This is a genomic window from Nonomuraea sp. CA-141351, assembly GCF_050944675.1.
Taxonomy (GTDB): Bacteria; Actinomycetota; Actinomycetes; order Streptosporangiales; family Streptosporangiaceae; genus Nonomuraea.
Genome location: NZ_CP191982.1, coordinates 10,119,535 through 10,177,205, shown reverse-complemented (window position 1 = coordinate 10,177,205; position 57,671 = coordinate 10,119,535). Strand labels below are relative to the sequence as shown.

42 protein-coding genes and 2 pseudogenes (1 of these 44 running past the window's edge) are annotated in these 57,671 nt (G+C 67.8%); 27 read left to right on the top strand and 17 right to left on the bottom strand.

From position 1 onward, the window contains the following. Positions 1-298 precede the first annotated feature (298 nt). A complete protein-coding gene (locus ACQPWU_RS47695; RefSeq protein WP_433432809.1) occupies positions 299-2,011 on the top strand; it encodes an ABC transporter family substrate-binding protein in 1,713 nt (570 codons plus the stop codon). Between the two features lie 140 nt (positions 2,012-2,151). Beyond that, complete coding sequence (locus ACQPWU_RS47690) at positions 2,152-3,873, top strand: asparagine synthase-related protein (RefSeq protein WP_433432807.1); 1,722 nt, start codon at positions 2,152-2,154, stop codon at positions 3,871-3,873. Positions 3,874-4,058: 185 nt separating this feature from the next. Here ACQPWU_RS47690 and ACQPWU_RS47685 read toward each other — a convergent pair whose 3' ends face one another. After that, a complete protein-coding gene (locus ACQPWU_RS47685; RefSeq protein ID WP_433432805.1) occupies positions 4,059-5,162 on the bottom strand; it encodes a VC0807 family protein in 1,104 nt (367 codons plus the stop codon). 107 nt (positions 5,163-5,269) lie between these two features. On the opposite strand from ACQPWU_RS47685, the gene ACQPWU_RS47680 reads away from it, so the two are divergent. Then, positions 5,270-5,866 (top strand): TetR/AcrR family transcriptional regulator, encoded by a 597-nt coding sequence (locus ACQPWU_RS47680; RefSeq protein ID WP_433432803.1) that lies wholly within the window; start codon positions 5,270-5,272, stop codon positions 5,864-5,866. A 52-nt stretch (positions 5,867-5,918) separates the two neighbouring features. On the opposite strand, the gene ACQPWU_RS47675 is transcribed toward ACQPWU_RS47680, so the two are convergent. The 8 genes from ACQPWU_RS47675 to ACQPWU_RS47640 form a co-directional block, all read right to left on the bottom strand. Next, positions 5,919-6,191, bottom strand: a complete 273-nt coding sequence (locus ACQPWU_RS47675) for a hypothetical protein (RefSeq protein WP_433432801.1) — start codon at positions 6,189-6,191, stop codon at positions 5,919-5,921. Between the two features lie 6 nt (positions 6,192-6,197). Further along, entirely contained in the window at positions 6,198-8,456 is a 2,259-nt protein-coding gene (locus ACQPWU_RS47670; protein ID WP_433432799.1) for a glycoside hydrolase family 95 protein, read from the bottom strand. Beyond that, on the bottom strand, positions 8,453-10,081 hold the full coding sequence (locus ACQPWU_RS47665) for a hypothetical protein (protein ID WP_433432797.1): 1,629 nt from the start codon (positions 10,079-10,081) through the stop codon (positions 8,453-8,455). The genes ACQPWU_RS47670 and ACQPWU_RS47665 overlap by 4 nt, the downstream gene beginning before the upstream one ends. Positions 10,082-10,115: 34 nt before the next feature. Next, positions 10,116-10,994, bottom strand: coding sequence for a carbohydrate ABC transporter permease (locus ACQPWU_RS47660; protein WP_364854442.1), 879 nt, complete (start codon positions 10,992-10,994; stop codon positions 10,116-10,118). Positions 10,995-10,996: 2 nt separating this feature from the next. Further along, the gene (locus ACQPWU_RS47655; RefSeq protein WP_185070310.1) at positions 10,997-11,908 is read right to left on the bottom strand and encodes an ABC transporter permease; all 912 of its coding nucleotides are present in this window, start codon (positions 11,906-11,908) and stop codon (positions 10,997-10,999) included. Beyond that, positions 11,898-14,234: a glycoside hydrolase family 2 TIM barrel-domain containing protein gene (locus ACQPWU_RS47650; protein ID WP_433432795.1), complete on the bottom strand. Its 2,337-nt coding sequence runs from the start codon at positions 14,232-14,234 to the stop codon at positions 11,898-11,900. Before ACQPWU_RS47650 ends, ACQPWU_RS47655 begins: the two co-directional genes overlap by 11 nt. A 122-nt stretch (positions 14,235-14,356) precedes the next feature. Continuing rightward, entirely contained in the window at positions 14,357-15,340 is a 984-nt protein-coding gene (locus ACQPWU_RS47645) for a LacI family DNA-binding transcriptional regulator (RefSeq protein ID WP_433432793.1), read from the bottom strand. A 48-nt stretch (positions 15,341-15,388) separates the two neighbouring features. After that, the gene (locus tag ACQPWU_RS47640; protein ID WP_433432791.1) at positions 15,389-17,977 is read right to left on the bottom strand and encodes a glycoside hydrolase family 3 C-terminal domain-containing protein; all 2,589 of its coding nucleotides are present in this window, start codon (positions 17,975-17,977) and stop codon (positions 15,389-15,391) included. Positions 17,978-18,275: 298 nt separating this feature from the next. Here ACQPWU_RS47640 and ACQPWU_RS47635 point away from each other — a divergent pair, with 298 nt between their 5' ends. From ACQPWU_RS47635 to ACQPWU_RS47595, 9 genes are read left to right on the top strand one after another with little or no spacing between them, the layout of a single operon-like run. Further along, positions 18,276-19,937, top strand: a complete 1,662-nt coding sequence (locus ACQPWU_RS47635) for a hypothetical protein (protein ID WP_433432789.1) — start codon at positions 18,276-18,278, stop codon at positions 19,935-19,937. Further along, complete coding sequence (locus ACQPWU_RS47630; RefSeq protein WP_433432787.1) at positions 19,934-20,851, top strand: ABC transporter permease; 918 nt, start codon at positions 19,934-19,936, stop codon at positions 20,849-20,851. Before ACQPWU_RS47635 ends, ACQPWU_RS47630 begins: the two co-directional genes overlap by 4 nt. Then, a complete protein-coding gene (locus ACQPWU_RS47625; RefSeq protein WP_433432786.1) occupies positions 20,848-21,747 on the top strand; it encodes a carbohydrate ABC transporter permease in 900 nt (299 codons plus the stop codon). Before ACQPWU_RS47630 ends, ACQPWU_RS47625 begins: the two co-directional genes overlap by 4 nt. A gap of 8 nt (positions 21,748-21,755) precedes the next feature. Beyond that, complete coding sequence (locus ACQPWU_RS47620; protein ID WP_433432784.1) at positions 21,756-22,766, top strand: LacI family DNA-binding transcriptional regulator; 1,011 nt, start codon at positions 21,756-21,758, stop codon at positions 22,764-22,766. Between the two features lie 10 nt (positions 22,767-22,776). After that, positions 22,777-24,717, top strand: coding sequence for a beta-galactosidase (locus ACQPWU_RS47615; RefSeq protein ID WP_433432782.1), 1,941 nt, complete (start codon positions 22,777-22,779; stop codon positions 24,715-24,717). Next, positions 24,714-26,642 carry an alpha-galactosidase gene (locus ACQPWU_RS47610; RefSeq protein WP_433432780.1) on the top strand — a complete coding sequence of 643 codons (1,929 nt, stop codon included), beginning with the start codon at positions 24,714-24,716 and terminating at the stop codon, positions 26,640-26,642. Before ACQPWU_RS47615 ends, ACQPWU_RS47610 begins: the two co-directional genes overlap by 4 nt. Beyond that, entirely contained in the window at positions 26,639-28,054 is a 1,416-nt protein-coding gene (locus ACQPWU_RS47605; RefSeq protein ID WP_433432778.1) for a glycoside hydrolase family 43 protein, read from the top strand. Before ACQPWU_RS47610 ends, ACQPWU_RS47605 begins: the two co-directional genes overlap by 4 nt. After that, positions 28,051-29,400: an alpha-L-fucosidase gene (locus ACQPWU_RS47600; RefSeq protein WP_433432777.1), complete on the top strand. Its 1,350-nt coding sequence runs from the start codon at positions 28,051-28,053 to the stop codon at positions 29,398-29,400. Before ACQPWU_RS47605 ends, ACQPWU_RS47600 begins: the two co-directional genes overlap by 4 nt. Then, positions 29,397-31,076 carry a cellulase family glycosylhydrolase gene (locus ACQPWU_RS47595; RefSeq protein WP_433432775.1) on the top strand — a complete coding sequence of 560 codons (1,680 nt, stop codon included), beginning with the start codon at positions 29,397-29,399 and terminating at the stop codon, positions 31,074-31,076. Before ACQPWU_RS47600 ends, ACQPWU_RS47595 begins: the two co-directional genes overlap by 4 nt. Positions 31,077-31,120: 44 nt before the next feature. Here the strand turns inward: ACQPWU_RS47595 and ACQPWU_RS47590 are convergent, their stop codons facing one another. Further along, complete coding sequence (locus ACQPWU_RS47590; protein ID WP_433432773.1) at positions 31,121-34,057, bottom strand: glycoside hydrolase family 2 TIM barrel-domain containing protein; 2,937 nt, start codon at positions 34,055-34,057, stop codon at positions 31,121-31,123. Positions 34,058-34,139: 82 nt separating this feature from the next. On the opposite strand from ACQPWU_RS47590, the gene ACQPWU_RS47585 reads away from it, so the two are divergent. Beyond that, positions 34,140-35,183 carry a LacI family DNA-binding transcriptional regulator gene (locus ACQPWU_RS47585; RefSeq protein ID WP_433432771.1) on the top strand — a complete coding sequence of 348 codons (1,044 nt, stop codon included), beginning with the start codon at positions 34,140-34,142 and terminating at the stop codon, positions 35,181-35,183. 66 nt (positions 35,184-35,249) lie between these two features. Here the strand turns inward: ACQPWU_RS47585 and ACQPWU_RS47580 are convergent, their stop codons facing one another. Together ACQPWU_RS47580 and ACQPWU_RS47575 are read right to left on the bottom strand one after the other, a co-directional pair. Next, on the bottom strand, positions 35,250-36,311 hold the full coding sequence (locus tag ACQPWU_RS47580; protein ID WP_433432770.1) for an integrase core domain-containing protein: 1,062 nt from the start codon (positions 36,309-36,311) through the stop codon (positions 35,250-35,252). Further along, positions 36,268-36,681: an AfsR/SARP family transcriptional regulator gene (locus ACQPWU_RS47575; protein WP_433432768.1), complete on the bottom strand. Its 414-nt coding sequence runs from the start codon at positions 36,679-36,681 to the stop codon at positions 36,268-36,270. The genes ACQPWU_RS47580 and ACQPWU_RS47575 overlap by 44 nt, the downstream gene beginning before the upstream one ends. Positions 36,682-37,368: 687 nt before the next feature. Here ACQPWU_RS47575 and ACQPWU_RS47570 point away from each other — a divergent pair. From ACQPWU_RS47570 to ACQPWU_RS47560, 3 genes are all read left to right on the top strand, one after another. Further along, on the top strand, positions 37,369-39,540 hold the full coding sequence (locus tag ACQPWU_RS47570) for a hypothetical protein (protein ID WP_433432766.1): 2,172 nt from the start codon (positions 37,369-37,371) through the stop codon (positions 39,538-39,540). 775 nt (positions 39,541-40,315) lie between these two features. Next, a complete protein-coding gene (locus tag ACQPWU_RS47565; RefSeq protein ID WP_433432764.1) occupies positions 40,316-40,648 on the top strand; it encodes a hypothetical protein in 333 nt (110 codons plus the stop codon). Positions 40,649-40,690: 42 nt separating this feature from the next. Further along, complete coding sequence (locus ACQPWU_RS47560) at positions 40,691-40,921, top strand: hypothetical protein (protein WP_433432763.1); 231 nt, start codon at positions 40,691-40,693, stop codon at positions 40,919-40,921. A gap of 215 nt (positions 40,922-41,136) precedes the next feature. Here ACQPWU_RS47560 and ACQPWU_RS47555 read toward each other — a convergent pair whose 3' ends face one another. Then, on the bottom strand, positions 41,137-41,832 hold the full coding sequence (locus ACQPWU_RS47555) for a TetR/AcrR family transcriptional regulator (protein WP_433432761.1): 696 nt from the start codon (positions 41,830-41,832) through the stop codon (positions 41,137-41,139). 233 nt (positions 41,833-42,065) lie between these two features. Here ACQPWU_RS47555 and ACQPWU_RS47550 point away from each other — a divergent pair, with 233 nt between their 5' ends. The 9 genes and pseudogenes from ACQPWU_RS47550 (at position 42,066) to msrA (ending at position 48,195) form a co-directional block, all read left to right on the top strand. Continuing rightward, positions 42,066-42,518, top strand: coding sequence for a carboxymuconolactone decarboxylase family protein (locus ACQPWU_RS47550; RefSeq protein ID WP_433432760.1), 453 nt, complete (start codon positions 42,066-42,068; stop codon positions 42,516-42,518). An 82-nt stretch (positions 42,519-42,600) separates the two neighbouring features. Further along, positions 42,601-43,425 (top strand): isocitrate lyase/PEP mutase family protein, encoded by an 825-nt coding sequence (locus ACQPWU_RS47545; protein ID WP_433432758.1) that lies wholly within the window; start codon positions 42,601-42,603, stop codon positions 43,423-43,425. A gap of 60 nt (positions 43,426-43,485) precedes the next feature. Further along, positions 43,486-44,133, top strand: coding sequence for a nitroreductase family protein (locus tag ACQPWU_RS47540; protein WP_433432756.1), 648 nt, complete (start codon positions 43,486-43,488; stop codon positions 44,131-44,133). 168 nt (positions 44,134-44,301) lie between these two features. After that, positions 44,302-44,685, top strand: a complete 384-nt coding sequence (locus ACQPWU_RS47535; protein ID WP_433432754.1) for an MmcQ/YjbR family DNA-binding protein — start codon at positions 44,302-44,304, stop codon at positions 44,683-44,685. A gap of 233 nt (positions 44,686-44,918) precedes the next feature. Beyond that, positions 44,919-45,836 carry an NADP-dependent oxidoreductase gene (locus ACQPWU_RS47530; RefSeq protein WP_433432752.1) on the top strand — a complete coding sequence of 306 codons (918 nt, stop codon included), beginning with the start codon at positions 44,919-44,921 and terminating at the stop codon, positions 45,834-45,836. Between the two features lie 657 nt (positions 45,837-46,493). Further along, a pseudogene (locus ACQPWU_RS47525) lies at positions 46,494-46,697 on the top strand (transposase); the annotation flags it as partial. Between the two features lie 33 nt (positions 46,698-46,730). Then, positions 46,731-47,201: a hypothetical protein gene (locus ACQPWU_RS47520; protein ID WP_433445464.1), complete on the top strand. Its 471-nt coding sequence runs from the start codon at positions 46,731-46,733 to the stop codon at positions 47,199-47,201. Next, a complete protein-coding gene (msrB, locus tag ACQPWU_RS47515) occupies positions 47,165-47,644 on the top strand; it encodes a peptide-methionine (R)-S-oxide reductase MsrB (protein ID WP_360711661.1) in 480 nt (159 codons plus the stop codon). Before ACQPWU_RS47520 ends, msrB begins: the two co-directional genes overlap by 37 nt. Then, positions 47,641-48,195 carry a peptide-methionine (S)-S-oxide reductase MsrA gene (gene msrA / locus ACQPWU_RS47510; protein WP_433432750.1) on the top strand — a complete coding sequence of 185 codons (555 nt, stop codon included), beginning with the start codon at positions 47,641-47,643 and terminating at the stop codon, positions 48,193-48,195. Before msrB ends, msrA begins: the two co-directional genes overlap by 4 nt. Before the next feature lie 165 nt (positions 48,196-48,360). On the opposite strand, the gene ACQPWU_RS47505 is transcribed toward msrA, so the two are convergent. Then, positions 48,361-48,687, bottom strand: a complete 327-nt coding sequence (locus ACQPWU_RS47505) for a hypothetical protein (RefSeq protein WP_433445592.1) — start codon at positions 48,685-48,687, stop codon at positions 48,361-48,363. Positions 48,688-48,792: 105 nt separating this feature from the next. Here ACQPWU_RS47505 and ACQPWU_RS47500 point away from each other — a divergent pair. Beyond that, a pseudogene (locus tag ACQPWU_RS47500) lies at positions 48,793-49,299 on the top strand (LLM class flavin-dependent oxidoreductase); the annotation flags it as partial. Between the two features lie 259 nt (positions 49,300-49,558). On the opposite strand, the gene ACQPWU_RS47495 reads toward ACQPWU_RS47500, so the two are convergent. The 3 genes from ACQPWU_RS47495 to ACQPWU_RS47485 all read right to left on the bottom strand — a co-directional run bounded on the left by ACQPWU_RS47495 (position 49,559) and on the right by ACQPWU_RS47485 (position 57,366). Further along, positions 49,559-53,632: a glycosyl hydrolase family 18 protein gene (locus tag ACQPWU_RS47495; protein WP_433432748.1), complete on the bottom strand. Its 4,074-nt coding sequence runs from the start codon at positions 53,630-53,632 to the stop codon at positions 49,559-49,561. Positions 53,633-53,701: 69 nt separating this feature from the next. Beyond that, positions 53,702-56,530: a helix-turn-helix transcriptional regulator gene (locus ACQPWU_RS47490; protein WP_433432746.1), complete on the bottom strand. Its 2,829-nt coding sequence runs from the start codon at positions 56,528-56,530 to the stop codon at positions 53,702-53,704. Between the two features lie 509 nt (positions 56,531-57,039). After that, the gene (locus ACQPWU_RS47485) at positions 57,040-57,366 is read right to left on the bottom strand and encodes an NERD domain-containing protein (RefSeq protein WP_433432744.1); all 327 of its coding nucleotides are present in this window, start codon (positions 57,364-57,366) and stop codon (positions 57,040-57,042) included. A gap of 264 nt (positions 57,367-57,630) precedes the next feature. Between ACQPWU_RS47485 and ACQPWU_RS47480 the strand changes: the two genes are divergently transcribed. Continuing rightward, positions 57,631-57,671: the start of an IS4 family transposase gene (locus ACQPWU_RS47480; protein WP_433445463.1), read on the top strand. The gene runs 907 nt beyond the window's last position; 41 of the gene's 948 nt are visible here — the first part of the coding sequence; it begins with the start codon at positions 57,631-57,633; the stop codon falls past the right edge of the window.

The window sequence follows — 57,671 nt, the reverse complement described above, 5'->3', positions numbered from 1 at the left end:
TCTACGACCACCCCGTGCACCTGTACGCGCACGAGTTGTCGTCGGTGATCCCACTGCCCGACCCGAAACAGAACGCATTCGCAAGCGGATCCTGCTCGGAGCGACCTGCCCAGCCTGGCCGACCCGCCACCTGGATGCAGGTTCCGCACCCACTGCCCCAAGTGGGCCCCAGCTCAGCGGGGCCGAACGACCGCGGTGTGTGGACGAGGAGCCCTCGGTGGCCTGGCTCGTAAAAGGCCGTCGGCCACTACGCGGAAAAGATCGAGGTCATCACGGCCTCTGATGATCAGGAGGAGAAGTGAAGGTTCGTTACCCGGCCGCCGCCGTCGTCGCGGTCCTGGCCCTGGCCCTCGCGGCCTGCGGCGGAGGTGGCGGCGAAGCCAAGAAGCCGGGCGCCGAGCAGTCGCGGCAGGCTCAGCGGCAGATGGCGGCGACCCCGTCGATGAGCATCAACCCCGTCCCGTACGAGCAGGTCAAGGACGGTGGCACGCTGACGCTGGCGATCAGTCAGTGGCCTGCCCAGTGGAACGGCAACCACATCGACGGCAACCAGGCCGAAACGGCGACGATGCTCGACGTGTTCATGCCGCAGCTGATGCTGTCCGACGAGAGCGCCGTCATGACGGCGAACCCGGACTTCGTGACCGGCATCAAGGAGGACACGTCGTCGGGCAAGCAGGTCATCACCTACACCCTCAATGACAAGGCCATGTGGTCGGACGGCACGCCGATCACATGGAAGGACCTGGAAGCCACGTGGAAGGCCGACAGCGGCCAGGACAAGGGCTTCAAGCCCGCCTCCACGGACGGCTGGGACAAGATCGAGTCGGTCGAGAAGGGTGACACGGACAAGGTCGCCGTCATCACCTTCGCCAAGCCGTACTCGGAGTGGCAGGGCATGTTCAACCGCGCCACCTCCCACCTCTTCCCGGCCGCGCACATGTCGACGCCGGAGCAGTTCGAGAAGGACTACCTGCAGAAGATCCCCGTCACCAGCGGGCCCTTCAAGGTGGAGTCGATCGACGAGGGCACCAAGACGCTCACCCTGGTGCGTGACGACAAGTGGTGGGGCAGGAAGCCCAAGCTCGACAAGATCATCTTCCGGGCGATCTCCGACCCCGCGGCCGAGGTCAACGCCTTCGCCAACGGCGAGCTCGACGCCGTCGCCATCGCGCCGGGCGCCCCGGCGGACCTGGCGCGGGCCAAGGGTGTCCCGAACACTGACATCCGCAAGTCGCTCAGCCCGAACTGGCGGCATATCACCGTCAACAACCAGAGCAAGTTCCTGAAGGACAAGTCGGTCCGTCAGGCCGTCCAGTACGCCATCAACCGTGAGGTGATCGCCCAGTCGGACCTGAAGGACATGGACTGGCCGGTGCAGACACTCGGCAACCACGTCTTCATGAACAACGACAAGCGGTACGTCGACAACTCCGGCGACCTCGGCACGTACAACCTGGACAAGTCCAAACAACTGCTGGACGCCGCCGGCTGGAAGCAGGACGGCGAGTACCGCAAGAAGGACGGCAAGGAACTGGACCTGTCCGTCCTCGTCCCGACGGGGGCGCCCGTCACGAAGTCGGAGGCAGAGCTCGTCCAGGCCATGCTCAAGGAGGCCGGGATCAAGGTGACAATCCGCACGGTCCCCATCGACAAGCAGTTCACCGACTACATCATCCCGGGCGACTTCGACCTGGCGCCGTTCTCCTGGATCGGCACGCCGCTGCCGCTCGGCGGGCTGCCGCAGATCTACAAGACCGGCTCCGAGAGCAACTTCCCCAAGGCCAGTGACCCGGCCATCGACGCCGCCATCCAGAAGACGGTGGACGAGACCGACCCGGTCAAGGCCGCGGAGCTGGCCAACGCCGCGGACAAGCTGATCTGGGACGAGGTGCACACCATCCCGCTGTACCAGCGTCCCGAGATCTGGGCATGCAAGAAGACGCTCGCCAACTATGGCGCCCGTGGCTACAAGTACTACGACTGGACGACGGTCGGTTTCACCGGTTGATCCGGTCCCGGGCTTCCGCTGCTCCGGCGAGTTCTCACAGCGTCATCGGCGGCAGGACGGCCACGTCGAAACGTGCTGCCTGAAAGTAGATCGCCTCAACGGCGGATTACCTGTATGGAAACAACACTCGGGGGCGGTGTATGAGAGTGCTTCTGGCCGTGGCCGCGAAGCCACACCATCGCGATGCCGTACGGCAGGCGGTCCAGCGAGCGAAGGACTCGATCGAGGCGGCCTTTCCCGTCGAGTCGAAACACGTCCGCGCCGCGGAATGGCAAGCCTCGCACGGCGGCGTCCACATGCTGGCCTGGACCAACGAGCCGGAGTGGGAACCTCTGACCACGCCGGACGGCATCACCGCCATCGCCGGCCACCATCCCGGGGAAGGGCGTGACCTGACCGGTCGAGTGACAGCCGAGCCGGGCTGCTTCGCGGTGTTCCAGGCGAGCGAGCGCGGGCTCAGCGCCTCGACGTCTCTTGCGCCCGTCGACCCCGTCTACTACGCGCGGACAGGCGAGCTTCACGTGGTCGGCAACCGTGCCTTGCTGGTCCGGCTGGCGGCCTTCGGCGGGATCCGTTACGACCTGGGGGCCCTGCAGTCGATCGCCCGCCAGGGCTACTTCCTGTCGGAGGAAACCCCATTCGCCGAGGTCAGATCTCTGCCGCCCGCTTCTCGACTGGTCATGGAAGAGCAGCGGCTGACCATCACCACCGAGCCGCTGCCCGAAGGTGAGAGTCGTACCGGATCGAAAAGGGTCGCCGAAGGAATGCTGGCGGCGGTGGAGCCGCTGCTGCGGGCTTCCGATCCGGTACGGCTGACACTCACGGGCGGCAGGGACAGCCGCCTGATCGCGGCGCTGCTACGCGCGGCGGGCATCCCATTCCACACCTCCACCTCGGGCTTCGACGATCACCCCGATGTCGTGGTGGCCCGCCAGGTGGCCGCGGCGCTTGGTGTCGAGCACGAGGTGAAGGCGCCGCCGCTGACGCCGGCGAACGAACTGTCGGTGGTACATCCGGCGGATCGCGCCCAGAACGTACTGCGGGTGTGCGAGGGCATGCTGTCGGCCTACGAGAACATCAGCGGCGACGGCGCCTACAGCCGCCGCCCCTTGCTGGGTGGGCACAACGGAGAGATCCTGCGCGGTGGTTTCCTGTCCGGGATGGACGAGGTCGGCACTGAAGACGTGCGCCGCAGGACTCGGTCGCTGTTCCTGGCCCATCGGGTCCTGTTCACCGACACGGCCAACGCCCACGCGGAGGAGCTGGCCTGGCGATCGGACACCCCGCACGTACCCGATCACCTGTATCTGCGCTTCCGGGTGGGCCGCTGGCATGCCGCCTCCCGTGCCGCCATGCTTCGCAGGGGGACGCCCGTGCAGCCCTTCCTGGACAACCGGGTGATCGCGGCCGCGCTCGAGCTGGATCCCTTGCTCAGGCGCTCGGAGCGCCTGGTACACAAGCTGATTAAGACGTTCGCGCCGTCGTTGGCGGCGGTACCCCTGGAAGGTGGTCAGTGGCGCTTCAAGGCCGAAGGGCGCTTCGCCCGGCTGCGGGCCCGGGCTCAGGGGCTGACGGCCAAACAGGTCAAACCGTGGAACTGGCGTGCCGAGCCGGGCGAGGAGATCGCCACGGAGCTGAAGCACACCATCATGGCCTGCGCCAGGCTCGGCGACCTCGTGCGGCTGGACAAGGTGCCCGAGCTCTTCGAGCGCGGCAGGCTCACCAAGCCGCCGCTCGTCTGGCACCTGTACACTGCGGCCAGCCTGCTCGCCACCGACCTCACCAAGCCACGACCGCGCGCACGCGATCGGCTGCACGTGCGAACTCGACAGGATCGGATGGCGTCATCTCCACGGATCTAGGGCCTGTTGGGACTTTGGATCTTTTGACTGGTCGGAGGCTTCGGATCCACAAGAGTCGCGCCGTAGCGGGCAGGTGAGCTGCGAGGAGATTGGCCGAGCGTGCGGCATGACCCGGCAGGGTGCCACTCGCCCACAATGCCAGACGAATCCCGCAAGGGTTTCCGGTCACGGGCATAGACCGCATGTCAGCGGGCCTCGGCCCGGCTCATGCGCCGTTGCCGGTAGAGCAGGGACCAGCCGATCAGCAGGGCGAAGCTGGCGAGTTGGAGCACTGTGGACAGGCCGGCCATCACATCTAGGGGCAGGCTGTAGACGAGCGGGATCCTGATGATGGATTCGGCCAGCAGTCCGAAGCCCCAGACGAGGGTGAGGGTGCGGAACACCTGGCGGAACTGAGGTGCGGACTGCCACCGCTGTTCCCATTCGGCCAGTTTGGCGGGGTCGTCGGCGGTCAGGCGGCGCATGAGGGTGTACATGAGGGGCTTGCCCGTCAGGCAGGAGCCGAGCAGGAGCAGGCCGAGCAGCCCGGACAGGACGGACTCCTTGGCCAGCAGGAAGCGTGGGTCGCCGGTGAGGAGGGTGAGCAGTACGCCGATGGCGAAGCCGGCGCAGACCAGGGTGGCCAGGCCGTTGAAGCGGCGGCTCACGATCGCCACGAGCAGCACGCGGATCAGGGCGGCTGCCGCGCCCAGCAGCAGGGCGAGCTCGTCCTCCACGCCGAGCCGGCGGCAGAGGTAGTAGACGGCGATGGGCAGGAGCACGTCCGGGATGAGGGTCTTGAGCAGTTTCATGGGTGGCTCCTCGGGGTGATGAAGGGGGTGCGGCGGACAAGGGCGGGTGGAGGCGGCAGGTGTCGGATCAGGACGGGATCTGGTACGGGTTGTCAAAGGGGTGGAGGTCGAAGACGTCGAACCAGGCGCCGGCGCCGGCCAGGATGCGGTCGAAGTACGCGGTCCGGTGGCGTTGTAGGCGGTCATCGCCCCCGGCACGGCTGCGCCGAGGGCGACGAGCGCGCCCTGATCGGCCTGTTTGACGGCCTGGTGGAAGACGCTCAGGTGGGCGAGGTAGTCGTCGGGGTCGCCGGACCACAACATCGGGATGTTGGGCTCGATCTCGGTCCAGTCGTACGTGCCGGGCTCGGGCTCGATCTGGGACCGGAAGAGGTTGACGCGGACGAAGCGGTTGCCGAGGGCGCGGGCCTGGTCCATGAACCGGTCGGGTGAGCCGAACAGGCAGTAGGTGGCGCCGCGGTTTACGCTGGTACGGAGGTCGCCGAGGAGGTCTTCCACATCTATCCAGAATCAGAGCACCTTATTAGGGGACGCACAGTACCTTACGCGCGGATGCTCTAGGATGCAATAAGGGACAGGCAGGACCGTAGGCATCAGGAGGAGCCGTGGCGATCAGGGCGGAAGCCGACAAGCGCTCCCGGCGGCGAGGAGCCGAGCTTGAAGAGGCGCTGCTGCAGGCCACGATCGACGAGGTGGCCGAGGGCGGATACGCGCGGCTGACCATCGACCGGGTGGCGCAGCGGGCGGGCACCAACAAGACGGCCATCTACCGCCGCTGGCCCAACCGCGCCGCCCTCGCCTTCGCCGCCTACCGCCACTTCGTGGCCCGGCCCACGGCTCTGCCCGACACCGGCGACCTGCGTACCGACGTGCTGGAACTGCTGCGCGGGGCGGCGGCCCGGATGGGGTCGGCGGTGGGCAGTCAGATCCTGCGTGGCGTCATGTCCGAGATGCACACCCACCCCGAACTGTTCCAGCACCTGCGCGAGGAACTCGCCCACGAACCCGGCGCCATGATGACCATCCTCGGGCGGGCGGTGGCGCGCGGCGAGGCCCGACCCGACGCGCTACGGCCGCGCGTGGCCACGGTGCCCGTCGTCCTGCTGCGGCAGGAGTACCTGATGGATCCGGATGCGGGCATCTCCGAAGAAACCCTGATCGAGCTCGTGGACCAGGTCTTCCTGCCTATGGTGCGACTCTGATCAGAGTGCGAGCGCTCGTGGCGGTTCTCGCCTCATACGGTCACGTGGAGTGTCATGTCGTGCCCTTCCATTTGACGCGCCTGCCGTCGTGCACGCAGCATGCAGGGACAACGGTCTGGATGGAGGCGAGCACAGCGGTGGCCATGACCGAGCTCCAGTCGTTGACGTAGGTCCTGATATACGTGTACAGCCCGAGGGCCACCGGACGCACCTCCTCAGCCGTGGTGAGGATGAGGGCGAACAGGAAGGTGACCAGGTTGCGGCCTTGCTGGCGCAGCGCGGTGGCGTAGCCCCCGAAGCTGCGTCGCGATCGGGCCGGTCGCACGTGCGTTCACAGGGAACCCTCGGGGACGAGCGTGTAGCGGGTGCGCGCGGTCGCGTCCCAGGTCATGCGGCGGCGCCCCGCGGGCGCGCCGGAGACCTCCCGGGCCGGGACATGCCGCTCGCCGCAAGTGACGGTCAGCGGCGGAGTGTCGCCAGGGACCTCGACGACGAGCCAGCCGTCCGACCCGGCGGTGATCGAGGCCTCCGTGAGCACGCCGGCGGACCAGACCACGGAGGCGCTGTGGCCGGCGCGGCAGCGGATGCCGCGCACCGACCCCGTGTCCCAGCTCTGCGGCAGGGTCTTCAGCAGGCTGACCGCGCCTTCGTGGCTCTGCACGAGCAACTCGGTCATCCCCGCGACAGCGCCGAAGTTGCCGTCGATCTGGAAGATGTAGCCCGATGGCCGGCCGCCGTGGGGGTGCAGGTCCAGCAGCGAGACGGAGCTTAGCTCGTCGAGCAGGATCGCGATCGAGCGCTCGGCCAGTTCCGGGTCGCGCAGCCGGGCGGCCAGGCACAGGATCCACGCCTGGCTCCAGCCGGTGTGTCCGCTGCCGTGGTGCAGCCGGGTGGCCAGCGCCTGCCGTACTGCCTCGAAGTCGTCCGGCGTCCCCGACTCGGTGATCCGGGTGCCGGGGTAGAGGCCGTAGAGGTGGGACAGGTGGCGGTGGCCGGGCTCCTGGGAGGGCCGCCGGTCATACCACTCCAGCAGTTCGCCGTCGATCGCGACCGGACGCAGCTGTGACAGCGCCTTGCCCGCGCGTACGGCGAGCTCGTTGTCGGTCAGCGAGCAGTAACGGGTCAGGACCTCGCGGACGAGCTCCTGGTCCATGGCCGCGCCCGCCGAGATGGCCGCCGGATTGCCTGCCTCGGTGAGGAAATGGTGTTCTGGCGAGGTTGACGGGCTCATCACCAGCTTGCCGTGGGCGTCGGGAACCAGCAAGTCCAGCGCGAAGGAGGTGACGCTGCGCAGAGCGGGTAGGAGCAGCTCGGGTGCTCCGCTGTACTCGAGGTGGTCCCAGAGGTGGGCGGTGAGCCAGAGCAGGCCGGAGGACCAGTTGGCCCACTGCGGATCGCCGTTGACCGGGGCGCTGAAGCGCCACAGGTCGGTGTTGTGGTGAGTGGTGGCTCCGGCGGCGCCGTAGTAGTGCCGGGCCGCGTCCTGGCCGGTATCGAGCAGGCCGCCGATCAGCTCGAACAGCGGTTGGTGCAGTTCGGGCAGGCCGGCGGGCTCGGCGGGCCAGTAGTTCATCGGGAGGTTGATGTTGGTGGTGTAGTTGCTGCTCCAGCCGGGCCGCACGTCGGCGTTCCAGATGCCCTGCAGGTTGGCGGGTTGGGTGCCGGGACGGGAGCTGGAGATCATCAGGTAGCGGCCGAAGTGGTAGTAGAGCTCGGCGCGCTCGTCGGGCAGCGACAGGTCGACCCGGTCGAAGTAGCCGCGGTAGTCGGCCTCGTGCTCAGCGAGCAACTCCGCCGTGCTCCGGGACAGTGCGGCCTCGACCTGCCGGCGCGCCTGCCGGGCCAGCTCGGCGGTGTCGGCGCTGGGCCGTACGGCATGGCCGCGGAAGCCGTCGGCGGCCGCGGCGACCATCCGTACCTCGCCGGATCCGGTGCTCTGGACGGCGATGACGACGGCGAAGCCCATGCCGGCGGCCACCGTGCCATCGCGGTCGGGCGCGTCCGCGCCGTAGACGACGGCGGGCTCCCGGTCGACGTAATCGGGCAGCACGTTCGCGGGCGCCCGGCCGGTGATGGTAAGCCACTCTCCGTCGCGGATCACCTCGACCGGGTGCGGTGAGGTGAACGCGGGCAGTTCGAGCGGCCCGCGAGCCGACGCGACCAGCACCCCGGCGGGGGCGGATACGAAGCTGGTCAGTAGACCGTTCACCATGGTCACCGCACGGGCCAGGTCGAGCTCTCGGCGGTAGCCGGAGGGCTCACCGGCGGCGGTATGGCGCCACTCGATGAAGCCCAGCGGCTGGTAGGCCTGGGTCCAGCCGCCGGACTGCATCCGGCGGCCCAGCTCGTCCGCGCGCTCGAAGTCGCCCGCGGCGATCGCGGCACGCAGCTCTGGCAGCAGCCCGGCAGGAGAAGGACCCTCCGGGGGCGGCTGGGGACCGCCCGACCAGAAGGTGTCGAGGTTGAGGTCGAAACGCTCTACCTCCGGCCCGCCGTACGCCATCGCGCCCAACCGGCCGTTGCCGAGCGGGAAACCGTCGTGGAAGTGGGCGGCGGGTGTGGAGAGCCGGAGGAGATGTCTGGTCGTCACAGCGCGTCGTATGCCTTCTGCTGGATCTCGAGGTAGCGGGTCACGCCCAGGCCGTTGAGCCCGTCGAGGTAAGCCTGCCAGGCGGAGTCGTCGTCGATGTTCTTCTGGCCCGTGACGAACTGCAGGCTGGACTGGTTGACGTAGTTGTCGATGTTGGTCTGCATGGTGGCCAGCTCGCCTGCCTCCTCCGGCGCAATCTTGGTGTGCCAGATCGGGAAGATCTGGTCCTTGGGCTCCTTGCCCGCGTACAGCTCGGTGGCCTTGAAGAGGCGGCGCTCGTAGCCCGCCTGGTCGTAGATGTCGGTCGATGCCACCTGGGCGTTACGGAACTCCTTGGTGTTGTCGTACTCCGCCATCGGCCCCCAGGCGCCCTCCCTCTTCGGCGCGTCCTCGGGCTGCGTCAGCGTCTTGAACGACGGCTTGAGGCTCTCGTCGAGCGCGACATCGCCGGGGCCCGCCTTCGCCCAGTCCTTGTCCTCCTCGCCGACCTGGCCCAGGACGTGTCCCTCGTCGGTGAACAGGTAGTCCAGCAGCTTGATCGCGGAGATCTGGGTCGCCTCGCTCGCCTTGGAGGTGATGACGAAGGAGGCGCCGGGCAGGCTGGGCAGTATGTAGGTGGCATACTGCGCGCCGGACGGGCCGGTAAGCGGGGCCACGGCGTCGTAGTCCTTGTCGCGGCCGTCCTTCTGGCCCAGGGTGACCAACTGAGCCGGGTGGTGTACCGTCGCCGAGCCGACGACGCTCACCCCGGCCTTGTCCCCCTTGGCCTTCATCGCGTCCCCGTTCTGGGTGAAGGCCGCCTGGTCGATCAGGCCGTCCTTGTACAGCCCCGCGAGATAGCGCAGGCCCTCGCGCCAGCCGGGCTGCACGGCCTGCAGTTGCACCTTGCCGGCGTTGACCGCCAGCGTGGAGCCGTACGCGCCGGTGGCCTGCGGGTCGTAGACGAAGGCGTTCATGAGGTACGGCAGGAGCGGGTTGGCGGTGCTCGCGCTCAGCGGGATCTCATCGGCCTTGCCGTTGCCGTTGGGATCCTTGGTCTTGAACGCCTTCAGCACCTCGCGCAGCTCGTCGGGGGTGGTGGGCTGCTTGAGTCCGAGCTTCTTCAGCCAGGCCGAGTTCATCCAGAGCTTGGAGGGGTAGGAGCAGTGGAAGCAGTCGTTCCACTGTGGCATGCCGTAGATCTTCCCGTCGGGCGCGGTCGCCAGCCGCTTGAAGTCGGGCGTCGACTCCAGCGCCTTCTTGATGTTGGGGGCGTACTTGTCGATGAGGTCGTTGAGCGGCACGAGCACGCCCTGCTTGCCCAGGCGGATCAGCTCGGCCTGGGAGAAGGCGTCGACCCAGGGGATGAGCATGTAGACGTCGGGGAGATCGCCGCTGGCCAGCGAGATCTGGCGCTTCTCCTTGGCCGCGGCGCTGTCCCAGGTGGTGGTCTCGAAGGTGAGGCTCACCCCGAGCTTCTGCTGCACGCGCTTGGTGAACGGGCTGTTGCTCAGGTGCTGGTCGGCGTTCTGCTGGGCGAAGATCCTGATGGTGCCGGCCTTCTGTTCCTGCTTGGGCTCCTCGGCGGAGCAGGCGGACAGGGCCAGGAAACCGGCGGTGAGTGCGGCGACGACTCTGACGGACACGGTGATACCTCGATGTCTGTAGGTGGGGGGTGTGTCAGCCCTTGACGGAGCCGATCATGAGGCCCTTGGTGAAGTGCCGGGCGACAAAGGGGTAGATGAGGAGCACGGGTACGGTCGAGATCACGATGAGCGAGTATTTGAGCAGATCGGCGAGTTGCTGGCGCTCCATGGCGGTGGCGACGTCCATGCCGTTGCTCTGGGTGTTGAGGATGAGGATGTTGCGGAGCACGAGCTGCAACGGGTAGAGGTCGTCGCTCTTGAGATAGAGCAGGGCGTCGAAGTAGGAGTTCCACTGGCTGATGGCGTAGACCAGCGCGATCACCGCGATCATGGGCTTGGCCAGGGGCAGCACGATCGACCAGAGAACCCGGAAGTGGCTCGCGCCGTCGATCTCGGCGGCCTCGAACAGCTCGCGAGGGATGGAGTGGCGCAGGTAGGTGCGCGCGATGATCACCTGCCAGACGGCGATCGCGTTGGGGACGATCAGCGCCCACCGCGTGTCGATCATGCCGAGAGACTTGACGACCAGGTAGGTGGGGATGAGGCCGCCGCCGAACAGCATCGTGAAGACGATCATCCGGGTGAGTAGCCCGCCTCCGACGAAATCCCTGCGGGACAGCGGATAGGCCAGCATGAGCGTGAGGCTGACGCTGACGAACGTTCCCACGGCCGTGTAGAAGAGCGAGTTGCCGAAACCGACGAGGATCTGCGGATCGGACAGTGCCACCTGGAAGCCGCGCAGGGTGAAGTCCACCGGCCAGAAGGTGACCCGGCCGGAGCTGACCGCGTTCGGATCGCTGAGGGAACTGGCCAGGATGTAGAGCAGCGGCAGCAGCACGACCGCCAGGAAGGTGGCGAGCAGCACGTAGACGGCCACCATGAACAGCCGGTCCGTTCGCGATTCCCTGACCATGGTTACCAGAGCCCCGATCCGGAGACGCGCTTGGCGACCCTGTTCACGACGATGAGCAGGACGAGGTTGACGGCGGAGTTGAACAGGCCGACCGCGGTGGCCTGGCTGAAGTCGGCGTTGAGCAGGCCGGTCTTGTAGGTGTAGGTGGCGATGATCTCCGACTTGCTCAGGTTCAGCGGGTTCTGCAGCAGGAACGCCTTCTCGAAGCCGACCGCCATGATGTTGCCGACGCCGAGGATCAGGATGATGGCCGCGGTCGGCATGATGCCCGGCAGGTCGACGTGGATGATCTTCTGCAGGCGGGAGGCGCCGTCCACCCGGGCGGCTTCGTACAGCCCGGGATCGACTCCGGACAGCGCGGCCATGTAGACGACGGCGGAGTAACCGGCGGTCTGCCAGATGTCGCTCCACACGTAGATGTGCCGGAAGTAGTCAGGATTGCCGAGGAAGTCGATCGAGGGGATGCCGAACAGCCCCAGCGCGTCATTGGCGAGCCCGACACTGGGCGACAGGATGAGGATCGTCATGGAGACGACCACGACCGTCGAGATGAAGTACGGCGCGTAGGTGACCAGCTGCACGGTCCGCTGGAAGAACCCGCGCCGGACCTCGTTGAGCGCCAGCGCCAGGATGATCGGGATCGGGAAGCTGGCGAGGAGGAAGTAGGCCGACAGGATGAAGGTGTTGCTGACCAGCGTCCAGAAGACCGGGTTGTCGAAGAAGGCGCGGAAGTGCCGGAAGCCGACCCACTCGCTGCCCCAGATGCCGTCCAGGACGCTGTAGTCCTTGAAGGCGATGACCGCGTTGGCCATCGGGATGTACTTGAAGATCGCGAAATAGGCCACCGGCACCGCGACGAGCAGGTAGAGCTGCCAGTTCCGGCGAATGCGCCGCAGGCGCGTGCTAGTGGCCATACACCCTCACCTCGATCAGTTCCGCCGGCCCGGCGGGGAAGCGCACCCACACCTCGTGGGCGAGCAGGGCGTCCAGCTCCACGCGGGCCGGGCCGCCTCCGGTCAGACCGGCCGCCACCTGGGCGCCGTCGTCGGTTTCGATGACGAACGGTACGTCGGCCCCCTCACCGAACCGGACTTCGATCCGCCGTAGCCGCCACGCGCCCTCCAGGTCGACGCGGACCCACCCGCCGCTCCAGCCGTGCTCGGTGCTGTAGTCGGTGACGTTATGAGCGGGTGATCCGCTGCTGAACACCGGCCGGTTGGCCGACAGCAGCCGCTCGCTGCCGGGCCGGTAGCGCAGGCTCGGCGGCCCAGAGGGCAGTTTGCGCGGCTGACCGGTCCACTCGGGGCCACCGGTCGCCATGATCGTGAGGGCGGCGGGCTCCAGACCCTCGGCGCTCGCGCGCAGGACGTTGACCCCGGCATAGTGGGAGCGGAACTCGATCGCCCCGATCCCGTCTACGACGGGCAGCTCGATCGAGGTGCCGGTCGGGAAGAGGCCGCCGCCCTCCAAGACCTCGATGGTCACCGTGCGTTCGTCGGAGATGACCGCGCCGCTCTCGTCGACGAGTTCGACCCGGAGGTAGGCGTCGTCGGTGCCGTCCGTGCCGATCGTCTCGGTGTCGGAGCTCAGCCGTAAGGCTCGCGCGGTGCCCTCGCTCGGCCAGACGGGGGGCTCGATGCCGCGCAGCTTGTTGCGGTACCAGTAGTAGGAGCGCAGCGGCACGCGGAAGTAGTCGATGAAGCCCATCCGGCTCATGTCGGTGATGATGCTGCCGTGGTGGAAGGCGCACCACAGCGCGATCCCGGCCCGCCAGGGGTGCTCGATCTCGACGCCGTCGGTGTAGCGCGGGCCGTAGACGCCGGGCCGGTTCTCGATGGCGCTGCCGTACTCGGTGACCAGGCTGGGCCAGGGCGGCTGGTGGAAGAGTGCCGCGCCGTCGCCGTTGTAGCCGGCCAGGTCGCCGAGCTCGTCGAAGCCGCCCCGCTGCGCGCCGCCGACCGCGGCGGGCCTGGTCGGGTCGAGCTGGTGAGCCAGGTCCACCAGGCGGGTGATGAGCTTCTTGGCCTCTGGCATCACCTCCGCGTCGGTGAAGAAGGGCTCGTTGCTGACGCTCCAGACGATGATGCTGGGGTGGTTGCGGTTGACACGGATCATCTCGGTGAGCGCGCGCAGGCAGCTCTCCTCGAACTCGGCGCGGTCCTCCTCGTGCGGCGGGTAGGCGCTGGCGTTCCAGTAGCCCTCCGCGTCGTGGCCGCCCACGCCCCAGAAGTGCAGTTCTGACCAGAACAGCAGGCCCTGCCGGTCGCATTCGGCGGCGAACTGCTCGTGGTGGGGGTAGTGAGAGCCGCGGATGAAGTTCATGCCGCACTCCTTGATCATCGCGACGTCGCGGCGGATGCCGGCGTGGCTCACCGCGTCGCTCCAGCCGGCGTGGTCCTGGTGGACGTTGGCGCCGTTGATGAGGTAGTGCTCGCCGTTGAGGAAGAAGCCGCCGTCGGTGGTGAACTCGACGGTCCGGAACCCGAAGGTCGTGCTCGCCTGCTCGCCGTTGCTCAGCCGCTGGTCGAGCTGGTAGAGGACCGGGGTGGCAGGGTGCCACTGCCGGACTTCGTCGAGCAGCAGCTGCGTCCGATGGGTAGTGGTCTCGCCCGCTTCCAGGCTGATGTGAGCGCTAACAGTCGCTAGCTCGACGCCGTCCAGGCTCACCACGGCGTCGAGCTGCCCCTCGAAGGGGGTGTCCCCGTCGTTGACGAGCTCGGTGGCGATCTCGACGCGGTTGCCGTCGGTGGTGACCGCCGTGCCGTACCAGGCGAAGCGGACCTTCTCACTGACGATCAGCGACACGTCGCGGTAGATCCCGCCGTTGAAGACGTGCTCTCCCGCCCGCGGCGCCAGGCGCGGGTTCCACTCGTTGCTCACCCGTACGGTGAGCTGGTTGATCCCGGGCCGGACCGCCTCGGAGACGTCCATCTCGAAAGCGGTGTAGCCGCCCAGGTGCCGGCCGACGTGGTGGCCGTTGACATAGACCTCGGCGTCCTGGAACACGCCCTGGAACTCCAGGGCGACGCGCTTGTCCGGGTGCTCGACGACGAAGTCCCGCCGGTAGACGCCACGACCCACATAAAAGCCGGCTTCCATGAAGTACGGCTGGCCGAAGGAGTGCGGCAGGCCGACGTCGTACCAGTCGCTGTCGTCATAGCCGGGCTCGGTGGCGCCGGACGGGTCTCCGTAGGTGAACTTCCATGACCGGTTGATCAGGCTCTTGCAGGTGGAAGGCACGATGGCGCGCTCTCGGAGAGAAGGGGTCGTGAACGTTCACGTAACGGCCGTGAACGCTCACGACATCTGTTGGAAACGTCACGCTACGGAGCGGGGTGCCTCCATGTCAATGGGGAACTTCATCAGGCGGATTCGCGCCAGATCAGACACGGGTTGACAACCCGTCGCATAGGCGGCAGCGGGGCGAAGTCGGCCGCGGCGAGCTCTTCGGCGATGTCCAGCGCGGCGTTCACCACGGCCTCACGCCCCATCGACAACGTCGTCAGCCGCGGGAGCACCGCCTCGCCCAGGCTCAGCCCGTCTATCCCGCAGATCCTGACCCGCCCGGGCACCTCGATGCCGAGCGCGTGCGAGGCCTGCACGGCGCCGATGGCCATGAGGTCGTTGTAGACGAGCACGGCATCCACCTCCGGATGGGCGGCCACGAGCTCGGCGAAGGCCTTCCCGCCACCGGCCAGCGACTCCTCCCCGACCGTGATCATTCGTGCCGACTCGGCGCCCGCCAACTCCTCGAACCACTCCCGCCGGAGCGAGGGATGGTAGGTCGGCGAGTCCCGCATGGTGAAGTCGGAATCGATCATCCCGAGGTGCCGTACGCCCCTGGCTCGCAGCGCCTCGATCGCATGCCGTACACCCTCACGCAGATCGATCTCCACCGAGTGCATGCCGGACCGGTCCATCAGGCGATCCACCATGACCAGCGGAACTCCCCGGCAGACCTGCGCGAGGTCGTCGTCCGGAAGGAAGAAGTGGCCCATGAACAAGTCCACCTCTCCTGCCAGCATCTCCATGGCCGCCGACTCCTCCTCCGTCTCCGTCGAGGCCATCAGCACGTGCCAGCCCCGAGCCGCGGCTGCGTTGAGCAGGTCCCCGGCGATCTCGGTGTAATACGGGTTGCGGAACGAGGCGACCAGATAGCCGATCGCGCGGGTCTTCTTCCTGGCGACGAGATTGCGGGCGAACCGGCTCGGCCGGTAGCCGAGGCGCTCGCACGCCTCCAGGACACGCTGTTTCGTCTGCTCGTTGATCTCTCCCATTCCGTTGATCGCGCGGGTCACGGTCTGCCGGGAAACCCCTGCAGCCTGGGCCACATCGTTGATCGTCACACGCTTCGCCATTGCCGCCCTCAGGTCAGTGCCTGGGGCCGATCGTACTCATGAGCCAAAGCGGAATGCGGCGAGCCTGACGTCCCCGTGCAGGCTGATCCGAAGGTCGTGAACGCCTTCGAGTGCCGAGTCCAGATCCGCTGCGATGGTCGTCCACGCGTAGCGCCCCCCAGTGTCGGGAACCGCGATCTCCGCGAGCAGCTGATCGGCCGCCGCGAAGGCCAGGCGCCCCTCACCGGTGACCTCGGCCTCGACCCGGGCCGCGCCGGACAGGTCTGCGGAGCGGAAGAGCACGGTCGCGGGCTGGCCGTTGGGAGCGATCGCATCTCCGGCGGTACGGCCGGCGTCGACCAGGGTGATGCCCGTGTAGTCGTCGAAGTCGATTGCCGAAGTGCGGGTGCCGACGACGGCGCGAGGTAACGGGGCCGGGCCGTCCACCGTGAGCGGGACCGTCAGGACGATGTCACCGGCGGAGCGGCTCACCAGCACCTCGTAGTCGCCGGGGTCGACGGTGAAGGAGCCGCTGGCCACGTCCCAGTGAGCCAGGTGGTCGGTCGTGATCTGGAAGGTGAGTTCCACGCTCTCTTCGGGAGCCAGCCGGACCTTACGGAAGTCGGCGAGCCGGAGCCGGGGCGCTTCGTAGCGCGCGTTCAACGCCCGCACGTAGAGCTGCACCACCTCCGATCCGTGCCTGGCGCCGGTGTTGGTCAGCGTCATCGAGACGACGTTGTCCGCGGAGATCTGCAGGTCGCTGTAGGTGAACTCGGTGTAGGACAGCCCGTGGCCGAAGGGGTAGAGCGGGGCGGCCCGGTGGTACTGGTAGGTCCAGCCCGCCTTGATGATGTCGTAGTCCAGCGGGTCCGGCAGCTCACCGCGATACCAGGTCTGCGGCAACCGCCCGCCCGGATCAGCCGCGCCGAGCAGCACGGCGGCCAGTGCTCGCCCGGTCTCCTGCCCGCCGTGGGAGGTCCACACCATGGCGGGCAGGTGCTCGTCGGCCCAGTCCAGGGCATAGGGGTAGCTGCTCATGGTGACCAGCACGGTTTCGGGGCGGGCCTCTGCGACCGCGCGCAGCAGCGCCTCCTGCCCCGCGGGCAGCGCGAGGTCCCGGCGGTCCTCTGTCTCGCGACCGTTGATCAGCGGGTGGTTGCCGAGCACCACGACGGCGACATCGGCGTCTTCGGCTGCCGCGCGGGCGCGAGCCGTACCGTCGACAAGCACTTCCCGCTCCCAGCACTCGGCGTCGCCAGGAGTCCGGGCGGTGAACCGGCCGTCGCCTGCCGCATAGAGGCCGGTACGGACGTTACGCAGCAGCACACCGCCGGAAACCGGTTCCAGATGGAAGGTCTCGTTGACGAACCAGGTCTTGATCACCTCCCGGTCGGCGGCCAGCGAACCGTCCTCCTGGAGGCTGTAGTAGCGCCCAGTGGTGGCATCGCGCAGCGTGAGCATCCCGGCACCCCAGTCGGTGACGTCGACCACGAGCTCACCGGCCGAGGGCGAGCGGAGCATGATCCGGTCGCAGCCCTCCACGCGGACGACCTTGCCGAGCGCCTCCTCCAACCCGTCGGCGACGGTGACCTGGTAGGGCATGGTGCCGCTGTACCAGTCCTCGAACAGGGTGTCCGCCAGGGGTCCGATGACGGCCACGCGAGGGGAGCCCGCCAGGGGCAGCAGGCCGTCGTTTTTCAGCAGCACCACCGATTCGGTCGCGGCACGCAGAGCCAGCGCCCGGTGCTCGGCGCAGTCGATCACCTCGGGACGGATGTCGGCGTACGGGTCCAGGTCCGGGTCGAACTCGCCGAGCCGGAAGCGCAACGAAAGTTGCCTTCGCACCGCGCGGTCGATGTCGCCCTCGTCGATCAGCCCGCGCTTGAGAGCCTCCCGCAGCTTTCCGAGCACCACCTGGCTGTCCTCGCCGTGATCGGTGAAGCTGTCGATCCCGGCCTTGAGCGCGGCGGCGTGGGATTCGGCGTGGTCGTCGAAGTAGTGCTCCAGCTCGACCAGGTTGCAGGGAGCCTCGGCGTCGCTGACCACGAAGAGATCCTCGGCCCAGCGCCGCAGCTCCGTCTCGATGAGCGGGCTGACGTGGCAGGGGCGGCCGTTGACCAGGTTGTAGGCGGCCATCACGCCGGTGGCCAGACCGGCGGTGACGATCGGCCGAAAGGCCGCCAGGTCATATTCCTGCAGGACCCGGGGACGCAGCCCGGAGGAGGTGACGCACCGGTCGTCTTCGTTGTTGTAGGCGAGGAAGTGCTTGAGCACCGGAGCCGCGCGCAGGTAGGTCGGATGGTCACCGGCCAGGCCCCGGCAGTAGGCCGCGCCGAGCCGCGCGGTGTGCACCGGATCTTCGGAGTAGCCCTCCTCGTTCCGCCCCCACCTCGGATCGCGCAGCAGGTTCACCACGGGCGCCCACGCTTGCAGGCTGTTGGCGCCGGTGCCGATCACGGGTGGGCGGTGCCGGTGGAACGCGCGCAGCTCAACGGAGACGGCCTCGGCGACCAGCCGTACCAAGGTCTCATCCCACGTCGCACCCAGGCCCACGGCCTGTGGGAAAACGGTCGCCAGCCCCAGCCAGCCCACGCCGTGCAGGGTTTCGGAGCCGGTGCGGAAGGGGGCGAGGTCAAGGCGAGGCACGGCAGGCGCGTACTGATGCAGCATCGCGATTCTTTCGTCCAGCGTCAATCGTTCGACGAGGTCATCGACGCGCTTGCGCACCGGAAGGGCCGGGTCTCGGAAGGGAAAGTTGTCGCTCACAGAAACACTCACAGACAGAGAGGTCGATGGAGTCGAAGCGCATCGACGCTGGCACGCCGTTTGAGTGATGTCAACGCTAACAAGGTAGAAACTTTCCTTTAACTTTGCTCTTGTTTTGCCCCGAAACATGTCATTAGTCTCGCGGCAACATACGAAGCGCTTCGAAGGGCAACCCCCCATGTTGAACCGCAGAGGCTTCCTCGGTGCCGCAGTGATGACTCCACTGCTCGCCGCCTGCAGCAGCAACGCTCCCCAGCCAGCGCAGAAGGTCGGTACGAACACCAAGACCGGGCTCCAAGCCGCGCTCCCGACCTACGTGCCGAGCTCCGCCGTCAAGCCGGACATCCCCTCCGTGGCAGGTCAGGCCGGCGCCGCCACCGACCCTGCCTTCCTGGCCTATCCGGCCAACCGGGTCGCCACCGTGCAGGGAGTGCCTGGCAAGGGCGGGAGCTACACCGCCGTGACCCCCCTGTGGGGGACGGTGCCGCCGCAGGGAAACTCCTTCTACGAGGCGATGAACAAGGCTCTGGGAGCCAGCTTCACCATGAAGCCCGCCGACGGCAACAACTACGTGACCATCATCCCCACCATGACGGCGGCCAAGAAGCTGCCCGACTGGATCCAGCTGCCGAGCTGGTGGAACAGCAACTTCAACGTCGGGGGACTGGTCGGAACGCAGCTCGCCGACCTCACGCCCTATCTGGCGGGCGACAAAATCAAGAAATATCCGAACCTGGCTGCCCTGCCCACCGCCGCCTGGCAGGCCGGCGCCTGGGGCGACAAGCTGTTCGGCATCCCCTCCTCCGCCAGCAGCTTCGTCGTCCACGGCTGCGTCTTCTACCGCCGCGACATCCTGGAGGCCAAGGGCATCACCGCCGACCAGGTGAAGTCCGCCGACGACCTGATGAACCTGGGCAAGGAGTTGACCGACGCCAAGGGCGGCGTGTGGGCCTTCGACGATCTATGGACCTACACCTTCCCCGCCTGGGACATCCCCAACGTCTGGACCGTCCAGGACGGCAAGCTGGTCCACAAGTACGAATTGCCGCAGTTCTCCGAGGCGCTCGACTGGCACTACCGCGTGGCCCAGGCGGGCTACATACACCCGGACGCGATCGCGGGCCAGAACGCCAACGCCGGCACCCGCTTCTACGCGGGCAAGGCGCTGATCGGCGGAGGAGGCACCGGCGCCTGGAACCTCGGCGACCACGAGTCGGGTGTCGCGGCCGACCCGAACTACCGTCGCGGCGCGCTCAACTACTTCTCCCACGACGGCAAGAGTCCCGCGCGCATGTTCATGGGCGAGGCGGCCCGCATCATCAGCTACCTCAACATCAATCTGAAGCCGGCGCAGATCGAGGAGTGCCTGGCGATCGCCAACTATCTGGCCGCGCCGTACGGCTCGGCGGAGTACACGATGGTCAATTTCGGCGTCGAAGGCACCCACTTCACCATGAAGGACGGGGTTCCGACGGCGACCGCGGACGGCAAGAAGTTCGTGCAGGCGACGACCTTCCCGTTCCTGGCCGCACCCGCCTCCGTGATCAGCAATCCCGGCGCCGACCAAGTCACCAAGGACTACGCCGCCTGGCAGGCCGCCAACATCAACGCGCTGTACAAGCCGGTCTTCCTGAACATGAACGTCAGCCTGCCCACGTCGCTGGCGACGGCCGCCGCGGCGCAGGCGGTCGAGGACGCCATCAAGGACTGCTATCACGGCAAGAAGAAGGTCGCCGAGGTCCAGGCGGCCATCGCCACCTGGAAGAGCAGCGGCGGTGGCGACCGGCTCAAGCAGTGGATGACCGAGAACGTGCTGAACAAGTACGGCACGGGCCAGTGAAAGAGCGCCTGACCTGGCGGGACAGGGTCAGGCGCGACCGTTCGCTGCTCATCATGGTCGTGCCCGCTGTTGTCCTGCTGCTGGTCTTCAACTACGCCCCGATGGTCGGGGTGATCACCGCCTTCCAGTACTACGACCCGTTGGTCGGGATCTGGAACAGCGAATGGGCTGGCCTCGACCAGTTCCACCAGATCTTCGCCGACCCGCTCTTCTGGGGCGCGCTCAACAACACGCTCTACCTCAGCTTCGTCCAGCTGGTCCTGTTCTTCCCCGTCCCGATCGCGCTGGCGATCCTGCTCAACTCGGTGCTCAGCGAGCGGGTGCGCAACTTCGTCCAGTCCGTCGTCTACCTGCCGCACTTCTTCTCGTGGGTGCTGGTCATCACGATCTTCCAGCAGATGCTGGGTGGTGCGGGCGCGCTCAACCAGTTCCTGCGCTCGAACGACCTGCCGGTGTGGGACATCATGTCCAACCCGGACACCTTCGCGCTGCTGGTCACTTTCCAAACGGTGTGGAAGGAGGCCGGCTGGGGGATCATCGTCTTCCTCGCCGCACTGTCGGCGATCAACCCCGGCCTCTACGAGGCGGCGGCGGTGGACGGCGCCGGGCCCTTCCGGCGGATGTGGCACATCACCCTGCCGAGCCTGCGCGGCGTGATCGTGTTGATGCTGGTGCTCCGGCTCGGGGGCGCGCTGTCGGTCGGTTTCGAGCAGTTTCTCATCCAGCGTGACGCGGTCGGGCACGAGACCGCGGAGGTGCTCGACACCTACTCCTTCTACTACGGCATCACCGCTGCCAACTACAGCCTCGGCGCCGCCGCCGGGCTTTTCAAGAGCGTGATCTCGCTCCTGCTCATCTGGGGCGCGAACAGGCTGGCGCATTCCTTCGGCGAGGACGGGGTGTACCGCAGATGACGAAAAGACCAAGCTGGCAGGAACCACCGACCGCCGTCGGCCAGTCCGCCAAGGGGATCACTCTTGGCGGAGTGCTGGCCGTGATGCTGGTGCCGCTCTGGATCGTCGTGGTGACCAGCCTGTCGACCCCCGGCGCCATCAACCGGGCCGGAGGCCTGGTGATCTGGCCCGATGGGATCACCTTCAACGCCTACGAGGAGATGCTGACCGATCCGACCGTCCGCACCGCTCTGGTGGTGAGCCTCGGTATCACCATCATCGGCACGGCGATCTCCATGGTCGTCTCCGTCCTGTGCGCCTTCGGCCTGTCGCGGCCGCGCTCGTTCGGGCACCGTTTCATCCTGGTGCTGCTGGTCGTCACGATGTTCATCGGCGGCGGACTGATCCCCACCTTCCTGGTGGTGACCGGGCTGGGCGGCTACGGTCAGTGGTGGGCACTGATCCTGCCCAGCGCGGTCTCGGTCTTCAACATCCTGGTGCTCCGCTCCTTTTATTCGGAGACCTCGGCCGAACTGATCGACGCGGCCCGGATGGACGGCGCCGGAGACTGGCGGATCCTCTGGTCGGTGGTCCTGCCGATCTCCCGCGCAGTGACCGCGGTGATCGCCCTCTTCTACGCCGTCGGCTACTGGAACGCCTTCTTCAACGTCATGCTCTACATGCCGACGGAGAGCGAGAAGTGGCCGCTGCAGTACGTGCTGCTGACCTACGTCAACCGCGGCGTCGGCATGCCGGGCTCGGTCAATGCCGGATTCGGCCTGGAGCATGCGCAGACCGCTCCGCTGTCGTTGCAGATGGCGGTGGTCGTCCTGACGCTGGTGCCGCTGCTCATCGTCTACCCGTTCGTGCAGAAACACTTCCGCACCGGCGTCCTGACCGGCGCCATCAAGGGATGAGCATGCGAATGGTGACAATTGCCGACGTGGCCAGGGCGGCGGGCGTCTCCACGAGCACGGTCAGCTACGCGCTCAGCGGCAAGCGCCCCGTCTCCGACGAGACCCGGCGACGCGTGGAGCGTTCGGTGCGGGAGCTCGGCTATTACCCGCACGCGGGCGCCCGCGCGCTGGCGGGCAGGCGCTCGCACATCCTCGCGCTGGCCGTACCGCTGAGAACCGACGTCTACGTGCCGATCATGATGGAGATCGCCACCTCCGTCGCCGTGGCCGCCCGGAAAAAGGGTTACGACGTTCTGCTGATCACCAATGACGAGGGCCCCGACGGCATCCGCCGCCTGGCCGCGAGCGGCCTGGCCGAGGGCGTCATCCTCATGGACGTCGAGCTGGACGACAAGCGCATCCCGACGCTCGGAAAGCTCCAGGCGGCGCTCATCGGACTACCGGGAGACCCCCGCGGGCTGTCCTGCGTCGACCACGACTTCGAGGCCTCGGGCAAGCTCTGCGCGGACCACCTGGCCGACCTGGGTCATCGGGAGGTGGCTTTCATCGGCTATGCCCCCGGCACCTACCAGCGCCACGCGGGATACGCCGAGCGCACCCTCGCGGGCTTCCGAGCCCGTGCCAAGGAGCGCGGTCTGCGTTTCCTCCACCGCCCGTGCGAGGGAACCTACGAGGGTACGGCAGGCGCGCTCGGCCGCATCCTGTCCGACCGGCCCGAGACCACCGGCTTCGTGGTGCAGAACGAGGGAGCCATCGGCCCGCTGCTCAGCCTCCTGCGCACCAGCGGCCGGACGGTCCCCGAGGACGCGTCGGTGATCGCTCTGTGCCCCGAGCGGCTCGCCGAGCAGTACACACCGACCCTCACCGCGGTCACCGGCTCCGCGACCGAGCTCGGCCGTATCGCCGTCGAGCAGGTCGTCTCCCGGATCGCCGCCTCCATGCGCGGCGAGCAGCCCGCCGACGAAGTCGTGCTGCTCAGCCCCACCCTGACCATCCGTGAGAGCACCGGTCCCAGCTAGGAGCACTTCCATGTACCTGCGCGACGACGCCCAATTGTTCTTCGGCGGCGATTACAACCCCGAGCAGTGGGACGAGGCGGTCTGGAAGGAGGACGACGAGCTGATGCGCCAGGCGCGCGTCAACCTGGCCACCGTCGGGGTCTTCTCCTGGGCGCTGCTGGAGCCGGAGGAGGGCCGCTACGACTTCGCCTGGCTGGATGCCCATCTCGACCGCCTTCACGCCAACCGCGTCGCGGTGGATCTGGCCACCCCGACCGCATCCCCGCCGCCGTGGTTCACCCTGGCCCACCCTGACGCCCTGCCGGTCGGACCGGACGGCACCCGGCTGGTCCACGGCAGCCGCGATACCTACTGCCTGGCCGCGCCCGCCTATCGGAAAGCCGCGGTGCGCATCGCCGGTGAACTCGCCGAGCGGTACGGCAAGCATCCGGCCGTCGCGATGTGGCACGTGCACAACGAGTACGCGACGCTCTGCTGGTGCGACCACACCGCTGCCGCGTTCCGTGAATGGCTCCAGGAGCGCCACGGTTCGCTGGACGCGCTCAACGACGCGTGGGGGACGGCCTTCTGGAGCCAGCGCTACGGCGCGTGGGAGCAGGTGCTGCCGCCGCGGGCCACCCAGTGGCACAAGAACCCGGGCCAGCACCTGGACTTCCGGCGCTTCTGGTCCGACACGGTCATCGCCGCCTACCGGGAGCAGCGCGACGCGATCCGCGCCCACAGCGACCGGCCGGTCACGACCAACCTGATGCTGCCCGGCTACCAGAACCTGGACCTATGGGCGATGGGACGGGAGGTCGACCTGGTCGCCATCGACCACTACCCGGACGCGCCGGGGTTCGGCGCCGCCGCCGACACCGCCTTCGCCGCTGACCGCGCCCGCTCGTTCGCGGGCGGGCGGCCCTGGCTGCTGATGGAGCAGGGCACCAGCACCGTCTACTCCAGCGATCAGGTCCTGGGCAAGGAACCGGGCGAGATCCTCCGCCACACGATCGGCCACATCGCCCGCGGCTCGGAGGGCGCCCTGTTCTTCCAGTGGCGGCAATCCCGCGCCGGGGCCGAAACGTGGCACTCGGCGATGGTCCCGCACGCGGGGGCTGACAGCCGGATCTTCCGTGAGATCCAGGAGGTGGGTGAGGCCGTCGCCCGGCTCGGGGAGATCAAGGGCTCGATCGTCATCGCGGACGTGGCCGTGCTACACGACTCTGACGCCTGGTGGGCGATGGAGGTCGACGGCCTGCCGTCGAAGGAACTCGACTATCACGGTTCGCTGCGCCGGGCCCATCGCGCGTTGTGGGAGGCCGGGATCACGGTAGATTTCGCCCATCCCGAAAACGACCTGAGTCGCTATCGCCTCGTCGTGGCTCCGGCCCTGTTCCTGCTCTCCGACGCCGGAGCGGAGAACCTGCGCGACTACGTCGAGGGCGGCGGGACGCTGCTCGTCCAGCACTATAGCGGCGTCGTCGACGCCCGCCTCCACGCCCGCCTCGGCGGCTACCCGGCGCTCCCGCTGCGCGAGGCGCTGGGCATCCGCGTCGAGGAACACCGGCCGCTCCGCAGGGACGAGGTGATCGTCTTGTCGGACGGCACGCGGGCCACGGTGTGGAGCGAGTCCCTGCGCACCGAAGGAGAAACACTCGTCACCTACACCCACGGCATGCTCGCCGGGAAACCTGCGATCACCCGGCACCGCTTCGGCGCGGGGGAGGGCTGGTACCTCTCCACCCGGCTCGATGACTCCGGCTACACCGCCCTGATCACCCGACTCGCCGGTTCCTCCGGGACACCCGGCCTCGAATCCGTCATCAGAGGCAACTGGCGGTTTCTCCTCAATCACGGCACCGAGCCGATCGTCCTTCCCGAGCCCGGCCCCGACCTGCTGACCGGCACGACCGTGGGTGAGCTCCCCGCGGGCGGCTGCGCCGTACTGAAGCAAGGGAGAACACTATGATCGACGCCCTCCTCGAGTCGGGGCTGCCCCTGGTCGAGGTGACCGCGACCGGGCACGGCCGCCACTGGTCGAGTCACCGGCTCATCGACACCGCCATCGGCTCCCGGATGCAGCGCCGACGGCAGCACGCCACCGGCGACGAGCACACCGTCGAACTCCACGACCCGGAGACCGGCCTGGTCGCCGAGGTGACGTACCGATCGCCGGAGGGTCTGCCCGTGCTCCGCAGCGAGGTGCTCCTGCGCAACGAAGGCGAGCACCCGCTGATCCTGGAGTCGGTCACCTCGCTCGTCGTCGGTGGCTTCCCGGCAGAGGGCGCGGAGCTGATGTGGGCCGAGAACGACTGGCTGGCCGAATACCGGTGGCGGCGCAGCCCGCTGCGGCTCACCTCGCCCGAACTCAGCGATCAGGTCAGATACAGCAATGGCAAGGACTGCTTCACCCTGGCCGGGCAGGGCGTCTGGTCGAGCTGCGGCCACCTGCCGATGGGCGGCCTGACCCACCGCGAGAGCGGCCGCACGTGGCTGTGGCAGATCGAGCACAACGGCGGCGGCTGGCGCTGGGAGTGCGGCGCGCGCGAGGACACAGCCTACGTGGCTCTGTCCGGACCCAGCGACGGCCACCACGGCTGGCGGCATCCGCTCAACCCCGGTGAGGAGTTCCGCACCGTGCCCGTCGCGCTCGCGGTGGGCGAGCACGACGAGGCGTTCGCCGCGCTGACCCGCTACCGCCGGGCCATCCGGCGCCCGCACCGGGACCACGAGCGGCTCCCGGTCATCTTCAACGACTACATGAACTGCCTGATGGGTGACCCGACCACGGAGAAGCTACTTCCCCTGATCGACGCGGCGGCGGAAGCCGGGGCGGAGTACTTCGTCATCGACGCGGGCTGGTACGCCGAGATCGACAGGAGCTGGTGGGATACCGTCGGCGCCTGGGAGCCGTCCGCCTCACGCTTTCCCCGCGGCATCGGCGAGGTCCTTGACCGGATCCGGGAGCGCAGCATGGTCCCCGGCCTCTGGCTGGAGCCGGAGGTGATCGGCGTGCACAGCCCCCTGGCGACATACCTGCCCGACGAGGCGTTCTTCCGCCGGGACGGCATCCGGGTCGTCGAGAACCACCGCCACAACCTGGACCTGCGCCATCCTGCCGCCCGGGCCCACCTCGACCGGGTCGTGGACCGCCTCGTCGGGGAGTGGGGCGTCGGCTACCTGAAGCTGGATTACAACATCGACCCCGGCTCCGGCACCAGCAGTCATGCCCGTGAGACCCCCGCGGCCGGGCTGCTCGGTCACAATCGCGCCCACCTCGACTGGCTCGACGGCGTCCTGGACCGGCACCCGCACCTGGTGATCGAGAACTGCGCCTCGGGCGGCATGCGCTCCGACTACGCGATGCTCTCCCGCCTCCAGCTCCAGTCCACCAGCGACCAGCAGAACCTCCGGCTGTACGCGCCCATCGCCGCCTCCGCGCCCACCGCGGTCCCGCCCGAGCAGGGCGCCGTCTGGGCCTACCCGCGGCCGGGCGACTCCCTGGACGAGGTGGCCTTCACCATGGTCAGCGCGCTGCTCGGCCGCATCCACCTGTCAGGTCTGCTGCCGGAGCTGGATCCCGGCGCCCGCGCCCTCGTCCATGAGGCCGTGGCCGTCTACAAGGAGATCCGGGCCGACCTGCCCCAGGCTGTGCCCTCATGGCCGCTCGGCCTGCCGGCCTGGGACGACCCGTGGGTCATGCTGGCCCTGCACGCCCCGGCGGCCGCCTATCTCGCCGTCTGGCGGCGTGGCGGCGAGGAAACCATCGAGGTGCCCCGCGCGGAGCTGCTCTATCCCGCCGACAGCAAGGCCCGCCTGACAGAACAGACGCTGACCCTGCCCACCGCGCCCTCAGCGGTCCTGCTCCGCCTCACCGAGGAACGTTCGAGATGAACCCTGTCATCCCCGGATTCCACCCCGATCCCAGCATCTGCCGGGTCGGCGACGACTACTACCTGGCCTGCTCGAGCTTCGAATACTTCCCGGGCATCCCGATCTTCCACAGTCGCGACCTCGTGCGCTGGACCCAGATCGGCAACGTCATGGAGCAGCCCCTTTCTGTCGAGGTCCCCTCCTCAGCAGGTGTCTACGCGCCGACGATCCGCCATCACGACGGCCGGTTCTGGCTGATCGTCACGATCATGACCGTCGAAGGCCCGGTCAACGTGCTGTTCAACAGCACCGATCCGGCTGGGCCGTGGTCCGATCCGGTCCGGCTGCCCGGCGTCCCCGGCATCGACCCCGACCTGGCCTGGGACGAGGACGACGGCTGCTGGGTCACCTTCGCCGGCATGGGGCAGGTCCGCATCGACCCGTGGACGGGGGAGAACCTCGCGGAGCCACGCGAGGTCTGGAACGGCACGCCGGGCGCTCTCGCCCCGGAGGCGCCCCACCTCTACCGCGTCGGCGACCACTGGTATCTGATGATCGCCGAGGGCGGCACCGAGCGCGGCCACGCCGTGTCGATCGCCCGCGGGCCCGCGCCCGACGGGCCGTTCGAGCCGTGCCCTGCCAACCCGATCCTGACGCACCGCGGCACCCACCATCCGGTCCAGAACACCGGCCACGCCGACCTCGTCCAGGCCGCCGACGGCTCATGGTGGATGGTCTTCCTCGCGGTACGGCCCCGCGGAGGCACCCCCGGCTGGCACGTCCTGGGCCGCGAGACCTTCCTCGCCCCGGTGAGCTGGGTGGACGGCTGGCCCGTCGTCGGCGAGATCGTCTCCGGCGTCCCTGCCGGCCCTTTCAGGGACGATTTCGACCTGACCGAGCTCCAGCCCTCGTGGATCTCGGTGCGGAGCCGCCCTCGCATCACGAAGGAGCGGCCCGACTGGCTGACGCTCCACGCCCGCGGCGCCTCCCTGGACGAACGCGACGTGGCCTTCCTCGGCCACCGCGCGCAGCACCTGAGGTGGCGCGCCCGAACCTTGATCGACCCTTCGCACGGGCGCGGCGGCCTGGCGGTCCGGCTGGACGAGCGGCACCACTACGAGATCGAGGCAGGCGACGGCCGTGTTCAGGTCATCGCCCGCATCGGCTCGGTGCGATCCGTGGTCGCCGAGCATGCGGTCACCCCCGCCCCGATGGTGCTCACCGTCGAGACCGGGGAGCCGCGAGTGCCGGGCGACGCGTGCGCGGAGCCCGACACGCTCTCGTTCGGCATCGAGGGCTCGCCCGCGCTCGCCATCCTCGACGGCCGCTACCTGTCCACCGAGGTGACGGGCGGCTTCACCGGCCGGGTGATCGGCATGTACGCCGCTACCGGCGCTGTCCATTTCGACTGGTTCGACTACGAGGAGCTATGAACTCCCTCAGCGCCTTCGCCGAGCTGCGGTTCGGCATGTTCCTCCACTTCAACATGGGCACGTTCACCGACGAGGAGTGGGCGGCGCCCCACCAGGATCCCAAGCTCTTCGCCCCCACCGCCGTCGACTGCGAGCAGTGGGCCGCCGCGGCGGTCGCGGCCAAGATGAGCTACGGCGTGCTGACCGCCAAGCACCATGACGGCTTCTGCCTGTGGCCGAGCGCCCACACCGACTACGCCTCCCGGGACGACATCGTCGAGCGGTACGTCTCCGCTTTTCGAGCCGCGGGCCTCAAGGTCGGCCTGTACTTCTCGATCTGGGACCGTACGGCAGGCGTCCAGGCTCCGCCCCGCTTCGGCGTCGCCGCCGACCAGGCCGTTCGGCCGCACCACGTCACCTTCGTCCTCGACCAGCTCACCGAGCTGCTGACCAGGTACGGGCCGATCGACCTGCTCGTCACCGACGGCTACGCGTGGCAGATGGGCCAGCGTGCCGTGCCGTACCAGCGAATCCGGGAAACCGTGCGGGCGTTGCAGCCCGGAATCGTGATGATCGACCACGCCGGGCTACTGGAGCCGTTCGTCGGAGACGCGATCTACTTCGAGGAGCCCCTGGGCATCACCGCGCCCCCGGGCAACACTTACGCCGGAGTCCAAGGCCAGACGATCAGCGACGGATGGTTCTGGCACCCGAGCACGCCCACCGAGCAGCTCATGAGCAAGGCGGACATTCTCCATCACCTCGCCGACCTGGAGCCGAAGTACGTCTCCTTCCTGCTCAATTGCCCGCCCAACCGGGACGGTGTGCTGGACGGCAACATCGTGGCCCGGCTGGCCGAAGTGGCGGAGTCCTGGCCCGGACCCGACCTGTCGCGCCCGCCGCTGCCGCCGCAACCGCCGCGGGTGGAATACCCCGTCACCCCGGCAGGGGCTTACGCGTCCGCGGGCCAGGATGCGGACAACGCCATCGACGGCCTGTGCGCGCAGGACCACGAGTCGTCCTGGTCCGCCGGTGAGCTGCCCCAGTCGCTCACCGTCGACCTCGGCGAGCTCTGGAGCGGCATCTCCGCGCTGGAATACCTGCCGAGGCAACTGGAGCGCGACGCCGACGACAACGGCGACGTCACCGCGTGCACGATCTCGACCAGCGTCGACGGCCTCACCTTCGCGCCGGTCGCCACGGCCGCCTGGGCAGCCGACCGCACCATGAAGTTCGCCCGCTGGCCCGCCGTCGACGCCAGGTATGTCCGGATCGAGGTGGCCGCCGCTGCGGGCGGCTACGCCTTCATCGGCAACCTCCGGATCGGCGGCGAGGCCACCCTGCCCACCCGGAAGGGAAGGAAATGAAGAAGGCCCCCCTCCTTATAGCGCTGATCGCCTTAGTGATGGGGCTGGCCGCCAGCCCCACCACCGCCACCACCGACAAGCGCGTCCGCAGCGCGACGGAGATCGTCGCGGCGATGCAGCCCGGCTGGAACCTGGGCAACACGCTGGACGCGATCCCCGACGAGACCTCGTGGGGTAACCCGCCGGCCACCAAGGCGCTGTTCGAGGCCATCCGCGCCCAGGGCTTCCGCAGCGTCCGCATCCCGATCACCTGGACCGACCATCAGTCCGCCGCCGCGCCGTACACCATCGACGCGACCTGGATGAACCGGGTCAAGGAGGTCGTCGACCTGGCGCTCGGCTCCGACCTGTACGTCCTGATCAACATTCACCACGACTCGTGGCAGTGGATCTCCAAGATGACCGCCAACCACGACGAGGTGGTCGCCCGCTTCAACGCCTCGTGGACCCAGATCGCCGCCGCCTTCCGTGACGCGCCGTCCAAGGTGCTCTTCGAGGGCATCAACGAGCCGCAGTTCGACAACGCCACCGACGAGCAGAAGATGACGCTCCTCGCCGAGCTCAACCGCTCCTTCCACGGCATCGTCCGAGGCTCTGGTGGCGGCAACGCCGAGCGGATCCTGGTGCTCCCGACCGTCCACACCAGCGCCGATCAGAAATACCTGGACGCCCTGTCCAGCGAGATCGCCGCGCTGAACGACAAGAACCTGGCCGCGACCGTCCACTACTACGGCTTCTGGCCGTTCAGTGTGAACATCGCCGGATTCACCACCTTCAACGAGCAGGTTCAGCAGGACCTGATCGGCTACTTCGACCGGGCGGCCCAGACCTTCGTCTCCCGCGGCATCCCGGTGATCCTCGGGGAGTACGGCCTGCTCAGCTTCGACGTGGACTGGAACGCCGTCCAGCAGGGCGAGAAGCTGAAGTTCTTCGAAATGCTGGGCTACGAGGCGCGCGCCAAGAAGCTCACCACGATGTGGTGGGACAACGGCCAGCACCTCAACCGGCAGAACCTGCGCGAGTGGAAGGACCCCGGCCTGTTCGCGCAGATCAAGTCGAGCTGGACCACCCGTTCCGGTACGGCTTCCAGCGACTCGATCTACCTGCCCAAGGTGGGCGCGATCGAAGCCCAGACGCTCACCCTGAACAAGAACGGCACCTACTTCCGCGGGCTCTGGCATGGCGCCACCAGGCTCTCCCCGGACCGGGACTACACGGTCTCCGGCGACAAGCTGACGCTCACGGCGACAGCTCTCACCCGGCTGGCCGGCGACCGGTCCCACGGCGTCAACTCGACGATCCAGGCCCGGTTCTCCCAGGGAATCCCGTGGAACATCCACGTGATCAGCTACGAGACACCGGCGCTGTCGAACGCGACCGGCACCACGGAGTCCCTGACCATCCCCACCCGGTTCAACGGTGACCGGCTCGCCACGATGGAGGCCAAGTACGGCGACGGCACCAACGCCGCACCCCACGACTGGACGTCCTACAAGGAGTACGGCAGGTCCTACTCTCCCGCCTATGCCGACAACTCGATCCGCCTGCTCAGGGAGCTCGTCAGCCAGATGCGGGAGAACACATCGCTGACGCTGACCTTCCACTTCTGGAGCGGCGCCAAGATCACCTATCAGGTCACCAGGTCCGGCGACACGGTCACCGGCACCGCCTCCTGAGGTGAGAACACCGCCCCGCTTGGTTGGCGGGGCGGTGACTTCTTTCAGGCCGTCGCCGAAAGGATGAAGGCGAAGTCGGCGGCTCTGACTTCCAGCCGGTGCCGGGGAAGGATGCCGGGACCGACCGCCCCCGATCCGACGCCCTGGACGGCGTGGTCGGTGTAGAGGTAGATCAGCGGCTCGGGGACCAGGTCGCTCTGGTGCCGGGCGGAGGCGAGCTGCCTGTCGCTCCAGCGGCGGGCGGCGAGGTTGAAGACCGGGTCGCCCTCGATGCGGATGCCCCCGATCTCGGCCCACCGCACGTCCGCGCGGGTGCCGTTGTCCTGGGGACGGACGTACGGCGTCTGCAGTTCGTCCACTGTGGCGTGGAAGTGGCCGATCTGTGCCGCCTGCCGCGAGTCCGGATATGCCTCACCCGGCCCGGCGCCGAACCACTGGACCTGCGACGGCTCCTCGGGAAGCTGCCACATGAGGCCGATGCGTCCCAGGGAGGGCGCGCTGTGACGCCGGAGCAGCTCCTTGCGTTCCTCGTCCGGCTGATCCGCGTCCACCGTCTCCTCGTCGAAGAAGAACGTGCGCTCGGGCCAGTAGCCGACCGGCTCGGTGTGCACGTTGAGGCGGACCCGCTGACCGTCGCTCTCCCAGCGGTAGGTGCTGAGGTAGCCGCAACCGGAGTTCGCGGCCGAACTGCGGACCACGACGGTCAGGCCGTCGTCGCCGGCCTCGACGGAGACGGTCCGGTGCAGCAGCCGGTCCAGGCCGCGGGCCTTCCAGTAGTCGGCGTCGCCCTGCCCTGCCGAGCGATCGTTGTCCGTGGGCGCGCGCCACAGCGCCAGCCGGGGGCCATGCAGCTGCCGGTCGCCGAGCCCCACCAGGGTCCCGGTGCGCCGGTCGAAGCGCGCCGGGCCGAGGAGGAGGTGCTCGCCGGACTGCTTGGCGGCCTGCCGTACCTCTGACAGAGTGGGGCTCTTCTCGGGTGTGGCGGGCGGGACCTGGCCCCACGCAACCACGTGGCCCTCGGGCGCCCAGGCGGTGGCCTCGGCCAGCTCGGCCCGCACGGTGAGCCAGCCGTCCACCGCCGGGACGGGGACTTCGACGATCATCCCCGGGCCGACCCGCGGCACCTGGAGCTCCCCCTGGTCATGGGTGAAGCGCAGGTGAGACAGGTCCAGGAAGGCGTAACGGTTGCGGATCGCGATGTGGCCGGGACTGCCCGGCTCGATGACGACGGGCTCGATGACCTTCTGGTATTCCAGCATGCCCGGCGACGGCGTGCGATCCGGGAACATGAGTCCGTCGCAGATGTAGTTCGCGTCGTGCAGTTCCTCACCGAAGTCGCCGCCGTAGGCGAAGAACTCCCGATCCTGCGCGTCGGTGGTGCGCAGGCCCTGGTCGATCCATTCCCAGACGAACCCGCCCTGGACCCGCGGGAACTCGTCGGTCAGCCGCATGTACTCCGCCAGCGCGCCGGGGCCGTTGCCCATCGCGTGCGCGAACTCCGTGTAGATGAAGGGCATGCGGTTGCGCCGGTCGTCCGCCGGGTCGCCCGCGCCCTCGGTGAGCGGATAGAACATCTCCCCGGGTCGCAGCCCGCCCTGGCCGATGCGGCGCACGACGGCCGGAGTGCGATACATCTCGCCATATATGTCGACATAGCGGGCCAGGCGGTCCGCCTCGTAGTGGACCGGCCGCGACGGGTCGCGCTCGTGGACCCACTCGGCCATCGCCTCGAGGTTCTGCCCGTCGCCCGCCTCGTTGCCGAGCGACCAGATGATGATGCTCGGGTGGTTCTTGTCGCGCTCCACCGTGCGCTGGACTCGGTCTAGGTATGCCTCGCGCCACCGCGGATCGTCCGACGGGTTGCCGATCCAGGGCTCCGGCTGCGTCTGGTCGAAGGCGTGGGTCTCCAGGTCACACTCCAGGACCACCCACAGGCCAAGCTCGTCGCAGATGTCGAGGAAGGTGGGGTGCGGGGGGTAGTGCGAGGTGCGGACGGCGTTGACGTTGTGCCGCTTCATCAGCTCCACGTCGCGACGTATCAGCTCCGGGCTCATCACGCGGCCGCGATCCGGGTCGAATTCGTGCCGGTTGACGCCGCGCAGCACAATCCGCTGCCCGTTCACCGTCAGCACACCCTCGTCGGTGATGGCGACGGTGCGGAAGCCGTACCGCACGCGAACCCGCTCGCTCGCGGTGGACAGGACGGCCTCGTACAGGAACGGGTCCTCCGCGCTCCACGGCCGCACCCGCTCGAAGTTGAAGGTGTCCGTGGTCGGGGCGGCCGCCACCCCCAGCAGCGGGATGTCGACCTCGACCGGTCCGTCCGCGTCCACGTCGAACCGGACCCGTCCGCTCCCGTCGGCGGAGTACTCGGCACGCACGAAGACGTCTCGGATACCGCCAACAGGCCGCGCCAGCAGGGCGACGTCACGAAAGATCCCGGAGATCCGCCAGGTGTCCTGGTCCTCCAGGTAGGTGCCCGAGGAGTACTGGTGAACCCGGACGGCCAGGACGTTGCGCCCCTTGACCAGAGCCTTCGAGGCATCGAACTCCGCAGGCAGGCGGCTGCCCCTGGTCACTCCCAGCTCCACTCCGTTGAGCCAGACCCGCGCGCACGAGTCCACCCCCTCGAAGCGCAGGACGGCAGAGCTGCCATTCCATTGGAACTCGCGGCGGTAGTCGCCGGTCTGATTCTCATCCGGGACGAACGGCGGGTCCACTGGGATCGGATAGGGAATGTTCAGGTAGGCGGGCCTGCCGTACCCATGGAGCTGCCAGTGCGACGGAACCGGCAGCCGATCCCACTGAGTGTCGTCGAAGTCCGGCGACTCGAAACCGTCCGGCTCGTCGAGCCCGATGGGGGAGAAGCGGAACGCCCAATCACCATTCAGGTCGAGCCATGGGGCGTCAGAAGCCAGGACGGCTCGCGGCGCCGCCTTGCCGAAGCCGGGCGAGAAGTCCTCGAAGTAGCGCTGGGACATACGTTTCCTCTGCTTGCGCGAAACTTTCGCGCGAAAACGTAGTATCGAACGCTCGTTGCGGGAAGCCATACCCTGGTGAAAAATGCAGGCCGCGCCAGAGAAAGCCTTCCCCTATAGTTTCCTCGTGACCGACAGCCCACGCTCGCACGATGAGGTACCGCCCTCGGTCACCATCGCGTTCATCGCCGAGGCCGCCGGCGTCTCGATCCCCACCGTGTCGAAGGTGCTCAACGGCCGTTCCGGCGTCTCGGACGAGACTCGCGCCCGGATCGAAGAGCTGATCAACCAGTACGGCTACCGCCGTCCCTCCGGCACCCGGAGCAGCACCGTGGAGCTCGTCTTCCGCGAGATGGCCGACACGTGGGCCGTGGAAGTCATCCGGGGGGTCGAGCGGGTGGCGCGCAAGAACCGGATCGGTCTGTTCGTGTCACAGTTCGACTCCTCCATCGACGACACGATCGGCCGCCGCCCCAGCTGCGTGCTGTTCGTCTCCCAGATCTCGAAGTCCGAGCGTGACAGGCTGAAGGCGAAGGAAATCCCGTTCGTCGTCATCGATCCCATCGACGAGTTGCCAGACGACATCCCCTTCGTGGGCATCACCAACTGGCGGGGCGGCCACTCGGCCACCCGGCACCTGCTCGACCTGGGACACCGGCGCGTCGCGATGATCAACGGGCCTGACTATCCGTTCTGCCGGGCTCGCATGGCCGGATATTTCTCCGCGCTGGGCGAAGCCGACCTCACCCCGGATCCCGCGCTCCTGGTCCGCACCGAACTCACCCGCGACCACGGTTACGCCGCGGCCCTTGACCTACTTTCCCGCGCTGGCAGGCCGACCGCGATCTTCGCTTCCAACGACATGCAGGCGTTCGGCGTCTACCGGGCCGCTCGAGAGCTGGGCCTGTCGGTCCCGGGCGACCTGAGCGTGGTGGGCTTCGACGACCTCGTCGTCTCGGACTGGGTCGACCCGCCGCTGACCACCGTCCGCCAGCCGTTGTTCGAGGTGGCTGGCGCTGCGACCGAACTGGCGCTGACCCTCGGCCGCGGCGAGCCGGTTCCCCAGATCGGGCTGGAGATCGCCACCATCCTCACGGTCCGTGAGAGCACGGCGCCGCCGAAGGGCTGAGCCGTACGAGCACAATGCTGTGCGCCTGTGCCGCTCGAATATTGAGTTACGTGGCCTGAGCTGTGGTTAAGCGGCGTGTTGGTATTCGCTGATCATGCCGGTGACGACGGGTTTTCGGCGGATGGATCGCAGGTCGTTGAGTTCGGTCAGGTGCCGGACGGGCTGCGTTGCGACGTTCGGGGGACGCTGGTACCGCGATTGGTGCGGCCTGTGCCCGTTGTAATGGGCCAGATACTCCTTGAGCACGAGTGCCAGATGGCGTTCATCAAGGATCAGGATTCGGTCCAGGAGTTCGCGGCGCAGGGTGCCGATGACGCGCTCGCAGATGGCGTTCATTCTCGGCGTCCGCGGCAGCGTGGTGACCATCCGCAGCCCTTCAGCTTTGAAGACCTCCCGGAATGCGGAGGTGAAGAGCGGGTCTCGATCGTGGATCAAGACTCGCAGGCTGGTGATGCGGTCACCCAGGTCCATGGCCAGGTTGCGAGCTTGCTGCGCCGTCCATGCTCCGGTCGGGTGTGCGGTTACTCCGGCCAGGTGTAGTCGTCGGGCGCCGTGCTCGATGAAGATCAGCACATACACCCGTTTGAGCAGTATCGTCTCGACCACGAGGAAATCGCAGGCGATGATCGCGTGGGCATGAGTGGTCAGGAACTGCCGCCAGGTCGGCCCGGCCCGGCGGGGCGCCGGATCGATACCGGCGGCGTGGAGGATTTCCCACACCGTGGAGGCCGCGATCGGGTAGCCCAGGCGAGCCAATCCCCCTTGGATTCTCCGATGTCCCCAGGTCGGGTTCTCCCGCGCCATCCGAGTAATCAGTGCCTTGACCGGCGGGCGGGTGCCTGGCCGTCCCGGGCGCCTCCTGTCCGTGAAGGTCCACTTACGCGCCACGAGGCTACGATGCCAACGCAGGATCGTCGCCGGGGTGACCGGGAACACCTCCGCCCACCGGCGGCGGTGGACCAGCCGCGACAACGCCGCCAGCCAGAGCCGGTCGGCGTGACCCCACTGCGGCCGGCCGCCGAGCTGACGTCGACGCACCTGATTCTCGTGACGAAGCACCAGCAGCTCAACGTCCTTCGACAGATCAGCGCGGACCAGTACCGCCAGCAGGCCGAACAGGCCCCTCACCAACCGGTGGACAAGCGATGACAACACCTTGGGATGGTCGCAGCAGCCGTTCCGAGCGCGCAGCAAAATCCCAGCTCACAGTACGAAACCGGATTTCCGAGCGGGACAAGGATCCGGCTCGGCTCGCGCCGGCGACGGCGATCCGGAAACGGGAGGCGTCCACCTGCTCGGGCGGCACCTCGATGCGGTAGCCGTCGCCTTCGCGCACTATCTGGATGCCGGTCGGATTCAGCCATTCCCGCGGCCGGTACACCGCGCTGTGCAATGCCGCCGGCTCGCATCCCGCCAGCCCCCAGACGAACGCGATCAACCGCGCCCGATCCACCAGGCGGCCCGGTGTGAGCAGCAGCGCGCCCAGCAGCCGACGCACGGCCGGCCGGGACACCGTACGTTCCCGCCCGTCCACCCACACCCGCAACGAGCCCAGCACCCCGAAGGCGGGCGGGGAGCCCCCGACACAGGCCACCACACCATTGAAGAGGACTGCCGGACGTCCCCGATACACCGCAGGTGGATGGATCAGCGTTACATACCTGACGTGCCTGGCTCGAAAATTGGTGAGTTCGTGGGCAGGCGGCAGCGAACCCCGGCCACTCGATCTCGTGTGAGGTCTTCACCAGCCCTCCGCCTTTCACGGCGGCGCTGCCATCGGCCTGGGCCCTCCATCCACAGGCGCAGCGTCTCGCGGTTGATGTCCAGGTCCCGGGGACACCGACGCGTACGTCCGCGCCGGGTCAGACAGGTACAACGCGACGGCGTCCGCCTTGAACTCCGGCGGATACGACTTCATCGCCACGTGGAACTCCTTGCCTCCGGATTTCCATCATCCGGTACTCAAGGTCTCCACACCTTGGGGGAGGCCCCGGGCACGGAACCCGACCCATGGCCGCGCTGAACGCCATCTTCGACCTTCTCGAATCCGGCGGCGCGGACAACCGTTGCGGCCCAAATGAGGTTCATGTACCGAAAGAGACATCTCGTTCTAACCTGCAAGATAAGGTAACCAACCCAGACGACGATCGGGGCGAGGGGTCGCCGCCGCTGCAAGGGTTGCCGCATGGAGATCAAGGACGCTGTCACGCACATACGACACACCGGCGTGTTGTGGCGCGGCTTATGGATGGTGGGCCGGCGGCCGGTCCGGTTGGCGGCCCCCGCCGTGATGGCATTCGTGCCGCTGGGTGTGGTCCTGCTAGTGACGGTAATGCCCTGGTTGGGCGATGCGGGGGTTGTGGTCAACGGGGAGTTCGTGCTGTTCGGGGCAGCTCCCGGGCCGCTTTGGGGCTGGTTGGCGGTGGCGCTGGTGCTCGGGGTGGTCGTGCTGGCCCTCTCGCTGCCCGCCACGGTGATCGTGGCCGCGGGGCTGATACTGGACCGGCCTGTGTCCCCGGCCGCCGCGTTGCGGGTCGCGGTACGGCACTGGAGCACCGTGCTGCCGCTGGTCGGGGCCTGGGCGCTCGGGGTGGTGGCGGGCGCGGCCGTGGCGCTGGGCGTGGCGGAGCTGAGCGGGTCACCAGTGCTCGCGCTCCTGGCCATGGCGGTGGTGGTGGCGCTCGTGCTGCCGGTGTTGCTGGCCGTGCCCGCCGCCGTCCTGGAGGGACGTTCGGCGTGGGGCGCGCTCGGCCGAGCCTGTCGCCTGCTGGCCTTCAACGGGGTGCTCGGCACGTTCCGGCTGATCGTCGGCGTGGTGGCCATCCCGGCGCTGGTCGCGCTGGGGGTGGAACTGCTCGGCGACATTCCGGCGGTCGAGCGGCTCGGGACCGCGCTGCCTGCCGGGCTCGTGGCCATGGTCGGCGGGATCGCCGGCGTCGTGCTCAACGTGGGCATCGCGGCCGTCCAGGCGGCCGTGCTGGCCAGGACGTTCCTTTTCCTGCTGGCGCACCGGGACGGCGAGCCGGCATTCGAGGAGGTCGCGCGCCTGCTCCCCGAAGCCCCGGAGCTCCGGCCGCGGGCGCCGGTGGTGCTGGCCGCGCTGGTGCTGCCCGGCCTGCTGTACGGCGGCGCCGTCGTGGTCAACCCGCTCGGCTGGCCGCAGGTCAACGACATCAACGCGACGCAGGACCTGAGCTCCGCCTCAGGCCGACTTTTGACCAACAGGGCGGACCAGGACGATCTGCAGGCGTGGCAGGGCGCGAACGGGCAGCTCATGCTCCTGAGTAACGGGACCCGGGAGAGCACGCTGCTCACCTGCGCCGGCAGCCCGTGCCATGACGTCTCGCTGGCGTGGCGGCGTGACAGGAGCGTGCAGGTGCACACCGGGAGTGCCCGGCTGGCCGACGGGCGCGTCGCCCTGGTCGTCTGGACGCCCGATGACGGCGAAGGCGACACGGATTTCTACCGGCTCAAGCTGCTGATCTGTGATGTGAAGGGCTGCTCGGCCGCGCCAGGGGTGCTGTCGCTCGCCACGGCTGAGGACCTGCACCTGCACAACGTCGCCGTGGACTTGGCCGGGCGCCCGGCCGGTGGGCTGGTCGTCGCTCTGGCGCGACGGGACGATGGGGGAGGGGACAACGCGTCGATCTCCTTCGTGTTCTGCGCCGATGCGCCCTGCTCGCATCCCGAGACCAGGATGTCCGCGCGCCTGGACGGTAACTTCGTGGGCTTCGAGCGCGGTCTCACCATGGTCGTCGGGGCCGATGACCGGCCGGTGGCCGCGCAGACGAATATCACCTCCGGTGCCGTGTCCGTGATCTCCTGCGCCGATCCGGGCTGCGAGCGGGCGCGGGTGACCATGCCTGTGAACAGCGAGGGCGATATCCCCTTCGACAGATGGGAAGGTTCCCGTTTCGTGGCTGCGTCCTTGGCCGTGCGCGAGGACGCCCGGCCGGTGATCGCCTACAGTCATCTACGCGACGGGGCGATCACTCTGCTCGACTGCCGGTCGGCGGACTGCGCACAAGTCGACCAAGCGACGCTGGCAGGTCCCGATGGCGGGCGGACGCCTCCTCCCGCGCTGGCGCTGGACGGGGCGGGGCGGGCACTGGTGGCCTACCGGGATCTTGAGCACCGGCAGGTCATCCTGGCCTCCTGCACCGGCACCCGCTGCGAGCGCACCCGCGTTGCCAGGATCCAGCACGGTTCGAAAGGTGGCCTGGCCATCACGCTGGACGGCCAGGCGCGACCGGTGATCGTCTGGACGGACGGCGACGAGTTCATGAAGGGCCCGTGGGCATTCAGGGTCACCACGGTGCTCAACGTCGAGGATGCCGGGAGGACGGACTCGAGATGACGCCCGCAGGGCTCCATCGGTTCGACGGGTGGAAGTCGTACAGCTAGACATGGTAGACACAGTTGGCCCCGGCAATCACCAGCCGCGATGTACCGGCTTGGACGGGGAAGAGACCGACGGAAAAGGACCCGGCCAAGGGCACCTCGCAGGCGGTCGACTTCACTCTGTGAGGGCCGGGGGCTGCGATGCCCGCGGCTACTCGGCCAGGCGCAGCATCAGAACAGACCCTGGTCAATTCATTCGACAGGGCGTGCCTACTTCAGCACAGTCGGACCATGAGTCTCACTGTGCATACCCGCTGCCCAACTTTCACGATCTGGCCGCCAACGATGCGACGACAGCCCTGATCATCAACGTGATCACCACCGTGGCGCAGTTCCAGCGCGACCTGTAAAACGAGCTGACCGCCAAGGGAGTCGCCGCAGCGGAGGCCGAAGGCCACTACCGCGGCCGGCCGCCCGCGCTGACCGGCGCCCAGCTTGAGGACGTGCGATCGGCGTTCTGGGACCACGGCACCTCGATCGCGGCCCTCGCTCGCGCATGGACTGAGCCGGGTCGGCCGTCCGGACCGCGCTGGCCGGCTGCTGACCGACCAGCCGATCCCATCCCCTCGTTCATACTGACCGAGGGATGTACACGCAGCGCAGGACGACCCTGCCGAAGCAGCCGGCTAAGTTGCTCGCGGGCGCCGCCAACGGCTGTCCACAGGTTCCTCAACCCCGAGAGCGGCGCCGAACTCCGCCGGCTGGCCCGCCAGATCGCCGCTGACCCCGCCGTGTGGACGCCCGCGCTGGCCGCCCTGGTCACCGATCTGTTCAAAGAGATGGCACCCGTCTGGGACGCCGAGCACGCCACCGGCCGCCTGGACTTCCTGACCGACGCCCTGGACCGCGGCGGCCCGCCGCCGAACGGGATCTGCCTGGAACTCGGCTCGGGCACCGGCCAGCCCGCCCCCGTCGTCCTGGCACATGCCCGTCGCGGGTTCGTCGTGGTTGGCGTCCTCAGCGCTGTCCTGGATGAGACCACAGTGCCTCGCCGTGCGGCGTACGCGGTGTGCGAGTCGGTCTGCCACCGCGCGAGCGAGCTGCTCGGCCATGCTCTCGGCTAGCACCTGGTCCGCCGCTACAGAGGTGGGACCCGGCGTCAGGACTTGGCGCAGCTGATCGCTCTCGCCCGGGCGGAGCTCGACTTCGCCGTGGTGGGGGAGGCGGGCCCGTTCGACGACGTGATGATCACGATGGGTGCGGCGCTAGGGGAGGTCCTGGACCGGGTGGCTGGTGAGGAGGCCGCGCCGCCGCAGCTCCTGGATGCGGCGCGCACGGCTCGGGTTCAGGCCGATGTGCTGTGGAGTCACTATGGCGGGGACGCCGGCGGTGCCTGAGCTCCCGACCAGCCGGGCAGCCTGCTGGTTGGCGGGGCGACCCAAGGCGCCATGTCCGTCCCGCAAGAGAGCCCAGTCAGTCACTGTTCATAGGGGCATGACCCGGATACGGCAGAAACTCGCCACGGGATGATCTTGAAGGCGGAGTCCTAGCTGTGTTCCTTCACGACGTTGTTGTCACCTCAGTGTTGGCTTCTGGCGGCGCTGGCGGTATTTCACGGAGCCTTCGACGGCACGGGCGCTGACGCCAATCTGCTGGCCGATCCAGCATTAGGACCGTCCGGCCTCGTGGTCGTGAAGGTCTCCACGTAGTCGATGGCCGTCTGCAACGCATCCTTCAGCGGAGAGATGTCCCGGGCGACCTGGGCAAGGAGCATGCCGCCCTGGAAGGCAGCAAGGAGCAGGTTGGCCAACTGCGCGGAATCTGCTTCGGCGCTCATGCGGCCGAGTCGCTGCATGCGCTGGATTCCATCGCGGAAGATGCCTCTCCACTGGTCGAACGCGCTCGCGAGTTCATCGTGAACGTCGAGATCGGTCTTGATGATCTCGCTCGCGAGGGAACCGAGGCTGCAGCCTTCCTGGTAGGCGCGTTCGTAACCGACGTAGAACGCCGCCCACTTCCGAAACGTGTCGAGGGTGTCGAAGCCGGAGAACTGCTCACTGCGATGGAGCGCTAGTATGCGCTCGGCCTGCCATGCGATCACTGCCAGGACGAGACTCTCCTTGGTCGGGAAGTAGTGGTTGAGCTGTGATCCGCCGACGCCGGCGGCGTGACGGACCTGCTCGTTGTTCGTGGCGTGGACGCCGTTGGTGTAGATGAGCTCCGCGGCGTGCTCCAGGATTCGGGCCCGCGTGGCCTGTCCCTTGTCGGTGAGCTTGCGAGGCTCCCGGGCTCCCTTCGTGGGCTTCATGCTTCACACGATACCGAATATTGGGCTTGACAGCCCAGTCGCGAGCAGTGTTCACTCTAAAAGTGGGCTGGCTAGCCCAAAACTGTCGCCTGAGTCGGCTGACGACGACCATTCCCATCGATCGGAGTTGATTTCCAATGTCACGCCTTAGCGTTCCCTCTCCTGACGACGTCCCCGACGGGGCGAAGGGCATCCTCGACAGCGTCGGCGCACAGTTCGGCTTCGTCCCGAACATGTTCGCGACTCTCGCGTCGAACCCGACCGTCCTCGACGTCGTCATGACACTGCAGGGCACCTTGAGCCGGGTTCTGGACGCGAAGACGCGGCACACCATCGCGCTCGCCGTGTCGCAAGCCAACGGTTGCGATTACTGCCTGGCGATACACACATACGTATCGTCCGAACTCGGTGGCATGTCGAGCGATGACATCGACTTGGCCCGGGCCGGGAGCTCGATCGATCCCAAGCGCGCCGCGGTCGCTCGTTTCTCTCAGCAGGTGGTGGAGAGCCGCGGTCAGGTGAGCGACGCCGACCTGGCGGCTGTGCGAGGCGCTGGGTACACCGACCCGCAGATCCTGGCGATCGTCACGGTGGCGGTGCAGGTCCTGCTGACCAACTTCATCAACAACGTCAACCAGACCGGCATCGACATCCCCGCCGTCAACTCGGCCGGTACGCCCGGCTGATCGCCGGGACGCCCGTCGAGGCTGCGCACACAGCCCGGTAAACCCCTCACTGCCTCAAACGATCACTTAGGAAAGATGCGATATGCCAGGCTCCGAACTCTATGAGAAGTTCATGGCGCTACACACCCGCGACGGTGGCCTCGTCATGCCCAACGCATGGGACGGCCTCTCGGCGTTGATGCTGGCCGATGCCGGCTTCGAGGCGATCGCGACATCATCGGCGGCACTCGCCACCACACTCGGCCGGTCCGACGGACGTCACGAAGTCACCCGCGACGAGCACCTCGAGCATGCGCGGCTGCTCGGCCGGCTCACCGGGCTGCCCGTCAACGGAGACTTCGAGGACGGCTACGGCGACACGCCTGAAGACGTCGCGGCGACCGTCGAAGCCGCCGTCGAGTCCGGCCTGGCCGGTATCGGGATCGAAGACACCTCGGGCAATCCCGATCAACCCATCCGCGACTTCGACGAGGCAGTCAACCGCATACGCAGCGCCGTCGAGGCGGCCAAGGGGCGCATCGTCGTCACCGGCCGCACCGACAACTTCATCCAGGGGCGGCCCGATCTCGACGACACCATCCGGCGTCTGACGGCCTTCGCCGAGGCCGGCGCGGATGTGCTCTACGCCCCGTACCCACCCGACCTCTACGCACTCGTCGCGATCGTCACCGCCGTCGCGCCGACACCGGTCAACGTCCTCATCTCACCGGGGGACAAGGTGCTGACCGTCGCTGAACTGCAGAAGGCCGGGGTCAAGCGCATCAGCTTGGGTCCAGCGCTCTACACCCACGCAATGGAGGCACTCGAACAGGCCACCAAGGCTCTCGTCGCGGGTGACCTCACCGCCGCGACGACAGGAATCAGCTTCGAGCGCATCAGCGAACTACTTGCCCGCGGCACGAACTAGCCCAAAACACCGCGAACCACCGCTCATCACCCACCCATCGCAAGAAGAAGGCAGATTGACATGAATATCGACAAGCTCATGAATAAGCACCTCACCAGGTATTTCGACCCCAGCAAGACCATTCCGGAGGAAACCTTTCAGCAGCTGCTGAGGTTCCTGCGCTCCACGCCGTCATCGGTGAACGTACAGCCCAACCACTTCTACGTCCTCGCCACGCCCGAAGGCAAAGAGCGGCTCGCCAACAACCTGGGCGAACGATTCCAGGACAACGCCGAGAAGATCCTTAACGCGTCGCACACCATCATCCTCACCACCCGGGCAGATCTACCCGACAGCCACCTCGAGGCGGTGTTCACGAAGGAGAGGGCCGACGGGCGGTTCCCTGACCCGTCAAAGCAGGAGCTGTGGGAATCAATGACCCGAGACTTCCTCAACCTGCGCAACTACAGCTACAAGGACCTGAACCACTGGATGGAGAAGCAGACCTACATGGCGGTGGGCCTGACCATGATGGCGGCCGCTGAGCTCGGCGTCGAGGCCACGCCGCTCGAAGGGTTCGACCCGACCAGTGTCGACAAGGCGTTCAAGATCCGCGAGACCGGACACAGCACGACGGTGCTGCTGGCCCTCGGCTACCCCGACCCGGAGAGGGTGTACACCACGCCGATCTCGCGATTCGACGCCGACCGGCTGTTCACCTTCATCTAAACACCCACCCGGAAACCAAAACCCACAACAACACATAGTGCTCGTAACACGATCTTGTTGAGGTTGCCGGCGTGCGGGCGCCGCCGTTCGCGGCGGCCATGCGGGAGACGCCACCTTGGGCCTTGGCCGCCGGTTAGGGCACTCGGATCGACAGAGGAGTTGATCACCTTGGACGGACAGGAGCTGCAGAAGATCGCGGGCGACTACACTGTGGGACTGCCCGGCGCCCACCTGGAGCATCGTTTCGGCTCCGACTGGAAGGTCTACAAGGTGCGCGGCAAGGTCTTCATGCTCATGACCGACATGCCGGGGCGCTCCGTCGTGATCCTGAAAGCTGATCCGGATGACGCCGCAGCCCTGCGTGAGCAGTACGCGGACATTACCCCCGGCTATCACATGAACAAGAAGCACTGGATTACGGTGGAAGGCGGGGGCGCCATCGACGAGAAGCTGGTGAAGGAGCTCGTGATCGACTCCTACCGTCTCGTGGTCGGCGGGCTTCCCAAGTCCGAGCAGCCCGTGGATCCGCGCACCTACGGCCGCCGCGCCTGACCTTCGACATGCCCATCAGCGGCGAGAGGCTCCAGGACAGAGCGCGCGACACGGCACTGGCGATCGGCCACCGACCGGCGCAAGTACCCGAACCGCCACACACACCAGGCCCATGACCTGCGAATTCACGATGCACGCGACTCATCGGCCTGCAGCCTCATCTGCCGGAGGCGGCTGGAGAAGCACCGCTCGTGATCGTGTTTCGAACACATACGAGGAAGGGGACGATCTCAATGAAAGCCATCGTGGTAACCGACCAGGCCGCGGGAACGGCCGGGATGACGCTGACGGAGCGGCCTGAGCCGCCCGCGGCGATCAACGACGTCATCGTTCAGATTCATGCATCGGGCTTCGTCCCGACAGAGATGGAGTGGCCATCGACCTGGACCGATCGCGCCGGCCGTGACAAGACACCGTCGATCCCCGGCCACGAGCTGGCCGGAGTGGTCACCGCCCTCGGCTACGGCACGACGGGGCTGTCGGTCGGGCAGCGGGTGTTCGGCCTCGCCGACTGGCACCGCGACGGCACCCTCGCGGAGTACGTGGCGATTGAAGCACGCAACCTCGCGCCGCTGCCCGGCGACGTCGACTTCACGGTAGGCGCGTCCCTGCCCATCTCGGGTCTGACCGCGTGGCAGGGGCTGTTCCAGCACGGCCGCCTTCAGGCCGGCCAGACCGTCCTCGCCCATGGCGCAGCCGGAGCAGTCGGGACGATGGTGACCCAGCTCGCACGTGAGGCCGGCGCTTACGTCATCGGCACTGGACGCGCCGCCGACCGTGAGAAGGCGCTCGACTTCGGCGCGCATGAGTTCGTCGACCTCGAGAACGACGCGCTGAAAGACGTCGGGGGCGTCGATCTGGTCTTCGATGTCATCGGCGGCGACGTCCAGAGGAGCTCCGCGGCTCTGATCAAGACCGGCGGGACGCTGGTGTCGGTCGTGGGCCCGGTCGAGACCCGCCCCGCTGATGGCCTGGCGATCGATTTCGTTGTCGAGGCCGATCGCACCCAGCTGGGTGAGATCGTGCAGCGAGTCCGGGACGGGCGGCTGCGTACGAACATCGGAACCACCGCGTCCCTCGACAACGCGGTCGCAACCCTCAATTCAACCGAGCGACGCCAGGGGAAGACAGTCATTCGTGTACGCCCGTAGGGAGTGATGGCCACACTCTGATCGGTGGGGCCGAGCGGCCAGTCGAAGCGACTCGTCGCGGAAAGCAGCGTCGGGTCCGCCGCTCGAACGGGTCATCTGATCCGTGCGGCGGACCCGACGGGTACACACATGACCTCCTCGGACATCGATATAGACGAGTGATGCACACATCCCAAAACGTTGACCGGCGCATCGCGTCAGCCCGCCTCGTCAACGTCTCGCTCGGGTCGGTCGGCAATCCTCGCCGCACCTCGTCACAGACTCTCTTGATGCCGAGGTGGGGAGGGAGTCGGTGGTCTTTGCGAGCATGCCTTCGTACGGAAGAACCACGCGAGGTGGTGCGGGCGGCCCCAGCTGAAGGACCTCGCCGCCCCTCAGATCGAGGGCCTCGGGCACGAGCCCACGCTGTTCGATCTGCTGTAAACAACCTCATGAAGTGATGTCGGGCAGGTTGGCCATGGCGAGGGCGGCGCTACCGGCGTTCAGCATGAGCTGGAGGTGGGCACCTCAGACAACAGAGCCGGGTGACGGCGTACACCATCGACAAGATCACGAAACCTGATCCCAGGTGAACCGACCAGCCATTCGGCGCCCTTGCAGTACTCGAGTTTTTGAGCCCCACAGGATAACGAGAGGAGTTCGTGGTCGGCGTGTCCCTCCACTCGTGGCCGAGCCGTGCTTGATCGGGAGCTCTATCTGCCCAGGGAATCGTGGATCGCGTCGCCGGAGCGCCGCGCGGCCGCACGCGCCCCCGAACAGGTCGACTTCGCCACCAAACCTCAGCTCCTACAGGCCATGATCGAACCGGCGCTCGCCGCCGGCGTGCTGTCCGGCTGGGTGACCGCCCACGAAGCCTACGGCTACAAGTGCACTTGTGCGGGCCAACGGTTCAGGATGTGCCGCATGTCCGGACATCTGAGGTCAGCGGTTGCATTTGATCAACTATGGCGTTGGCTTGAGATCGGGCACGGACTCGATGTGACGCTTGTGCGCAATGTCACCGACCTGGACGACAAGATCCTGGCCGCAAGCAAGGTGGCTCGTATCCCGTGGTGGGCATGGGCGTACCGGAACGAGAGAGCGTTCGCACACGCCTACCAGACAACCGGCGTCCGCACTCCAACGTACGAGCCGCGAGCTACTGGCCACATCGCTGACATGCTCGGGTTCATCGGGGGACTCGTCGACGCGGGCTTTCCGGACCTGACCCTTCCACCGAACTTGAGATCGCAGTCACAGCGAGTTCTCAGGAACCCGGGACCAAAACGATTCTCTGCGATGTTACTTCCAGTGACATCGCAGCCAGCGACGTCAGAAGAGGAGATATCGTGTCGCACGACTACAGCAAGACTCCGGAGGCGCTGAGCCGCCTCACCGACAGCCAGTTCCGCGTCACTCAAAAGGACGGGACGGAGCCGGCGTTCCACAACGAGTACTGGAACAACCATGAGCCGGGGATCTACGTGGATGTGGTCTCCGGGCAGCCTCTGTTCTCGTCGACCGACAAGTACGACAGCGGCACCGGATGGCCGAGCTTCACCAAGCCGATCGTGGCGTCCGCCGTTCGCTCGGAGACGGACAGGTCGTTCGGGATGACTCGCACGGAGGTGCGGTCCACCGGAGCCGACAGTCACCTCGGGCACGTGTTCGATGACGGCCCTGCCGATGCCGGGGGCCAGAGGTACTGCATGAACTCGGCGGCGCTGCGCTTCGTCCCGGTCTCCGAGCTCGAGACGCAGGGCTACGGCGAGTACCGCTCGCTGTTCGAGACGGCCGACACCACCAGCACAGAGGAGCACGCATCATGACCAGCGGAATTCATGACACCGGACAGATCACCCGCGAACCGGGCACCGAGACGGCCATCCTGGCCGGCGGGTGTTTCTGGGGCATGGAGGACCTCATTCGTCGGCAGCCAGGCGTGCTGGACACGCGCGTCGGATACACCGGCGGAGACAACGATCACGCCACGTATCGCAACCACCCAGGCCACGCCGAGGCGGTCGAGATCGTCTTCGATCCGGCGCAGACGACCTACCGTGACATCCTGGCGTTCTTCTTCCAGATCCACGACCCGTCGACGTTGAACCGTCAGGGCAACGACATCGGCACGAGCTACCGATCGGCGATCTTCCCGCTCACCCCCGAACAGGAGAAGGTCGCACGTGACACGATCGCCGATGTCGATGCGTCGGGCCTGTGGCCGGGTAAGGCCGTGACGACGATCGAGCCCGCAGGGCCGTTCTGGGAGGCCGAACCCGAGCACCAGGACTACCTGATCGCGTACCCGAACGGCTACACGTGCCACTTCCCGCGTCCGGACTGGGTACTTCCCAGGCGCGCTGCGACCTCAGCCTGAGGGCTCTATTGCGAGGGCGCGTTCACCACTGAGGTGATGAGCGCGCCCTCACCGGTTCCGTCACGAACGGCGCCGATCGTGTGCCCGATGGTGGTGTCGTCTCCGAGGCCGGCCACGGTCCCTGCCCTCGGTCCGGGAAGAATGACGAGTCAGTCCGTTCCGCGTTCAGCGGTTGCCCGCCGGAAGTATCAGGACGAGACGGAAGCCGTCCGGGAACCGCTCCGCGTGGACCGCACAATATCGTTCGGGTGCAGAGCGACGCCGATGTGCCTGGCACCCTTGGGACTGGTATGGGATCTCACGGAATTCGACGAAGAGCTCACCCGCTTGCTGGTTGGCAGCCTGATCCCGCCGCCGAGGACGGCGAGCAGGGATACCCCGGATTGGCTGCGCGGACGGCTGGAACTCCTTGGCCAGCTCCTCCGGCGTCCGTCCCGCGCGCACCAGCTCCACCATCTGCCCGCGAAACTCCGGCGGATAGTTGTTCGGCACAGCAGACTCCTTCTTCCGGGAACCAGGGTTCCCCCGAGATCAGGTGTCACCAAACCGGGCCAACTCCAGCTCAGGTAGCTGACGGCGGAGTAGGCGTCCGGGTCGCAGCAGACCATCCGGGTGGCCGCCGAGCTGGCCGACGGCTGGTACCCGATCTATCTGCGCCGCGATCGTTGTGGTGAGCTTGCCGCCAGGATCAGGGAGTTACGAACCGACGCGGGCCGGCAGAACGAGCCGATCACCGTGGCGGCGGGGCCGTTCACCGTCGTGGACGCGGATATCGGCGCGGCCCGAGGCGCCGCGGCCGCATGCACGGCGTTCTACCTGTCGGCCATGGGCGAGGTGTACCCGCGACTCATCTCGGCTCAGGGCCTCGGCGAGCAGGTCGATCTCGTCCGGGCCGTCAACCCGGCCGGCGGCCGGCACCCGGGTGTCGTGCCCGAAGCGGCGCAGATCCTGCTGGACGAGTTCACCGCGGACGGAGACTCGGTCTGCGTGCAGGAACAGCTCCAGCGATGGGACAACGTTGCGGACGTCACCATGGTCGCCATACCGCCGGGCATGGCCTGGCCGCAGATCAAGGCCACACTGTACGCCGCCGCCCCGGCCTGACCCGCCGCCACCGCTACGGCCCCAACTCCTCACTCACCGCGGATGCTCGTCCTGGCCATGCTGGACGTCTTCCCCTGGGTCCGCCACTTAGAAGTAACGCCATGAGGCCCAAGCGCGGCGACCGGCCCCCCGACACCCTGAAGACACTGATACCTGACTTCACCCGTCGTCCGCGCAGGCCACAACATCCTGGAAACCGAGGTTGGGCAGGGCCGGCCCGGCGCCCTGCTGGAGGGCGACGGGCCGGGCGTTGGGGGTTCTAGGGTGCTTTGGGCTTTGTGCTCGGGTTGGTGATCGTGATCGGGTCGCGTTCGTGTCCTACGGGAGGACCGGTCGGCGCGTCGGAAGGCACGGGCGCCTGGCTGGTGGCGATGGATCGCGGTGCGGACAGACTGGAACTCGTGCCCACCTTTTGCAAGGTCGGGCCGAGCTTCGTCCAGGCGGCGCTGATGCCGGGTTCGTCGGTGGCGGTGGTCCACCAGTTGGCGCGCCAGAGGAAGTTGTTCCAGAAGACGGTGCTCGCGGTGCTGCCGTCGGGGGCGCCGGCGACGGCCGGGGTGCCGGGCGCGTTGCCGCTGTTCTTGCCCTCGGCGAGGTAGGCGACCCTGTAGGAGGTGTCCGCGAAGCCCGCCAGGTGGTAGCCGGTGCCGGGGACGGGAGCACCGGTGACCCGGCTGCCGTTGTCGGTGCGCAGCAATTGCCACCACTGGTTCGGCCGCCCGTCGCAGTCGTACACGCTGAGCTGCTTCAGTATCCCGTCGGCCTGTAGGCACTTGTCGCGGTTCTTGATGCGGTACCAGCCGGCCCCGCCGTCCTCGGTGACGGTCCACAGCTGGTTCTGGTTGCCGGGCTGGTTCTCCACCAGGTGGGCGACCTGCCAGGTGGTGGGGTGGTCCAGGACGTTGCCGCCGACCCAGTCCACGATCCGCCAGCTGGTGCCGTCCTTCTCGAAGGCGAAGGTGCCGTGCGGGTTGTAGGGGCGTCGCTGCCACTGCTCGGCCTGGCAGGCGATCCCGCCGCTGACCACCGGGGTGACGGTGGTGGCGCCCTTCTGATCGTTCTGGGTGGAGCCGTAGGTGTTGGCGCCGATCTTGACGGTGACGTTGGCCGGGCCGGTGAGCGGCAGGTAGTGGCGCAGGACGATGTCGCGGCTGGCGCCGGGGGCGACGTCCTCGCAGTAGCCGATCGTGACGGTCACGCGATGGAAGTCGACCTTCAGCCCGCCCACGTTGGCGCCGCTACGGCCCTTGGTGATGACGATCTTGCTGCCGAAGTCCTGATAACCCGCGTCTTTCAGGATCGGCGGGGCGGAGGTGGGGATGTCGAAGGCGATCTGGGTCCCGTACGGCAGCTTGACGCTGGTGTTGTTGGTGATCCGCAAGGTAGGACGCATCGGGTAGAAGGGGTCGTCGCTGGGGAACGCCGGGTCCGGGCCGGTGGGATAGTTCACCAGTTCGGCCTTCACATCGACGACGTTGCCCGGCAGCGTCGTCGCGCCGGCGCGGCCGGTCTGGTAGCCTCCGGAGCCGCTAAGACCGTTGTCGAGACGGGTGGTGAGGTCGTAGCCCATGCCGTACTCGCCGTTGGCCCGCTGGGTGTAGTCGCCCGCGAGTTCCCACATCATGACGCCGCCGAGCTTGTTCTGCTTGACGTAATCGATCTTGGCGTCGATGGACGCGTTGTTCTCGGTGGACAGGAACACCTTCTTGTCCGCGTTCCACAACCACGAGGCTTTGAGCGTGCTGTCGTACTTCTCCGCGTACGAGCCCTTCATCTTGCCCGCCTCGGCGGCGGGGTCGGTGTACGCGCTCAGGTAGCCCGGCGTCACGCCTTGCTGGAGGTTCTTCGCGTGCCACAGCGGGTTGGATCCCGACGGCACCTCGTTCCCGATCCGTCCCAGGTCGTGCCAGATGTTGTCGATGCCGACCGCGCCGTTGCCGCAGGGGTGGGGGTTGGCCGCACCGGAGCCCGGGCCGGTGCCGGGCTGGCACTGTCCCTGGTCGGGCATGGCGGCGGTGCCCCACAGGCCGTCGGTGCCGCCGGTCACGTTCTGCCAGCCCCGGGTGTAGTACGGGATGCCGATGTTGATCCGGCCCGGCGGCAGCGCGCCCCGGTAGTAGTGGTAGGCCCAGTCGATGTTGAAGTAGCCGGTCTTGTCGTACTCCGTGGTCGAGTAGACCTGAGCGGTCTGCAACTCGACGTCCTTCCCGTCGTCGTACAACGGGGCCTGCGGGCCGACGAAGTGGTTCCACGAGCCGTGCAGGTCGTAGGTCATCAGGTTAATGAAGTCCTGATATTTCAGGGCGTCGCCGGCGTCGAAGCCGCGTACCAGATAACCCGAGGCGGAGGCCGCGGAGGTGAGCAGGTAGTAGCGGCCGCGGGCCGCGCCGGCCACGTCCAGCTTCTCGCGCAGCGTCTTCATCAGGGCGTTGTAGCCCTTCTGCAGTCCCTTGCGGCGCGGGTCCGAGAGGTCCCAGTCGGCCGGGTTGCCGGCCTTGGGCAGCGCGCTCGGGTACTCGTAGTCGATGTCCACGCCGTCGAACGCCTCCTTGTAGCGATCGAGGAACTCGATTACCGAGTCGGCGAAGGCGTCGATGCCCTCCTGATTCACGCCGCCGTCGGCGGTGGTGGCCATCGTGTAGAAGTTCCGCGAGTCGGCCCAGCCGCCCACCGAGATCAGCGTCTTGACCTGGGGATGTCTCTTCTTGTACACCGCCAGCAGGTTGAAGTGCCCCTTGTAGTTCAACGTCGGATCGGGCGCGGCGCCGCCGGTGTAGGGCCAGGTCAGGCCGGTAGCCGGGTTCTCCGGATCGCTGGTGTCGCCGACGGAGATCCTGTTGTTCTCCACCTTCGCGAACGCGTAGTTGATGTGGCTCACCTTGGACCACGGAATGTTCGGCACCAGGTATCGCGGCTCGTCGTTCTCGCCGGTACGCCAGCCGGTGAAGTAGCCGACCACTCGCTTGTCGCGTCCGCCCAGCCATTCGCGTCCGGCGGCGTCGTACACCTTGCAGTAGGGCGCATCCACGCCACGGGTCGCGGCCATCCCCTCCGGGCGGCACTGGGAGTGCGGGACCGACACCGCGGGCTTGGCCGCACGGTCGTCGACGCTGTTGTCGATGGGGGCACCCGCGGCGGTCTCGCCCACGCCCTCCGTGGTCACCGTGACGGCGTTGCTCTCGTCGGAGATGTTGCCGCCGGCGTCGAGGGCGCGGACGGTGTAGGTGTGGGCGGTGTCCGGGGGCAGGTTCCTGTCGGTGTGGGTGGTGCCGTCGACTCTGACGAGGGTGCCGTTCCGGTAGATCGCGTAGCCGGTGACCCCGACGTTGTCGGTGGAGGCGTCCCACTCCAGGGAGATGCTGTCGGCGGTCACGGCGGTCCAGCGGAGGTTGCCGGGCGCGGTCGGGGGCGACTTGTCCAGCGGCACGTTGGGGTCCGGCATCCCGGCGGGGAGGGTGTGCACGGAGGTGTTGAACTCGAAATACGGATCTTTGATCTCGACGCACACCGGGCGGCCGGTGTCGGGATCGGGGGTGCACTTCTGGCTCTTGTCGCCGGGGATGGCCTTGTCGAGATCAGTCTTGAAGACGGGGTCCTTGAGCGCGAAGGTGGCGGAGCCGAAATCGTTCCCGGTCAGCTTGTCGCGCAGCCCGGACGGGTAGCCTTCCCAGCTGATCAAGTCGGGGAAATGCCATTTCCCCCAATGATTGTTCAGGGGCTGGTCGGCGTCGGCGAAACGGAAGGCGTGCGTGCCACCGCCGTCCTTGTGGTAGACGATCTTCGGATGGGTGGCGTTACCGAACTGGTCGGTCTCGAACTCGACCTCGGCGGCCGGCTTGGGATCGTAGTCGCCATGGGCAGAGGCGGAGACGTACTTGATCTGGTCGTTCTCGGTCCAGACCACGATGTGCTCCCAGTCGTGGCGGTGTCCGCACACGGAGCAGCCGATCCCGGTGGTCTGGTCCTTCTGGAAGTACAGCCCGTACATGTGGGCGCACCAGCCGCTGGCGTTGCAGTGGGACCGCGCGTACATGTTGCTGTTCTCCAGGTCCGACGCGTCGCGGCACGAGCCGTTGAGCGCCCCGGTGGTCTCCAGGCCCGGGTTCAGCTCGCCGTCGATGCCGATGGCCACCGACGGGTAGCAGCCGTCCTCGTCGTAGTCCATGGCGGGCTGGAATTTCAGGTGGGCCGCGCTGGCGTTCTGCGGGATCTCGGGGGGCGGCGGCTCGGCCCACGCGGGCGAGGTGGCGGCCACCAGGCCGATGCTCGCGCCCAGGATCACCACCAGAGCGCGGGCGACCAGCCGGGTGGGGGTGCGTAACAGACCTCTCACGAAGCTCTCCTCAGGGATGACATGGCGCACCCGCCCAAGTCTGGAGAGCCGCGGCCCGGGAGACATCTGTCAAATGACGGTGTCGGGTTCCCTGTCGAGCGCCACCCGGGCGATCTCGACCCGGCTGCGCAGGCCGAGCTTGGCGAGGATGCGCGAGATGTGGGTCTGCGCGGTACGCCTGGTGAGGAACATGCTCTGGGCGATCTCGGGGGTGGACCTGCCGGACGCGACCAGCAGCGCGACCTTGTGCTCGGTCGGGGTGAGGGCGTCCCAGCCGTGCGCGGGCCGCTTGGGCCGGGTGCCCTGGACGCCGCGGCGGATGCCGTACCTGCGCAGGCGTGCCTGGGCGCGGCGGATGTCCCAGACCGCGCCGAATCCCCCGTACAAGGTGATCGCCTCGTCCACGGCCCGCCGGCAACCGGCCGGGTCGTCGCGTTCGGCGAGGACGGCCGCGAGGTCCTCAAGCGCGCCGGCCAGGTCCACGGGCACCCCCGTGGCGCGGTAGTGCTCCACCGCGGATCGCAACGGCTCCGGATCTCTCTCGTACAGGCCCCGGCACCAGTCGGCGGCCGCGGCGGCGCGGGCCGGCACCTGCTCCGAGGCCGCCTCCGCCCGGCACGCCGCCAGCGCCGCCGCGGCCGCCGGCCGGTCGTCCACGGCGAGCGCGAGCCGGACCATGGCGGGTGACCACTGGTGGATCAGCGTCATCTCGCCGGGCCGGCGGTCGAGCAGGTCGGCAAGGTGGGACAGCGCCAGATGCTTGTCACCATCCTGTTCGGCGGTGACCGCCTGGGCGATTCGCAGGAAGTCGGTGTTCTCGCGGTCGGCGACGGTGACCGCTGGCCGGCGCAGGCCGGCGGTCACGTGCACGCGGGCCGTGGCGTGATCGTCGCGGCGGGCGGCGATGAGCGCTGCCACGCCGTGCCACAGCGAGCCCGGGCTGTGCTCGCGCAGGCCACGGTACGTCATCGCGGGATCGCTCTGATCGACCGAGCTGAGCTCGGCCAGGGCGTCGTCCCAGCGGCCCAGCCAGAACATGAGCACGGCGGCGGTGACGCTGGACGTCGTGTCGTCGGATCGGGCGGTGTCGAGCAGGAACCGCCGCGCGGAGTGCAACGCCGCCTCGGCGTCCGACCAGCGGTCCAGGTTCTGCAGGGTGAAGATCCGGCCGTGCAGTGCGTACGCCCGCAGGTCCGCGTGTTCGCTCGTGTCGCTCAGGGTCTCCAGCGCCCGGTCCACGCATTCCAGCGCGGACAGGTGGTGCCGGCGTACCGAGTGGTTGATCCAGAGGTCGGTGAGCGCGTACGCGGTGGCGAACGTGTCCCCCGTGGCCTCGCCGATCTCCAGCGCCTCGCGTGCGGTGGCGTCGGCGGCGTCCAGCGCGCCCGACCCCGCCCGCTGGAACATCGCCAGGGAGGCGAGCAGCCGGGCACGCCAGGGGTCGGGCAGGTCGGCGTGCCGTAACGCCTGCTCCAGGGCGGTCACCGCGGCATCGTTGTGACCGCCGCTGAACAGCGCACGGGCCAGCAGCCAGTGCATCCGCCCCCGGTCGGCCGGCTCGGTCAGCACCGCGAGGGCCTGCCGGGCGCGCGTCGCGGCCTGCTCGTGCTCCCCCATCCCGAGCAGGATCTGGGCCAGCGCCTCGCTCAACGCGGCCAGGTCACGCGCGTCGGCCACCTGGTGGTCCAGTTCCCTGCGCAGCAGTTCGGCGGCGATCTGCGGGGCTCGTACCGCCAGCACCGGGGCGGCGCCGACGATCCAGCGCCGGGTCCAGCGGTCACCGGTCTGGCCCGCTGCCAGCAGGTGCTGCGCCAGCCTCTGGGGCTCGACGCCGATGCCGTCCAGCGCCCGGGCCGCGTCCCGGTGAAGCGCGACGCGCAGCGCCGTCGGCATGCCGTCGTAGAGTGCCTGGCGGATCAGCGGATGCCGGAACCTCATGTGCTTACCGGCTTCGACCAGGATCCCGGCCGCCATCGCCTCCTGAAGATCGCCTGCGATGTCGAGGGTGGACCGGCCCAGCAGCACCGCCACCTCGGTCACGGCGAATTCCCCGCCGAGCAGTGCGGCCATCCGCAACATCTCCAGCCCGCCGGCCGGGACGAAGTTGAGCCGGCTGTCAAGCGCGGCGGCGAGCGACTTCGAGACGGTGCTCGTCGAGGTCCGGCGGAGTTCGGCGCACGTGCCGATCGTCAGCATGTTCTCGCGTACCAGGGATTCGACCAGCTCGCGCACGTAAAGCGGGTTGCCCATCGCCTGGGCGACCAGCTCGACCAGCCCGGGGCACGGTGGCGCGCCGACGATCTCGGCCACCAGGTCGTGGACCGCGTCCGGGTCGAGCGGCCCCAAGCTGATCGATATCGTGTCGCGGCCGCGCAACGCAGCGAGCAGGCGCCCCGCGTCCGACCGGTGCGGAACCGGGCGGCACGACAACACCAGCAGCAACGGCAGGTGCGCCGCGGTCGCCGCCAGCCGGCGGCACACGTCGAGCGACGCGCCGTCCGCCCACTGCACGTCATCGAGCACCATCATCGTCGGCGCGCCCGCGCACAGTTCGTCGACGAGCGTGAGGAGCATCTCGGAGACCGCGGCGGGTGCGGCGTCGTCGAGAAACACCTCGGGCCACCGCTCCTGTACGAACTTCACGATCCCGGCGCGGCGTGGATCCGGTGAGCGCTCGGTGATCTCCAGGCTGTCGAACAGCAACCGCAGTGGCAACGGGTATATGTCCTGTTCCGCCGTGCCGCGCAGCACCGTACATCCCGACTCCTGACCGACCGCGGCGGCAGCGGTCAGGAGCGACGACTTGCCGATTCCCGGCTCGCCGTCCACCACGACCACACCACCGGTTCCGGCCCGCAGGCGCCCGATGGCATTCCGCAGAACCTCTAACTCGGTCACGCGGTGGAATAACATCATCGAGTTCCCCAGGTACATGGACGATCTTCCTGTCGATGAATGTTAACCGTCGTCATTTGACAGATGTTTCCACTGCGGGTGATGTGCCTACCGCGGGTCAGGTGGGTTCGCCGATCCTGCCGCGCTGCGGCAGGTTCGGCGCCTTCGCCCCCACGATCGCCGAGGCACTGGTGCAGAGCACGGGCACTGCGGACTCCACCCCCTTCCGGCGTCTGAATGTGTCAGAGCACGTGGCCGTCGGCTGCTGCTCGCGGGGTACGAAATGCGAATATCAAGCGATTGCAGAATGGCGTCTGTGCGTCCCGCTCCGAGGAGAGTGCCATGAGGGTCAGCCTCCAATGCGTCCTTGACGACCTCATCGAGTCCGGTTGGCCCTTGCCCGTCGATACGGTAGACACCACTCCGGCCGCGACTATCGAGCCGCACCTCGGTATCCGGGTTGTGCAGGACCACCCCGGCATGGACGAATGGCAGGTTACGGCCGCCCGCGTCTAATAGGAGCTGCTTGAAGTGCTGCGCCTTGGAATTGGCGAGGCGCATGGATTGTCCTTGGGACTTCTGTTGTGGAACCACGTCTGCTGGTCGCCGTCGATCCGGCCTGACCAGTGCTTGAGCTCCAGCAGGTAGATGCCGCCACGGCCGATGACCAGGAGGTCCACCTCGTACTGGCGGTTGGTCTTGGTGGTGAAGGTGAAATTGCTCCATGCCCGGTAGGGGTCGCTCTCGCTGAGCAGCTCCCGGATTGCGTTCAGACCGCTCCGCTCATGGGCGTATTCCGAGGGCGTGACCTCGACCCAGCGAATGCTTCCGGGTTTCACCGATCCCCCTTTGATGCCTAATGTTTAGACATATAGCGACTGGCGCTGTAAGGCCGCTTTCGCGGTCCTGAGGGGTTATCGCGGCAGGAGTTGGAGCGTTCCGGCCGTCTCGCCGCTGACCTGCGTCGATCTCAATCGCATCTGGTGAAGCCCTCAATGTCGTTTAGATAGCGATCTTGCTGGTAGCGGTCGCCTGGTGATCTTGTCGGGTGATGCAGGCGGTTCGGGGCGGTTGACGGATCTGGTCGCGGTTGGAGCGCTGACATCGCTGATCCCTCGCCAGGTCCTGGACGCGACATCGCCAC

Excerpts from the sequence above, each read along its gene's own strand:
- ACQPWU_RS47660 (WP_364854442.1), bottom strand. The coding sequence starts at position 10,994 with ATGGTCAGGGAATCGCGAACGGACCGGCTGTTCATGGTGGCCGTCTAC.
- ACQPWU_RS47610 (WP_433432780.1), top strand. The coding sequence starts at position 24,714 with ATGATCGACGCCCTCCTCGAGTCGGGGCTGCCCCTGGTCGAGGTGACC.
- ACQPWU_RS47615 (WP_433432782.1), top strand. The coding sequence starts at position 22,777 with ATGTACCTGCGCGACGACGCCCAATTGTTCTTCGGCGGCGATTACAAC.
- ACQPWU_RS47655 (WP_185070310.1), bottom strand. The coding sequence starts at position 11,908 with ATGGCCACTAGCACGCGCCTGCGGCGCATTCGCCGGAACTGGCAGCTC.
- ACQPWU_RS47590 (WP_433432773.1), bottom strand. The coding sequence starts at position 34,057 with ATGTCCCAGCGCTACTTCGAGGACTTCTCGCCCGGCTTCGGCAAGGCG.
- ACQPWU_RS47540 (WP_433432756.1), top strand. The coding sequence starts at position 43,486 with ATGAATATCGACAAGCTCATGAATAAGCACCTCACCAGGTATTTCGAC.
- ACQPWU_RS47570 (WP_433432766.1), top strand. The coding sequence starts at position 37,369 with ATGGAGATCAAGGACGCTGTCACGCACATACGACACACCGGCGTGTTG.
- ACQPWU_RS47635 (WP_433432789.1), top strand. The coding sequence starts at position 18,276 with ATGTTGAACCGCAGAGGCTTCCTCGGTGCCGCAGTGATGACTCCACTG.
- ACQPWU_RS47555 (WP_433432761.1), bottom strand. The coding sequence starts at position 41,832 with ATGAAGCCCACGAAGGGAGCCCGGGAGCCTCGCAAGCTCACCGACAAG.
- ACQPWU_RS47625 (WP_433432786.1), top strand. The coding sequence starts at position 20,848 with ATGACGAAAAGACCAAGCTGGCAGGAACCACCGACCGCCGTCGGCCAG.
- ACQPWU_RS47520 (WP_433445464.1), top strand. The coding sequence starts at position 46,731 with ATGTGCCGCATGTCCGGACATCTGAGGTCAGCGGTTGCATTTGATCAA.
- msrA (WP_433432750.1), top strand. The coding sequence starts at position 47,641 with ATGACCAGCGGAATTCATGACACCGGACAGATCACCCGCGAACCGGGC.
- ACQPWU_RS47620 (WP_433432784.1), top strand. The coding sequence starts at position 21,756 with ATGGTGACAATTGCCGACGTGGCCAGGGCGGCGGGCGTCTCCACGAGC.
- ACQPWU_RS47605 (WP_433432778.1), top strand. The coding sequence starts at position 26,639 with ATGAACCCTGTCATCCCCGGATTCCACCCCGATCCCAGCATCTGCCGG.
- ACQPWU_RS47530 (WP_433432752.1), top strand. The coding sequence starts at position 44,919 with ATGAAAGCCATCGTGGTAACCGACCAGGCCGCGGGAACGGCCGGGATG.
- ACQPWU_RS47550 (WP_433432760.1), top strand. The coding sequence starts at position 42,066 with ATGTTCGCGACTCTCGCGTCGAACCCGACCGTCCTCGACGTCGTCATG.
- ACQPWU_RS47585 (WP_433432771.1), top strand. The coding sequence starts at position 34,140 with ATGCAGGCCGCGCCAGAGAAAGCCTTCCCCTATAGTTTCCTCGTGACC.
- ACQPWU_RS47690 (WP_433432807.1), top strand. The coding sequence starts at position 2,152 with ATGAGAGTGCTTCTGGCCGTGGCCGCGAAGCCACACCATCGCGATGCC.
- ACQPWU_RS47595 (WP_433432775.1), top strand. The coding sequence starts at position 29,397 with ATGAAGAAGGCCCCCCTCCTTATAGCGCTGATCGCCTTAGTGATGGGG.
- ACQPWU_RS47600 (WP_433432777.1), top strand. The coding sequence starts at position 28,051 with ATGAACTCCCTCAGCGCCTTCGCCGAGCTGCGGTTCGGCATGTTCCTC.
- ACQPWU_RS47545 (WP_433432758.1), top strand. The coding sequence starts at position 42,601 with ATGCCAGGCTCCGAACTCTATGAGAAGTTCATGGCGCTACACACCCGC.